Annotated in this window: 56 protein-coding genes (1 of these 56 cut by a window edge); 33 read left to right on the top strand and 23 right to left on the bottom strand. The window is 68.7% G+C overall.

The features are described from left to right. Positions 1-230 precede the first annotated feature (230 nt). The gene (locus ACWEMY_RS14640) at positions 231-683 is read right to left on the bottom strand and encodes a hypothetical protein (RefSeq protein WP_452390420.1); all 453 of its coding nucleotides are present in this window, start codon (positions 681-683) and stop codon (positions 231-233) included. 190 nt (positions 684-873) lie between these two features. Here ACWEMY_RS14640 and ACWEMY_RS14645 point away from each other — a divergent pair, with 190 nt between their 5' ends. Further along, positions 874-1,221 carry a type II toxin-antitoxin system HicB family antitoxin gene (locus ACWEMY_RS14645; RefSeq protein ID WP_452390421.1) on the top strand — a complete coding sequence of 116 codons (348 nt, stop codon included), beginning with the start codon at positions 874-876 and terminating at the stop codon, positions 1,219-1,221. A gap of 145 nt (positions 1,222-1,366) precedes the next feature. On the opposite strand, the gene ACWEMY_RS14650 is transcribed toward ACWEMY_RS14645, so the two are convergent. From ACWEMY_RS14650 to ACWEMY_RS14670, 5 genes are all read right to left on the bottom strand, one after another. Then, positions 1,367-2,125 (bottom strand): ESX secretion-associated protein EspG, encoded by a 759-nt coding sequence (locus tag ACWEMY_RS14650; RefSeq protein WP_452390422.1) that lies wholly within the window; start codon positions 2,123-2,125, stop codon positions 1,367-1,369. Further along, positions 2,122-3,489: a PPE domain-containing protein gene (locus tag ACWEMY_RS14655; protein ID WP_452390423.1), complete on the bottom strand. Its 1,368-nt coding sequence runs from the start codon at positions 3,487-3,489 to the stop codon at positions 2,122-2,124. The genes ACWEMY_RS14650 and ACWEMY_RS14655 overlap by 4 nt, the downstream gene beginning before the upstream one ends. Positions 3,490-3,503: 14 nt before the next feature. Then, complete coding sequence (locus tag ACWEMY_RS14660) at positions 3,504-3,893, bottom strand: hypothetical protein (RefSeq protein ID WP_452390424.1); 390 nt, start codon at positions 3,891-3,893, stop codon at positions 3,504-3,506. A 32-nt stretch (positions 3,894-3,925) separates the two neighbouring features. Beyond that, on the bottom strand, positions 3,926-4,450 hold the full coding sequence (locus ACWEMY_RS14665) for a DUF3558 domain-containing protein (protein ID WP_452390425.1): 525 nt from the start codon (positions 4,448-4,450) through the stop codon (positions 3,926-3,928). Between the two features lie 82 nt (positions 4,451-4,532). Then, on the bottom strand, positions 4,533-4,958 hold the full coding sequence (locus ACWEMY_RS14670) for an HIT family protein (protein ID WP_452390426.1): 426 nt from the start codon (positions 4,956-4,958) through the stop codon (positions 4,533-4,535). Positions 4,959-5,000: 42 nt separating this feature from the next. Between ACWEMY_RS14670 and ACWEMY_RS14675 the strand changes: the two genes are divergently transcribed. After that, positions 5,001-5,405, top strand: a complete 405-nt coding sequence (locus ACWEMY_RS14675; RefSeq protein WP_452390427.1) for a hypothetical protein — start codon at positions 5,001-5,003, stop codon at positions 5,403-5,405. A gap of 19 nt (positions 5,406-5,424) precedes the next feature. On the opposite strand, the gene ACWEMY_RS14680 is transcribed toward ACWEMY_RS14675, so the two are convergent. Continuing rightward, positions 5,425-5,802: a PH domain-containing protein gene (locus ACWEMY_RS14680; RefSeq protein WP_278264774.1), complete on the bottom strand. Its 378-nt coding sequence runs from the start codon at positions 5,800-5,802 to the stop codon at positions 5,425-5,427. A gap of 60 nt (positions 5,803-5,862) precedes the next feature. On the opposite strand from ACWEMY_RS14680, the gene purD reads away from it, so the two are divergent. Then, the gene (purD, locus tag ACWEMY_RS14685; protein ID WP_375933519.1) at positions 5,863-7,137 is read left to right on the top strand and encodes a phosphoribosylamine--glycine ligase; all 1,275 of its coding nucleotides are present in this window, start codon (positions 5,863-5,865) and stop codon (positions 7,135-7,137) included. 15 nt (positions 7,138-7,152) lie between these two features. Here the strand turns inward: purD and ACWEMY_RS14690 are convergent, their stop codons facing one another. Further along, complete coding sequence (locus tag ACWEMY_RS14690) at positions 7,153-8,127, bottom strand: M23 family metallopeptidase (protein WP_452390428.1); 975 nt, start codon at positions 8,125-8,127, stop codon at positions 7,153-7,155. A gap of 375 nt (positions 8,128-8,502) precedes the next feature. Here ACWEMY_RS14690 and ACWEMY_RS14695 point away from each other — a divergent pair, with 375 nt between their 5' ends. The 6 genes from ACWEMY_RS14695 to ACWEMY_RS14720 all read left to right on the top strand — a co-directional run bounded on the left by ACWEMY_RS14695 (position 8,503) and on the right by ACWEMY_RS14720 (position 15,740). Next, the gene (locus tag ACWEMY_RS14695) at positions 8,503-9,663 is read left to right on the top strand and encodes a pyridoxal phosphate-dependent aminotransferase (protein ID WP_375933525.1); all 1,161 of its coding nucleotides are present in this window, start codon (positions 8,503-8,505) and stop codon (positions 9,661-9,663) included. Between the two features lie 157 nt (positions 9,664-9,820). Continuing rightward, entirely contained in the window at positions 9,821-10,474 is a 654-nt protein-coding gene (locus ACWEMY_RS14700) for a TetR/AcrR family transcriptional regulator (protein WP_452390429.1), read from the top strand. A gap of 6 nt (positions 10,475-10,480) precedes the next feature. Further along, positions 10,481-11,902, top strand: coding sequence for an adenylosuccinate lyase (gene purB / locus ACWEMY_RS14705; protein WP_452390430.1), 1,422 nt, complete (start codon positions 10,481-10,483; stop codon positions 11,900-11,902). Positions 11,903-11,997: 95 nt separating this feature from the next. After that, complete coding sequence (locus tag ACWEMY_RS14710; protein ID WP_452390431.1) at positions 11,998-12,420, top strand: HIT family protein; 423 nt, start codon at positions 11,998-12,000, stop codon at positions 12,418-12,420. A 137-nt stretch (positions 12,421-12,557) separates the two neighbouring features. Beyond that, a complete protein-coding gene (locus tag ACWEMY_RS14715; protein WP_452390432.1) occupies positions 12,558-13,517 on the top strand; it encodes an alpha/beta hydrolase in 960 nt (319 codons plus the stop codon). Between the two features lie 72 nt (positions 13,518-13,589). Beyond that, a complete protein-coding gene (locus ACWEMY_RS14720; protein ID WP_452390433.1) occupies positions 13,590-15,740 on the top strand; it encodes a S9 family peptidase in 2,151 nt (716 codons plus the stop codon). Positions 15,741-15,761: 21 nt separating this feature from the next. On the opposite strand, the gene ACWEMY_RS14725 is transcribed toward ACWEMY_RS14720, so the two are convergent. Continuing rightward, complete coding sequence (locus tag ACWEMY_RS14725) at positions 15,762-16,199, bottom strand: MarR family winged helix-turn-helix transcriptional regulator (RefSeq protein WP_452390434.1); 438 nt, start codon at positions 16,197-16,199, stop codon at positions 15,762-15,764. Positions 16,200-16,342: 143 nt separating this feature from the next. On the opposite strand from ACWEMY_RS14725, the gene ACWEMY_RS14730 reads away from it, so the two are divergent. Next, on the top strand, positions 16,343-16,990 hold the full coding sequence (locus ACWEMY_RS14730) for a nitroreductase family protein (RefSeq protein WP_452390435.1): 648 nt from the start codon (positions 16,343-16,345) through the stop codon (positions 16,988-16,990). 64 nt (positions 16,991-17,054) lie between these two features. Next, on the top strand, positions 17,055-17,756 hold the full coding sequence (locus ACWEMY_RS14735; protein WP_452390436.1) for a DUF2334 domain-containing protein: 702 nt from the start codon (positions 17,055-17,057) through the stop codon (positions 17,754-17,756). 47 nt (positions 17,757-17,803) lie between these two features. On the opposite strand, the gene ACWEMY_RS14740 is transcribed toward ACWEMY_RS14735, so the two are convergent. Continuing rightward, positions 17,804-19,180 carry a glutamate decarboxylase gene (locus ACWEMY_RS14740; RefSeq protein ID WP_452390437.1) on the bottom strand — a complete coding sequence of 459 codons (1,377 nt, stop codon included), beginning with the start codon at positions 19,178-19,180 and terminating at the stop codon, positions 17,804-17,806. Between the two features lie 169 nt (positions 19,181-19,349). Here ACWEMY_RS14740 and ACWEMY_RS14745 point away from each other — a divergent pair, with 169 nt between their 5' ends. From ACWEMY_RS14745 to ACWEMY_RS14755, 3 genes are read left to right on the top strand one after another with little or no spacing between them, the layout of a single operon-like run. Next, positions 19,350-20,774, top strand: a complete 1,425-nt coding sequence (locus ACWEMY_RS14745; protein ID WP_452390438.1) for an APC family permease — start codon at positions 19,350-19,352, stop codon at positions 20,772-20,774. Further along, positions 20,771-21,208: a hypothetical protein gene (locus ACWEMY_RS14750; RefSeq protein WP_452390439.1), complete on the top strand. Its 438-nt coding sequence runs from the start codon at positions 20,771-20,773 to the stop codon at positions 21,206-21,208. Before ACWEMY_RS14745 ends, ACWEMY_RS14750 begins: the two co-directional genes overlap by 4 nt. A 10-nt stretch (positions 21,209-21,218) precedes the next feature. Next, on the top strand, positions 21,219-22,562 hold the full coding sequence (locus ACWEMY_RS14755; RefSeq protein ID WP_452390440.1) for a M20/M25/M40 family metallo-hydrolase: 1,344 nt from the start codon (positions 21,219-21,221) through the stop codon (positions 22,560-22,562). Between the two features lie 3 nt (positions 22,563-22,565). On the opposite strand, the gene ACWEMY_RS14760 is transcribed toward ACWEMY_RS14755, so the two are convergent. Beyond that, positions 22,566-23,210 carry an MBL fold metallo-hydrolase gene (locus tag ACWEMY_RS14760; protein WP_452390441.1) on the bottom strand — a complete coding sequence of 215 codons (645 nt, stop codon included), beginning with the start codon at positions 23,208-23,210 and terminating at the stop codon, positions 22,566-22,568. 99 nt (positions 23,211-23,309) lie between these two features. On the opposite strand from ACWEMY_RS14760, the gene purS reads away from it, so the two are divergent. Further along, entirely contained in the window at positions 23,310-23,546 is a 237-nt protein-coding gene (gene purS / locus ACWEMY_RS14765) for a phosphoribosylformylglycinamidine synthase subunit PurS (protein WP_022565847.1), read from the top strand. Beyond that, entirely contained in the window at positions 23,543-24,220 is a 678-nt protein-coding gene (purQ, locus tag ACWEMY_RS14770; RefSeq protein ID WP_452390442.1) for a phosphoribosylformylglycinamidine synthase subunit PurQ, read from the top strand. The genes purS and purQ overlap by 4 nt, the downstream gene beginning before the upstream one ends. A gap of 1 nt (position 24,221) precedes the next feature. Here the strand turns inward: purQ and ACWEMY_RS14775 are convergent, their stop codons facing one another. Continuing rightward, complete coding sequence (locus ACWEMY_RS14775; protein WP_452390443.1) at positions 24,222-25,298, bottom strand: substrate-binding domain-containing protein; 1,077 nt, start codon at positions 25,296-25,298, stop codon at positions 24,222-24,224. Between the two features lie 53 nt (positions 25,299-25,351). Between ACWEMY_RS14775 and ACWEMY_RS14780 the strand changes: the two genes are divergently transcribed. After that, complete coding sequence (locus ACWEMY_RS14780; protein WP_452390444.1) at positions 25,352-25,789, top strand: MarR family winged helix-turn-helix transcriptional regulator; 438 nt, start codon at positions 25,352-25,354, stop codon at positions 25,787-25,789. A 17-nt stretch (positions 25,790-25,806) separates the two neighbouring features. Further along, a complete protein-coding gene (locus ACWEMY_RS14785) occupies positions 25,807-27,099 on the top strand; it encodes a M18 family aminopeptidase (RefSeq protein ID WP_452390445.1) in 1,293 nt (430 codons plus the stop codon). Here ACWEMY_RS14785 and ACWEMY_RS14790 read toward each other — a convergent pair whose 3' ends face one another. Beyond that, positions 27,100-28,392: a glycosyltransferase 87 family protein gene (locus ACWEMY_RS14790; RefSeq protein WP_452390446.1), complete on the bottom strand. Its 1,293-nt coding sequence runs from the start codon at positions 28,390-28,392 to the stop codon at positions 27,100-27,102. A 142-nt stretch (positions 28,393-28,534) separates the two neighbouring features. On the opposite strand from ACWEMY_RS14790, the gene purL reads away from it, so the two are divergent. Further along, complete coding sequence (gene purL, locus ACWEMY_RS14795) at positions 28,535-30,826, top strand: phosphoribosylformylglycinamidine synthase subunit PurL (RefSeq protein WP_452390447.1); 2,292 nt, start codon at positions 28,535-28,537, stop codon at positions 30,824-30,826. 21 nt (positions 30,827-30,847) lie between these two features. After that, positions 30,848-32,644, top strand: a complete 1,797-nt coding sequence (locus tag ACWEMY_RS14800; protein ID WP_452390448.1) for an alpha/beta hydrolase — start codon at positions 30,848-30,850, stop codon at positions 32,642-32,644. Between the two features lie 48 nt (positions 32,645-32,692). On the opposite strand, the gene ACWEMY_RS14805 is transcribed toward ACWEMY_RS14800, so the two are convergent. After that, complete coding sequence (locus tag ACWEMY_RS14805) at positions 32,693-32,983, bottom strand: YiaA/YiaB family inner membrane protein (RefSeq protein WP_375933585.1); 291 nt, start codon at positions 32,981-32,983, stop codon at positions 32,693-32,695. 162 nt (positions 32,984-33,145) lie between these two features. On the opposite strand from ACWEMY_RS14805, the gene ACWEMY_RS14810 reads away from it, so the two are divergent. Then, a complete protein-coding gene (locus tag ACWEMY_RS14810; RefSeq protein WP_452390449.1) occupies positions 33,146-34,852 on the top strand; it encodes an alpha/beta hydrolase in 1,707 nt (568 codons plus the stop codon). Beyond that, entirely contained in the window at positions 34,849-35,499 is a 651-nt protein-coding gene (locus ACWEMY_RS14815; RefSeq protein ID WP_452390450.1) for a CPBP family intramembrane glutamic endopeptidase, read from the top strand. The genes ACWEMY_RS14810 and ACWEMY_RS14815 overlap by 4 nt, the downstream gene beginning before the upstream one ends. Positions 35,500-35,505: 6 nt before the next feature. On the opposite strand, the gene ACWEMY_RS14820 is transcribed toward ACWEMY_RS14815, so the two are convergent. From ACWEMY_RS14820 to ACWEMY_RS14835, 4 genes are all read right to left on the bottom strand, one after another. Beyond that, positions 35,506-36,372: an alpha/beta fold hydrolase gene (locus ACWEMY_RS14820; protein WP_452390451.1), complete on the bottom strand. Its 867-nt coding sequence runs from the start codon at positions 36,370-36,372 to the stop codon at positions 35,506-35,508. Positions 36,373-36,406: 34 nt separating this feature from the next. Further along, positions 36,407-36,811, bottom strand: coding sequence for a hypothetical protein (locus ACWEMY_RS14825; RefSeq protein WP_452390452.1), 405 nt, complete (start codon positions 36,809-36,811; stop codon positions 36,407-36,409). 99 nt (positions 36,812-36,910) lie between these two features. Beyond that, positions 36,911-37,819, bottom strand: coding sequence for a ribonuclease Z (locus tag ACWEMY_RS14830; protein ID WP_452390453.1), 909 nt, complete (start codon positions 37,817-37,819; stop codon positions 36,911-36,913). A 105-nt stretch (positions 37,820-37,924) separates the two neighbouring features. Next, entirely contained in the window at positions 37,925-38,323 is a 399-nt protein-coding gene (locus ACWEMY_RS14835; protein WP_452390454.1) for a HicB family toxin-antitoxin system, read from the bottom strand. Positions 38,324-38,557: 234 nt separating this feature from the next. Here ACWEMY_RS14835 and ACWEMY_RS14840 point away from each other — a divergent pair, with 234 nt between their 5' ends. Continuing rightward, the gene (locus ACWEMY_RS14840) at positions 38,558-38,956 is read left to right on the top strand and encodes a sterol carrier family protein (protein ID WP_452390455.1); all 399 of its coding nucleotides are present in this window, start codon (positions 38,558-38,560) and stop codon (positions 38,954-38,956) included. Between the two features lies 1 nt (position 38,957). On the opposite strand, the gene ACWEMY_RS14845 is transcribed toward ACWEMY_RS14840, so the two are convergent. After that, complete coding sequence (locus tag ACWEMY_RS14845) at positions 38,958-40,280, bottom strand: YhgE/Pip domain-containing protein (RefSeq protein WP_452390456.1); 1,323 nt, start codon at positions 40,278-40,280, stop codon at positions 38,958-38,960. Between the two features lie 255 nt (positions 40,281-40,535). Between ACWEMY_RS14845 and purF the strand changes: the two genes are divergently transcribed. From purF to purM, 6 genes are all read left to right on the top strand, one after another. Next, positions 40,536-42,116: an amidophosphoribosyltransferase gene (gene purF / locus ACWEMY_RS14850; protein WP_452390457.1), complete on the top strand. Its 1,581-nt coding sequence runs from the start codon at positions 40,536-40,538 to the stop codon at positions 42,114-42,116. A 193-nt stretch (positions 42,117-42,309) separates the two neighbouring features. Further along, entirely contained in the window at positions 42,310-43,887 is a 1,578-nt protein-coding gene (locus ACWEMY_RS14855; RefSeq protein WP_452390458.1) for an ABC transporter substrate-binding protein, read from the top strand. A gap of 75 nt (positions 43,888-43,962) precedes the next feature. Next, the gene (locus tag ACWEMY_RS14860; protein WP_452390479.1) at positions 43,963-44,973 is read left to right on the top strand and encodes an ABC transporter permease; all 1,011 of its coding nucleotides are present in this window, start codon (positions 43,963-43,965) and stop codon (positions 44,971-44,973) included. Continuing rightward, positions 44,973-45,914 carry an ABC transporter permease gene (locus ACWEMY_RS14865; protein ID WP_452390459.1) on the top strand — a complete coding sequence of 314 codons (942 nt, stop codon included), beginning with the start codon at positions 44,973-44,975 and terminating at the stop codon, positions 45,912-45,914. Before ACWEMY_RS14860 ends, ACWEMY_RS14865 begins: the two co-directional genes overlap by 1 nt. Next, positions 45,907-47,571: a dipeptide ABC transporter ATP-binding protein gene (locus ACWEMY_RS14870; protein ID WP_452390460.1), complete on the top strand. Its 1,665-nt coding sequence runs from the start codon at positions 45,907-45,909 to the stop codon at positions 47,569-47,571. Before ACWEMY_RS14865 ends, ACWEMY_RS14870 begins: the two co-directional genes overlap by 8 nt. 88 nt (positions 47,572-47,659) lie before the next feature. Beyond that, positions 47,660-48,739 (top strand): phosphoribosylformylglycinamidine cyclo-ligase, encoded by a 1,080-nt coding sequence (gene purM, locus ACWEMY_RS14875; protein WP_452390461.1) that lies wholly within the window; start codon positions 47,660-47,662, stop codon positions 48,737-48,739. A 285-nt stretch (positions 48,740-49,024) separates the two neighbouring features. Here the strand turns inward: purM and ACWEMY_RS14880 are convergent, their stop codons facing one another. The 4 genes from ACWEMY_RS14880 to ygfZ form a co-directional block, all read right to left on the bottom strand. Then, entirely contained in the window at positions 49,025-49,246 is a 222-nt protein-coding gene (locus tag ACWEMY_RS14880) for a DUF3073 domain-containing protein (protein ID WP_278264730.1), read from the bottom strand. Positions 49,247-49,421: 175 nt separating this feature from the next. Then, positions 49,422-50,372: an asparaginase gene (locus tag ACWEMY_RS14885; RefSeq protein WP_452390462.1), complete on the bottom strand. Its 951-nt coding sequence runs from the start codon at positions 50,370-50,372 to the stop codon at positions 49,422-49,424. Then, positions 50,369-51,103: an MOSC domain-containing protein gene (locus ACWEMY_RS14890; protein ID WP_452390463.1), complete on the bottom strand. Its 735-nt coding sequence runs from the start codon at positions 51,101-51,103 to the stop codon at positions 50,369-50,371. Before ACWEMY_RS14890 ends, ACWEMY_RS14885 begins: the two co-directional genes overlap by 4 nt. Continuing rightward, the gene (gene ygfZ / locus ACWEMY_RS14895) at positions 51,100-52,245 is read right to left on the bottom strand and encodes a CAF17-like 4Fe-4S cluster assembly/insertion protein YgfZ (RefSeq protein WP_452390464.1); all 1,146 of its coding nucleotides are present in this window, start codon (positions 52,243-52,245) and stop codon (positions 51,100-51,102) included. The genes ACWEMY_RS14890 and ygfZ overlap by 4 nt, the downstream gene beginning before the upstream one ends. A gap of 92 nt (positions 52,246-52,337) precedes the next feature. On the opposite strand from ygfZ, the gene ACWEMY_RS14900 reads away from it, so the two are divergent. From ACWEMY_RS14900 to cydD, 4 genes are all read left to right on the top strand, one after another. Further along, a complete protein-coding gene (locus tag ACWEMY_RS14900; RefSeq protein WP_452390465.1) occupies positions 52,338-53,243 on the top strand; it encodes an aminodeoxychorismate lyase in 906 nt (301 codons plus the stop codon). A 128-nt stretch (positions 53,244-53,371) separates the two neighbouring features. Continuing rightward, complete coding sequence (locus ACWEMY_RS14905) at positions 53,372-54,829, top strand: cytochrome ubiquinol oxidase subunit I (protein WP_452390466.1); 1,458 nt, start codon at positions 53,372-53,374, stop codon at positions 54,827-54,829. Between the two features lie 9 nt (positions 54,830-54,838). Continuing rightward, positions 54,839-55,867 (top strand): cytochrome d ubiquinol oxidase subunit II, encoded by a 1,029-nt coding sequence (cydB, locus tag ACWEMY_RS14910; RefSeq protein ID WP_452390467.1) that lies wholly within the window; start codon positions 54,839-54,841, stop codon positions 55,865-55,867. A 92-nt stretch (positions 55,868-55,959) separates the two neighbouring features. Next, positions 55,960-56,785: the start of a thiol reductant ABC exporter subunit CydD gene (gene cydD, locus ACWEMY_RS14915; protein ID WP_452390480.1), read on the top strand. It continues 1,028 nt past the right edge of the window; 826 of the gene's 1,854 nt are visible here — the first part of the coding sequence; it begins with the start codon at positions 55,960-55,962; the stop codon falls past the right edge of the window.

The following is a 56,785-nucleotide window of genomic DNA, read 5'->3' on the forward strand; positions in this document are numbered from 1 at the left end:
GCTGGCGATCGCCCGACGAGTACGAAGCCGGCTATCATCACCGGGTTCCCGCTGGAACCAGATAATCCGCTCTCCGGATTAGCGGGGGAACCTCAAGCACTCCCGGGGGCCGTTCTGTGTTCGCGACGGTACACCTTTGGTAACAGATCGGCAAACTGCTTCGGCACGTTGCGATCTGGACCGATGATTGCTCGAATCCGCAGGGTATGAGCAGGATTCGTGTGTGCCGGTCAGCGCTTTCGTTCGTTGTATGCCTGGAGTCGTCGCGTGATGTGGTGGACGCGGCTCGGTGCGACGACCGCGAGGATCAGCAGGGCGAAGGGGGCGCCGAAAAGGATGGTGGGGATGAGCCAGACGAGGTCCGCGGCCGCGTTGAGGGAGCCGTGGTACAGGTACGGTTCGGTGCCGATATTGATCAGACGCGCACGAGCGGTGACCGTCTCGCCCACGCTGACGTCATAGAGCCGAACCATGCTGTCCCCGACCACTGTTCGCCCCTCGCCAGGATCGCTGCGACCCCAGCTCCAACCCGAGGACCCTTCGGTGACCACCACCTGCACCGGATCGCCATACCCAGCCCAATAGGCCACCACATTGATCGGCTGGCTCAGCGCCATGAGGGTCGCGGCGCCGAGGCAGAGGCCGAAGGCACAGGTGATCAGGATGGCCAGGATGCGATTCATTAGAAGCCTGGTTCTACCATGCCTCGGTCTTCGGCGGTTGCTTGCCGAAGCGATAGCATTTGTAGATTGACGAGCTCGACGCGGTGTCTGTCGAGTTCGTCGGGCTACCGCGGCAGCGTGGAACCAGTCACGCAGGTTGTTGCGGCGATCGACAAGCTGCAGCAGATGGAGCCGGAGGAGGGTGCCTAGCATGTACGACCTCAGCAACCTGCCGGAACCGACTCACTATGCCTATCGTGTGCTCTGGTCCGCCCCGGACGAAGAGTTCGTTGCGCTGTGCGCGGAGTTTCCATCGCTCTCCTGGCTCGCCCCTACCCAGGAGGAGGCACTCGAAGGGCTGCGAGTGCTTGTTGCGGACACCGTGAAAGACATGGCTGTGAATGGCGAGCACATCCCTGTGCCGCTCGCGGAGCAGAGCTACAGCGGGCGGTTCCTGGTGCGTACCAGCTCGGAGTTGCACGCTCGGCTGGTCCGTGAGGCCAAGGAGCTCAAAGTCTCACTGAATCAATTGATCAACCAGCGGTTGTCGGCACGATAGGCCGTCACACCTGCGTCACTGCGGCGGATCAGCCAGGTAGGTGGCGCTCGATCCCGGAGACTTACAGGCAAACCGTGCTCGGACCAGCGCCTAGGTGACCGAGGAGGGCGTGATGCGCTCCTCGGTCGGTGGTGCTGGATGTGGTTCAGTACCAGGCTGATTGGGTGGTGGGGCGGGTGGCTTTGTCTATGAGGGATTGGAGTTCGGTGGCTAGGTGGTCGGGGGTGGTGGGGGTGGCTCGGACTCGTTCTTCCTCGTGGATGAGGTAGCGGCCGTCGTCGGTGTAGTCGATTATCTGGAGGCGGGTGCCGCCTTCTTTCCAGCCGTCGAGGGCTGGGCCGGTGTCTACGCGGAATTCGGCGTAGGTGCGGAAAGGGCGGGTGAGGAAGGTTTTGGCTTGTTCGCCGGGGGAGCGGTGGCGGGCGTAGGGGTCGGGGGTGGCGGTGAGTTCGTCGCGGTGGACGTTGAAGCCGCCGGTGGTGCCCGGGGGGACCTTGGGGAGGATGCCGATCAGGCGGTTCACCACGGCCGAGGACGAGCGCAGGTAGATCAGGATGTTGCCGCCCTTGCCGTATTCCTCGGCGGGGATCTGGGCGGCGACGACACCGGTGTTTGACTCGGTCGCGCCGCACGCGCGGATCATCCGGGTGCGGCCGTCGAAGCGGTGGCCGAACAGTTCCAGGCGCAGGTCGGGATGGGCCAGGGCGTGCAGGGCGTGATAGAGCGACTCGTCGGTGCCGATCTTGGCGATCAGGGAATCGGCGGCACGGCGGCACTGCTGGTCGAACTCGACCTGGGTTTCCACGCCGGAGGTGAACGTGAGCGGCCACGGCATGCGGTCGCGGCCGAGCGTTTCCCAGGCGACCCAGAACTCGAACGGGGTCAGCTCCCAGGAGTCGGTCATGCGTCGCCACCGATCACAGGCGGGACGTGCAGGCGGTCGGGGCCGAGGAGTTCCTCGTGCACGCCGCGCAGGTAGTCGGGAGCCGAGTGCTCGTTCTCGTCGTCCTTGCCGCCGCCGCGCCCGCCGGGTGCGCCCATGCCGCCCATACCCGTCATGCCGTTGCGGCCGCCTGCCGTGCCCGCGGTGCCTGCGGCGCCCGCCGCGTTCGGGGAGCCCGGGGTGCCTGCGGTCGGGGTGCCGGGGGTGCCGCCGGGAGTGCCGCCAGGGCTGCCGCCGCCCGGGCTGCCACCGGGGCTGCCGCCGCCGGGAGTGAGGCCGCTCGGGGTGGTGCCGGCCGGAGTGGTGCCCGGGTCGGTGGTGGTGGGGGTTTCGGGGGTGGTGTCGGGCTGGGTGGTCGACGGGTTCGTGTCGTCGTCGGTGGTGTCGTCGTCGCTCGGGTCGTCGGTCGAGGGGTCCTCGGTGGTGGGGTCCTCGGTCGTCGGGTCCTCGGTGGTGGGGTTGGTGGTGGTCGGCTTGGTGCCGTTTTGATTGTTGTTGTTGTCGTTCTGGTTGCCGGTGGGCTTGTTCTTGCCGTCATCCGGTTTGTCGGAAGAGGGGTCGACCGGCAGGGGGACCTTGGGAACCTGGGTGTCGGATTGTTCGGCGACCGGTTTATAAACGGTCTTCATGACCTCGCGGGCGGCATCCTGGGCCGCGTCCGAACGCCCGGAACTGGTTGCATCGATGAGCAAGCCTGCTGCTGGGGACAGGAAGGACGTGACGATGCCCAGTTTGGAGGTGGACTGATCATCGGACTCGTGCGGGACCGAGTATTTGACCTGCTGGAATCCGGACCGCGCCTCTTCCATCTTGTTGGCGATCAGTTCGGCCGCCTGCTTCACCTTGCCGACGTCGGCGAGATAACTCTTGGTGCTGGCCAGGGCCTGGCTGGCGGCGCTACCGGACCAGCCGCGCTCCATTTCCTTCGCGATATTATCGTGGAAGGCCTGGCCTTTGGTGCCGGTATCTTTGGCGAGGGTCTGCCAACCCTCGATGCTCTTGCCCATCGTCTCGATATTGACAGAATTCACGAATTGCATTATTCGTGAATGTGACATATCTGTGAAGTCTTCCATAGCCGCGGGAACGACTTGCGTGGTGTACTCACCGTTGAATCCGTTGGCCAGGGCCTTGTTGTCGGCATAGATCCGAGTACGTTCGTTGTTGCCATCTTCCTGGGCTTTGCGTTCCGTATCGGTCTGGGAGACATCCCATTCGAACAGTGAGCCGACGCGGTTGCCGATCGCGGCACCGACGCCGGAGCCCATTCCCAGGGCGTTTCCGACACCGGCTCCGAGGCCAGTCATAAAGCTTGTGAACGTCATCGAATCCCCCGAACTCAGTCGATCTTGTTGGTTTGCTGCTTGATGGCGAGTTGTGTTGCCTCGTCGCAGTTCTTGTAGGCGGCGCCGGCTTTGCGATACATGTCGGCCATCTGCGTGAGGATCTCAATATGCTTGGTGGCAGCGTCGAGGTAGGAGCCGGTTCCTTCGCCCCCTTCTGCCAGGTCGAGGAACTTCTTTCCGAGTGCCTTGGCAGAGTTCAGGTCCCCAAAAGAATCGACAAGAACCATTCGCTGCGTACGCCTGGAAAGCTCTCGCAGGTCGGTGATATATTCATCGCACCATTTTGCGCACTTTTCAGCAGCTTCATATTCGATGATCAGTTCTCCCGCAGCTGCCTGGGTGGCTAGTACCTTGAACTGGTCGGCGGCTTCATTTTTTGCCATCGTCGCTGTCTCCCCTTGATCTGTGCTGACGACTACTTGGGAATAATATCCAAGAATGTCACGGCGGCAGCATTGGCCAGCGGACATGGATCGGTTCCCGATTTGTCGTCGATAAACAAGGCTGCGTTCACTGTGACGGTTCCGTGGCTGGTGGTGGCGAACGCGATTTCGCACTGATCAGCCGGGGTTCTGCTCCCAAGTAGGAACTGGAGCGCTGGTCGATCGCCGACCGTGATATCTCGGAAATCGTGTAGGTAGTCGTTGGCGCGAAAATCTTGAAGTGTATTCGTGGTCGACGTGAAATTAATGAAGTAGTTGCCTGCTGTCCAACTGCAACCCTTCCACTCATCCCGTTCCACTGAGAACGGATTATCGTCCTTCGACGCAGGATCGGCACCCGCTGCCAGGAGCACATCATCCGGCACCGCGCACGGATCGAACAACTGCTCCTTGGTCAACGGAGCCCCGCTCGCTTCCGGCTGCCCGTCGACCTCCTTCGAGCACCCCACGAGCGCGAGCACCGCGCAGCTCGCGGCCGCCAAGCCGACCAGTCGCATCATTGTCTCCTTGTTCCGCACAACACCCACTCGATCTCTATAGACGCATCGGCCGACGATTCGGTTCCCTCGGGTTGGAGGGTCAGTCGGGGACGTTGGCTGCGTGGCCCAGGTCTCGGAGGGCGGACTTGATCTTGGTTTGGGCTTCGTCGAGGGATTCGGGGGTGGGGGAGGGGTCGGCGCCGGAGATGTCGAAGTCGCCCATGGTGTAGGCGGGGAAGACGTGGGTGTGCAGGTGGGGGACCTCGAGGCCGGCGATGAGCAGGCCGGCGCGGGGGGCGTCGAAGGCGGTGCGGACGGCCTGGCCGACCTTCTGGGCGACGCCGGTCATGCGGGCCATGACCTCGGGGTCGATGTCCTGCCACTGGTCGAGTTCGGCGCGGGGCACGATGAGGGTGTGGCCCTGGGTGACGGGGGCGATGGTGAGGAAGCCGACGAACTCGTCGTCGGACCAGACGAACCGCCCGGGCAGCTGGCCTGCGATGATCGCGCTGAAAACGGATGCCATACGGGCGAGCCTAGCTCTTGCCCAGGCGGGGAGGAACCGGCTGTGGTGCAGGTGGGTACGGGGCTGGACCGGTGGATTCGCGGGTGGCTGGGGCTGGGGTTCGTGGTGGTTCCGGCGCTCGTGGTGGTGGTGTGGGTGGTGCAGTTGACGACTGTCACGCTGCCGGTCGTCACCCAGCTGGCCTGGGTGGTTCCGTTGACGGCGGTGCTGATGGCCGCGCCCGCGCTCGCGGCGGCGGTGTGGGTGCGGCGCGTGCGGCCGGGCTGGTGGCCGGCGATGGCGGCGGTGAGTGTGCTCGCGCAGGTGCTGCTCGGGCTGCTGGTTCCGCGCGCGGCGGAATTCCCGGACGGCATCGGGCCGTGGTTTCCGGCGGTGCCGATGGGTGCGGTGCTCTGGCTGCTGGCTGTCCTGCTGGCCGTGGCGGCGATGCGGGCGGCGCGGCGCTGACCCGGCGGGTGACCGGGCGTCAGATGGCGACGAAGTGGGACAGGATGCCCTGCACCTCGTAGATGTCGACCTGACGGTTGAAGCGCTGCTTGAGCGGTTCCTGGCTGCTGCCGACCCAGATGTAGAGCTCGGCGTCGAGGTCGAAGGTGCCCGCGGTCTCCACGGCGAAGCGGGTGATCGAGCGGTACGGGATGCTGTGATAGCTCACCTTGCGGCCGGTGACACCCTGCTTGTCGACCATGATCAGGCGGCGGTTGGTGAACAGCATCGCGTCGCGGACCAGCAGGAACGCCGAGTACACCTGCTCGCCCTGGCCGAACAGTTTCGCGTATTCCTGTTGTGCGGCAGCGGGGTCCACGCGACCCGCGTTGCCCATCATTCCGTCGAGCAGTCCCATGATGGTGTCCCCTTCGCCCCGATGACTCTTGGCTCCATTGTGCTCGATTAATCTGTCTGCGTGCGCGTACTCGTCATCGGTTCCGGAGCCCGTGAACATGCCCTCGTCCTGGCGCTGCGCCGGGATCCCTCGGTGACGGCGGTGATCGCGGCCCCCGGCAACCCAGGGATCGGTCAGCACGCCGAGCTGCGCGCGGTCGATCCGTGCTCGGCCGAGGCCGTGGTGGCGCTGGCCGCGGAGGTGTCCGCCGACCTGGTGGTGATCGGGCCGGAGGTGCCGCTGGTGCTCGGGATCGCCGACGCGGTGCGCGCGGCCGGGTTCCCGGTGTTCGGTCCCTCGGCCGACGCGGCGCGGATCGAAGGGTCCAAGGCGTTCGCCAAGGACGTGATGGCCGCCGCGGGCGTGCGGACCGCGCACAGCGAGATCGTGGACAGCCCCGCCGAGCTCGACGCCGCCCTGGACCGCTTCGGCCCGACCTGGGTGGTCAAGGACGACGGCCTGGCCGCGGGCAAGGGCGTGGTGGTGACCGCCGATCGCGCGGCCGCGCGCGAGCACGGCGCCGAGCTGCTCGAACAGGGACATCCGGTGCTGCTGGAGTCGTTCCTGGACGGGCCCGAGGTGTCGCTGTTCTGCCTGGTCGACGGCGAGACCGTGGTGCCGCTGCTGCCCGCGCAGGACCACAAGCGCGTCGGCGACGGCGACTCCGGGCCCAACACCGGCGGCATGGGCGCCTACACGCCGCTGCCGTGGCTGCCCGCCGAGACGCTCACCGAGATCGTCGAGGACGTGGTGAAACCCGTTGCGGCCGAACTGGTTCGCCGGGGCAGCGCGTTCTCCGGTCTGCTGTACGCGGGGCTGGCGATCGGGACCAACGGCCCGGCGGTGGTCGAATTCAACTGCCGCTTCGGCGATCCCGAGACCCAGGCCGTGCTGGCCCTGCTCGACAGCCCCTTCGCCGAGCTGCTGCACGCCACCGCCACCGGCCGCCTGGCCGAGGTCGAGCCGCCGCGCTGGAAGGACGGCGCGGCGATCACCGTGGTGCTGGCCGCCGAGAACTACCCGGCCCGGCCGCGCACCGGCGATGTGATCAGCGGCGCCGAGGACAGCGCGCTCGAGGGCGAGACCCTGGTGATGCACGCGGGCACCGCGCTGCGCGAGGACAAGGCGCTGGTGTCGGCGGGCGGGCGCGTGCTCAACGTGGTCGGCGTCGGTGCCGACCTGGCCGAGGCCCGGGAGCGTGCCTATGCGCGGCTGGCGCAGATCAAGCTGCCCGGCAGCCACTTCCGTACCGATATCGGCGCGACCGAGGTCGTGGTGCCGGAGCGCGCGAAGTAGTTTTCCGCGCGACCCCTAGGTCAGGCTGAGCCCGTGCACGGCCAGCCAGGCCTGGGGGTCGACGTGCTGACCGTTCTGCACGATCTCGAAGTGCAGGTGCGGGCCGGTGGAGTCGCCGCGGTTGCCGATGCGGGCGATCTGCATGCCCGCGGGGACGCGTTCGCCGGGGGAGACGAAGAAGTCGTACATGTGGCCGTAGATGCTGATGGTGCCGTCGTCGTGTTTGATGCGGACCCACAGGCCGAAGCCCTGCGCGGGGCCCGCCTCGATGACGGTGCCGTCGGCGACCGCGTAGATCGGGCTGCCGATGGGGGCGGCGATATCGATGCCGCGGTGCATGGTGCCCCAGCGGGAACCGAAACCCGAGGTGAACGCGCCCTTGGCGGGCAGGCTGAAACCGCCGGTCGACGGGGTCGAGCCGGGGACCAGCACGCCCGGCACCACCGGTGCGCGGTCACCCATCCACGGCTGCCATTCGCCCGACGCCGCGGCCGCCGCCTCGGCTTTGGCGCGCTCGAGGGTGGCCAGCGTGGCCGCGGCGACCACGCCCGCCTCGCGCCGCTTCTCGCCCTTGGCGATGGCGGCGAGCATGCGGGCCGCCGACTGCGGGTTCGGCGGGACCTGCGGGGGATAGGCGATGGCGACGCGCTGGGCCTCACCGGGCTGTGGTGGGTGCTGGGCGAGGCCGCCGCCGAGGTGTCCGTCGGCGGCGGCGAACAGCGCCACGGCGGCGATTCCGGCGATCAGCACGCGGCGCTCGATCACGAGGTGCCGCAGTCGCTCCGGGCTCGGCCTGCGTGACCACAGCGCTGCGGCCGTGGCCCGTGGCCGCTGCCAGAACACCTTGCGGACTTCGCCGCTGCGCAGCTCACCGGCGACTTCGCCGACGATGGGGTACCTCGCGGCCCAGGTGGAGAATCGTTCCGTGACAGCGGGTTTCGGGGCTTGCTCGGTCCGCCAGTTCGCGGGGAGGAGGCGGCCGTTGACCATGGCCTGGCGTGGACGGCCGCTCCTGCCCGCGACGGAGGTTGCGGACGGCGGTGCCGAGGGGCCGCTGTGCACGGATGTGGATGGGTCGGCCGACGGCGCAGGCGGTTCGGCCTCGGTCCGGGTCGAGGAGGCGTCGGTCGGGGGCTGCTCGGCCGGCGCCTCGTCGGTCGCGGTCCGGCGCCGCGTGCGTGACAGCGGCTTCACCGGGCACCGCCCCGCGTCCGCGCGCTCACCGTCGATGTCCGCATGCTGCCCCCGCGCCCCGTTCCCGACGCTGCCGGACCGGCCGTGTCGGTGGCTGCGTGTTCGCTGTCGAAGCCATTGTGCCGACCATATCTGTGAACGTGCGCAATCGGGTGCTCTACCGTCTGTCGAGTGTCCAGAGAATCGCGCCGGTCGACCATTCCCCCTTTCTACGTGATGGATGTGTGGAAAGCGGCAGCCGAACGCGCCAGGTCGCACGGAGATGTGCTGGTCCTGGCCGCGGGACAGCCCTCCACCCAGGCGCCCGCGCCGGTGCTGCGGGCCACCAGGGCCGCCATCGACCACGAGTTGCTGGGCTACACCGAGACCTTCGGCATCCTGCCGTTGCGCGAGGCCATCGCGGGGCACCACAGCGAGACCTACGGCTACGACGTGCACCCGGACGAAGTGGTGGTGACCACCGGGTCCTCCGGCGCGTTCACGCTGATCTTCCTGGCGGCCTTCGACGCGGGCGACACCGTGGTGGTCGCCCGGCCCGGCTACCCCGCCTACCGCAACACGCTGACGGCGCTGGGCTGTCGGGTCGTCGAGCTCGACTGCGGTCCGCAGACCCGTTTCCAGCCGACCGTCGACATGCTCGAAGCACTGCCGGAACCGCCCGCGGGTCTGGTGGTCGCGAGCCCGGCCAACCCCACCGGAACGATGATCGACCCGGCCGAACTCGCCGCGCTGGCGCGCTGGTGCGAACAGCACGGCACGCTGCTGATCTCCGACGAGATCTACCACGGCATCACCTACGGCGCGAGCACGCCGACCGCCTCGGCCTGGGAGTTCTCCCGCGACGCGGTGGTGATCGGGTCGGTGTCGAAGTACTTCTCGATGACCGGCTGGCGGTTGGGCTGGATGCTGGCCCCGGCCGATCTGCGTCCGGCGCTGCAACGCCTGGCCTCGAATATGACCGTGTGCCCGCCCGCCATCTCCCAGTACGCGGCGGTGCACGCGTTCGGGCCCGAGGCCAAGGACGAGCTCGACGGGCACGTGCGCCGCTACGCCGCCAACCGCGCGCTGCTGCTCGAGGGCCTGCCCGCGCTCGGCATCACCGATCTCGCCCCCGCCGACGGCGCCTTCTACGCCTACGCCGACATCACACACCTGACCGACGATTCGCGCGCCTGGTGCGCCGAGGTGCTCGCCGAGACGGGCGTCGCGCTGGCACCCGGCCTCGATTTCGACACCGTGCACGGCGACCGAACAGTCCGGTTCTCCTTCGCCGGCGCCACCGACGACATCGCCGCAGCGCTGGACCGGTTGGGACGCTTCCTGAAGTACTGACCAGTTCATCTGTCAACAGTGATGTGCGACAACAACTTTCCCTAGTACGAACACTTCGGTGCCAGGATGCGGTAAAAATCAGTTATCCCGATTTCCCAGCGTTTCCCCGATGACGATTGCGCACGGTTGAACTGATGATGACTGGCACGATGGCACGGTGACCACCGCAACGACCCCCAAAGGCGAACGACGTCGCCAGGCACTGGTGGCGGCGGCGGCTGAACTCTTGCTCGAAGGTGGCTTCGATGCGGTGCGACATCGGTCGGTGGCGTCGCGGGCCGATCTTCCGCTCGCCTCGACCACCTACTACTTCGAGTCCCTGGAAGATCTGATCGCCCGCGCCGTCGAGTTCAGCGGCGCGATCGAACTCGACGCCATGCGCCGCCGCGTCGGCGAGGTGAGCCACCGCAGGCGCGGTGCCGAGGCGACCGTCGACCTGGTACTCGACCTGCTCGTCGGCCCCGACGACAGCGACCTCGACGCGCGCGGTCAGCTCATCGCCCGCTACGAGCGGTCCGTTGCCTCCGCCCGCCACCCCGAATTACGTGAAGTCCAGCTCCGACTACGCACCCAGCTCGAAGACCTGCTCGCCGACGTGCTGCGCCGCTCCGATCGAGTGGTGCGCCCCGAGCAGTTGCGCCGCCTGGTCGCCGTGGTCGACAGCGCGGTGGTCGGCGCCCTGATCGAAGGACACTCCGAGCCCCGCCGCCCCGCCAGGGCCGGCCTGCTGGAGATGATCGACATCGTCGCCCCGCCCGTGGTCCCGAACCTGATGCCCCAGCAACCCGAGCGGGTGCGCCAACTAGACTGAGTGTTCGTGACCCTCGTCCCGAATGTCCTCGCCACCCGATACGCCAGCCCGGAGCTCGTCGCGCTCTGGTCGCCCGAGAACAAGATCGTGCTCGAGCGCCGGCTGTGGCTGGAGGTGCTGCGGGCCCAGAGTGAGCTGGGGATCGAGGTTCCGGCGGGGGTGATCGAGGACTACGAGCGGGTCATCGACCACGTGGATCTGGCCTCGATCGCCGAGCGCGAGCGGGTGACCCGCCACGACGTGAAGGCGCGCATCGAGGAGTTCAACGCGCTGGCCGGGCACGAGCACGTGCACAAGGGCATGACCAGCCGCGACCTCACCGAGAACGTCGAGCAACTGCAGGTGCGCCTGTCGCTCGAGCACGTCTACAAGCACGGCATCGCCATCGCGGCACGGCTGGCCGAACGGGCCGCCGAGTACCAGACGCTGGTGATGGCCGGCCGCTCGCACAATGTCGCCGCGCAGGCCACCACCCTGGGCAAACGCTTCGCCTCCGCTGCCGACGAGGTGCTCGTCGCGCTCACCCGGCTGCGCGAGCTGATCGACCGCTACCCGCTGCGCGGCATCAAGGGCCCGATGGGCACCGCCCAGGACATGCTCGACCTGCTCGACGGTGACGCGGGCAAGCTCGCCGCGCTCGAGCGGCAGGTGGCCACCCACCTCGGCTTCGCCTCGGTGTTCACCAGCGTCGGCCAGGTGTATCCGCGGTCGCTGGACTTCGATGTGCTCTCCGCGCTGGTGCAGCTGGGTGCCGGGCCGTCGTCGTTCGCGCACACCATCCGGCTGATGGCCGGGCACGAGCTGGTCACCGAGGGTTTCCAGCCGGGTCAGGTGGGCTCCTCGGCCATGCCGCACAAGATGAACACCCGCTCCTGCGAGCGCGTCAACGGCCTGCAGGTGGTGCTGCGCGGGTACGCCTCGATGGCGGCCGAGCTGTCGGGCGCGCAGTGGAACGAGGGTGACGTGTTCTGCTCGGTGGTGCGCCGCGTCGCGCTGCCGGACGCGTTCTTCGCCATCGACGGCATGATGGAGACCTTCCTGACCGTGCTCGCCGAGTTCGGCGCCTACCCGGCGGTGGTCTCCCGCGAGCTCGACCGGTACCTGCCGTTCCTGGCCACCACCCGCATCCTGATGGCGGCGGTGCGCGCGGGTGTCGGGCGCGAGACCGCGCACGAGGTCATCAAGGAGCACGCCGTGGCGGTGGCGCTGGCCATGCGCGAGCAGGGCCGCGAGCCCGATCTGCTGGACCGTCTGGCCGCCGACGACCGGATGCCGCTGGACCGCGCCGGGCTCGACGCGGCGCTGGCCGACAAGTCGGCGTTCATCGGCGCGGCCACGGACCAGGTGTCCGAGGTGGTGGCGCAGGTGCAGAAGCTGGTCGAGGCCAACCCGGAGGCCGCACGCTACACGCCGTCGCCGATTCTTTGATCCGGCGTTTTCGTGCACTTCGCTTCGCCGCGGTCAGTTTTCTGACTGCGGACGGCCGAAGTGCACGAAAATTCCGGGCCCGCTACCGTACGCGCGTGAATCCATACACGATCTTCAGTGACATCGTCGCCGGGCGCGCGCCCTCGTCCAAGGTGTACGAGGACGAGGATGTGCTGGCGTTCATGGATATTCGCCCCTTGACACCCGGCCATGTGCTGGTCGTACCCAAGGTCGTCGCCCCGAGTCTGGCCGATCTCGATCCTGCCCTGGGTGGCAAGCTGTTCCAGGTCGGCCAGCGGATCGCCGCCGCCCTGCGCGACAGCGAGGTCGCCGCCGATGGCGTGAATTTCTTTCTCGCCGACGGCGTCACGGCCGGGCAGGAGATCTTCCATGTGCACCTGCACGTGATCCCGCGCAGGCCCGGTGACGGGTTCGGGCTGCGGGCGCGCCCGAGTTCGCCCGCCCGCGCCGATCTCGACTATCTCGCGGGCTCGATTCGCGGCGCTCTCACCCGCTGACCTGCATTTTCGGGCGAACCGGTCATTGCAAACCGTGAAGTTTGCTGAAGAAACGCCCGAAACGCCGAATGCTGTGACTTCCCCCACTCATGGGTTACCTTGGACTGTCATTGGCATGCGGTAATGGAGGGTGGGACGTGCGTCGTACGGGTGTTGCTGCTTCAGTGCTGGCTTTCGCCATCGCGTTGATCGGACCGGCGGTGGTGCACCCCGCGCCCGCCGGTGCGGCGCAGATCGTCGGGGTGAACGAGCTCAGCGCCACCCGCACGGCCATCACGGTCACCTCGCCGGCGATGGGACGCAATGTCGACCTCCAGGTCCTGCACCCGGCCGGCGGCGGCTCGCGTGGCACGTACTACCTGCTCGACGGACTCGACCCGGGCATCGGCCAGAGCACCTGGACCAACGCCACCGACGCCGAGGCCTTCTTCCGCGGCAAGAACGTCAACGTGGTGCTGCCGATGGGCGGGCAGGCCAGCTACTACACCGACTGGATCACCGACGACCCGCGGTTCGGCCGGTACAAGTGGGAAACCTTCCTCACCCAGGAACTGCCGGGGCTGATCGACGGCCAGTTCAACGGCAACGGCGTCAACGGCATCGGCGGCCTGTCGATGGGCGGCAACGCGGCCTACATCCTGGCCGCCCGGCATCCCGGGCTCTACCGGGCCGTCGCCGGGTACAGTGCGTGCCCCGACAGCGCGATGGCGGCCGCGGCGATCATGTTCTCGATCGCCAATCGCGGCGGGAATCCGGTGAACATGTGGGGCGCGCCCGGCAGTCCGGAATGGGCGGCGCACGACCCGGCCCTGATGGTCGACGGGCTGCGTGGCAAGGCGCTGTATCTGTCCACCGGGACCGGCATCCCCGGGCCGCACGAGGCCGAGATCAAGCCGCAGCTGGCGGAGAACATCTTCCTCGGTGGTCCGATCGAACTGGGCGTCAACACCTGCATGGTCGCCTTCGATCAGCGTCTGCGCGCCGCGGGCATCGGCGCCAGGATCGACTACCACCCGGTCGGGACGCACTCCTGGTCGTACTGGCAGGACGCGCTGCACGCCTCCTGGCCGGTCATCGGCCCGGCGCTGGGCGCCTGAGATTCTTCCGCGGGTCCGGTGACCGGGTGAGTTGCCGGGCCGCGCGGGAGTGCGGCGGCTACGGTGGAGCGCATGGCTGGCGAGAATGTTGAGTCGGTGTCGGCGCCGATCGCGAAGAAGGTGCCCACCGAACGGGTGCATCACGGCGATACGTTCGTCGACGAGTACGAGTGGCTCCGGGACAAGGAATCCCCCGAGGTCATCGCGCATCTGGAGGCCGAGAACGCCTACACCGAGGCGCGCACCGGCCAGTTGCAGCCGCTGCGGGACAAGATCTTCGACGAGATCAAGGCGCGCACCCAGGAGACCGATCTCTCGGTGCCGACCCGGCTGGGCGAGTACTGGTACTACTCGCGCAGCTTCGAGGGCAAACAGTACGGCGTGCACTGCCGCTGTCCGATCGACGCGAACGCCGAGGGCATCGACGCGTGGACCCCGCCGCAGCTCGAGGTGGACACCGTCATCGAGGGTGAGGAAGTGCTGCTCGACAGCAATGTCCTGGCCGAGGGCCTGGACTTCTTCGCGCTCGGCGCGTTCTCGCTCAGCCACGACGGCAAGCTGCTGGCCTACTCCGTCGACAGCACCGGCGACGAGCGCTACACCCTGCGGATCAAGGACCTGACCACCGGCGAGCTGCTGCCCGACGAGGTCGCCGGTGCGGCGCCGGGGGCGACCTGGTCGCTGGACGGCACGCACATCTTCTATCAGACCGTCGACGAGTCGTGGCGCCCCGACACCGTGTGGCGCCACCGCATCGGCACCGGCTCCGACGCCGACGTGACCGTCTTCCACGAGCCCGACGAACGCTACTGGGTCAGTGTGGGCGCCACCCGCTCCGAGAAGTACCTGATGATCTGGCTCGGTTCCAAGATCACCACCGAGGGCTGGGTGCTGGAGTCCGACAATCCCGAGGGCGAGTTCCGGGTGCTGCTCGAGCGTCGCGAGGGTGTGGAGTACTCGGCCGAGCACGCGGTGATCGGCGGCGAGGACCGCTTCCTGATCCTGCACAACGACGTGGTCGACGGCGTGAAGGCGGAGAACTTCGTCCTCGCGGAGGCGCCCGCCACCGACCCGTCCGCCATGACGCTGCTGATCGGGCATCGCGAAGACGTCCGGCTCGAGGACATCGACGCCTTCGCCGATCACCTGGTGCTCGGCTACCGACGCGACGCGCTGCCGCGCATCTCGGTCTGGCCGCTGACCGCCGACGGTTACGGCGAGCTCACCGAACTCGACTTCGGTCTCGAATTGTTCGCCGCCGGTGCGGGTTCGAGCCCGGAGTGGGAGCAGCCGACGCTGCGGGTGGGCGTCACCTCGTTCATCACCCCGATGCAGGTGTTCGACTATGTGCCCGCCACGGGTGAGCTGCTGCTGCGCAAGGAGCAGCCGGTGCTGGGCGGTTACGACGCGAACGACTACGAGCAGCACCGGGATTGGGCGGTCGCGCACGACGGCACCCGCATCCCGATCTCGATCATCAAGCGCCGCGGGCTGCCCGAGGGCCCGAAGCCGATGCTGCTCTACGGTTACGGCTCCTACGAGGCCAGCATCGACCCGTCGTTCTCGGTGTCGCGGTTGTCGCTGCTGGATCGCGGCATGGTGTTCGCGGTGGCGCACGTGCGCGGCGGCGGTGAGATGGGCAGGCTCTGGTACGAGCACGGCAAGACGCTGCTGAAGAAGAACACCTTCACCGACTTCGTCTCCTGCGCAGAGCATCTCATCGACACCGGTGCCACCGCCGCCGACCGGCTCATCGCCGACGGCGGCAGCGCGGGCGGCCTGCTGATGGGCGCGGTCGCCAACCTGGCACCGGAGTTGTTCACCGGCATCCTCGCGAACGTGCCCTTCGTCGACCCGCTCACCTCCATCCTCGACCCGTCGCTGCCGCTGACGGTGATCGAATGGGACGAGTGGGGAAACCCGTTGGCGGACAAGGACGTCTACGAGTACATGAAGTCGTACTCGCCCTACGAGAACGTCGAGGCCAAGGACTACCCGGCCATCCTCGCCATCACCAGCCTCAATGACACCCGCGTGCTCTACGTGGAACCGGCCAAGTGGGTCGCCAAGCTGCGCGCCACCAAGACCGGCGACAGCGAACTGCTGCTCAAGACCGAGATGACCGCGGGCCACGGCGGTGTGAGCGGGCGCTACGAGAAGTGGAAGGAAGTCGGCTTCGAGTACGCCTGGGTACTGGACAAGGTCGGCCTGGCGGACGCATAGGGGTGAGCGACAACTCGTGGGTCAAGTGATCCGGGCGAGGAGCTTGCCGAGCAGGGTGGTGAGTTGCGCGCGTTCGTCCGCCGTGAGCGCGGCGAACGCGTCATCGAGGAAGGTGGGGGTGGCGGCCTCGGCCAGGCGTAGGCGATCGCGGCCGGCCTCGGTGAGGGTGACGGCGTAGGAGCGGCGGTCCTGTGGGTTGCGTTCGCGCCGGACGTAGCCCGACTGTTCGAGGTCGTCGCAGACGTTGACCATCACGCTGCGGTCGATGCGCAGTTCCACCGCGAGCTGTTGCTGGGAGCAGGGGCCGACCTCGGACAGCATCTTCAGGACGAGGTGCTGGCCGACGCCGAGGCCCTGGGCGGTCGCGTGCGCTTCGCCCGCGCGGGCGACGGCGGATGAGGCGCGGCACAGGGCGATATCGGGGCGTTCGGCGGCGAGGCGGGGGAAGTAGGTCGACATGGGGCCTCCTGGATCGGGTGCGTCCATTGAATCATCTGTGCGCAGATCGTTTGACGGCAGACGGTAGTGCCTCTACGGTCGGATTCATCTGAGTGCAGATGATCTGCCAGTAGATGATCAGCTTCGTCCATCCAGGAGAGCGCATGACCCTCGATCTGACCCCGGACCAGCTGTTGTCCACCACGCGGGCGGTGCGCAAGCGGCTCGATTTCGACCGGCCGGTGCCGCGTGAACTGATCGAGGAGTGCGTCGACCTGGCCACGCAGGCGCCGACCGGGCGCAATCGGCAGCGCTGGCACTTCCTCGTCGTCACCGAGGCGCGGCGCAGGCGCGAGCTCGCCGACATCTTCCGGCGGGCATTGACGCTGGGTGAGGCGGCGCCGCTGACGGCCAGGGACCACGAACGGATGCGGGTCGATCCGCGTTCCACCGCAAAGGTTTTCGACGGTCTGCGCTACCTGGCCGACAATATCCACCGGGTGCCCGCCTTCGTGATCCCGGCGGTCGAGGGGCGTACCGATCGCGCCTCGGTGGAGATCCAGGCGGGGATCTGGGGCTCGATCCTGCCCGCCGTGTGGAGCTTCATGCTGGCAGCGCGCGCTCGCGGGCTCGGCACGGTGTGGACCATCGCGCAGGCGCCGCTGGAGCGGGAACTCGCGGCGATCCTCGGCGTGCCGTACGACAAGGTGATGCTGGCGGCCTTCCTGCCGCTGGCCTTCACGCACGGCACGGATTTCCGGCCCGCGGTCCGGGTGCCGCGCGAGGAAGTGCTGCACTGGCAGGGGTGGTGAGTTGTTCGTCGCGGTGTCATCGGGGCAGCACGCGGGTGTCATCTCGGGCTGACATCGTCAGGTCATGAACGCTGAGCTGATCGTTTCGGTGTCGGGGATCAGGGACACCACCCGGGATGCCGCGATCGAGTTCGCGGCGGAGATGGACCGGCGGGCGGTGCGGCTGTCGCTGCTGGTGGCGCCCCGGTTGAAGGGGAAGTACCGGCTCGTCGACGATCCCGCCACGCAGTCCTGGCTGCGCGGCAGGCGCCACGACGGTGACGCGATCGTGCTGCACGGCTACGACCAGGCGGCCACGAAAACGCGGCGCGCGGAGTTCGCGAGTCTGCCCCGGCACGAGGCCACCCTGCGGCTCACGGCGGCGGATCGGGTGATGGAACAGGCGCAGTTGCGCACCCGGCTGTTCGCGGCCCCGCGCTGGGACGCCTCGGCGGGCGCGCTGGATGCCCTGCCGGACGTGGGTTTCCGGCTCGCGCTGAGCCTGTTCAGCATTCTCGATCTGGAACGCGACACCGTCCAGCGGGCGCGGGTGTACGGGATCGGCGAGGGTTTCCGGGCCGAACCGTGGTGGTGCCGGGCGCTGGTGATGGGCGCGGCGCGCACCGCCCGGCGCGGCGGGGTGCTGCGGCTGGCGATCTCGGCCGCGCAGTTGCAGCGGCCGGGTCCGCGCCAGGCGATGCTCGACGCGGTCGACCTGGCGCTGTATCACGGTGCGCGCAGCGAGGTCTACCGCTGGGACCCGTTCCCGGCGGTCCGGGCCGCCTGATACCGCCACCGCCGCGCGCGTGGGCGATCGAGCGCGGCGGTGGCCTTTCAGGGCACTTCGGGGGCGGCGTCGTGGGTGAAACCGCCCGCCTGCTCCTTGGTGAGCGGGGTGCGCCACGGGTTGTCGGCCAGCTGACGCAGCCCGCGGCCGATATCGGCCAGCAGCAGTTCGGCCATGTCGACGGTGAAGCCGTGCCGGAAGACCGCCCGCATGATGGTCTCGTCCTGCCGGTCGGCGGGCAGTGGGTAGGCGGCGATGAGCCAGCCGCGGGCGCGCAGCCGGTCGGACAGGTCGTAGAGGTTGTAGTCGGCGCCGTCGGTGAGCTTCCAGGCCACCGCGGTGATGCCGCGGTCGGGTTCGGCGGCGTGGATCAGCTCGAACGGCCCGAGCTCGGCCAGGCCACGCGCGAAATGCCGGGCGACGAGATAGATCGCGGACTGCACACGGGTGTATCCGGTGCGGCCGAGCCGGATGAAGTCGTAGTACTGCGTGATCACCTGGCCGCCGGGGCGGGAGAAATTGAGATTGAAGGTGGGCATGTTGCCGCCGAGATAATCCACATCGAAAACCAGCTCACGCGGCAGATCCGCGGCCTCGCGCCACATCGCCCACCCGACGCCGAGCGGTGCGAGTCCGGTCTTGTGGCCGGAGGCGTTGATGGATTTCACGCGCGGAATCCGGAAGTCCCACACCAGGTCCGGTGCGGTGAACGGGCCGAGGAAACCGCCGCTGGCCGCGTCGACGTGGATCGGGATATCGGGGCCGCCGCCGGCGTGCAGGCGATCGAGGGCCGCGCTGATGGCGGCGACGTCCTCGAACAGGCCGGTGAAGGTCTGGCCGAAAGTCGGGACGACCGCGATGGTGTTGTCGTCGCAGTATTTCGCGAGGTCGTCGGGGTGCAGGGTGTAGTTGTCGGCGCGCAGCGGAACCTGACGTAGTTCCACATCGAAATAGCGGGCGAATTTCTCCCAGCAGACCTGGACCGGCCCGGAGACCAGATTGGGTGTGCCGGTGCCGCCCGCCGCCCGCCAGCGGAATTTCGCGGCGAGCCCACCGAGAATCGCGGCCTCGCTCGAACCTGTCGTGGAGGTGCCGAGTGTGGTGGCCGGATCGGGGGCGTGCCACAGGTCGGCGAGCATCCGCACGCAGCGTTTCTCCAGTTCCGCGGTCTGCGGGTATTCGTCCTTGTCGACGATGTTCTTGTCCACCGATTCGGCCATCAGCCGGTGGGCCTGATCGTCGATCCAGGTGGTGCAGAAGGTCGCCAGGTTCATCCGGGCGACGCCGTCGAGGATCAATTCGTCGTGCACGATCTCGTAGGCGACGTCGGGAGTGAGTTCCAGGGTGGGGAAATCGCCCTGCGGGGCGGGACGGGTGAAACCGGGAAGACTGAAAAGGTCATGGCGGTCCGGAGTCTCGGCCACTGTCTGCCTCCAGGGAGAGGGTGCACTGCCGGGTGTTTGCTCTGGGTCGATCTGGTGACGATCTCATCGCATAAGTGCTCGTTTCGAGCTTACCGACGGGATGCTCAGCGGTTACTATGCATGGGCGAGTTTCCCTTGGTTGTGCGGTACACAGCAGGAGGCAGCGCTGATGACGGGCACCGCGACGAAAGCCGCGACGACGACGAAATATCTGTCCTGGGTCACCCTGGCGCTGATGACCACGAGTTCGGTGGCCAGCCTCCGCTCGGCACCCACCATGGCCGTCTACGGTCTGGCGTGCGTATTCCTCTACGTCATTCCCGCGATCCTGTTCCTCATGCCGACCTCGCTGGTCGCTGCGGAATTGGCCTCGGGCTGGGAGGGCGGGGTCTACAAATGGGTCGGGGAGGGGCTGAACAAACCGCTCGGCTTTCTCGCCGTCTGGTGCCAGTTCGCCATGACGATCTTCTACTACCCGAGCCTGCTCGCCTATGTGGCAAGCACTTTCGCCTACATCATCCATCCCTCGCTGGCGTCCAACGGGTTGTATGTGGCGATCGTGATCATCACCGTCTTCTGGGCCGGGGTGTACGTGTCCTCGCAGGGCACCAAGACGGTGGCCGGATTGTCGAGCATGGGCCTGGTGATCGGCACGCTCATTCCCGGCACGGTGCTGGTGGTGCTCGGTCTGGTATTCCTGGCGCAGGGAAATCCGTCCGCGGCGCCGATGGATTCGGGTCATCTGCTGCCCGCGTGGACCGGTCTGGCCAGCCTGGTGCTGATCGTGAACAATTTCCTGTCCTACGCGGGCATGGAGATGAACGCGGTGCACGTCTCCTCGCTGCGCAATCCGGCCAAGGAATTCCCCAAGGCGATGTTCCTGGCGATGGGGCTGGTGCTGGTGATCTTCATCCTGCCCGCGCTGGCGATCAGCTGGGTGGTGCCCTCGGCCAGCCTGAGTCTCACCGCGGGCGTGATGCAGGCCTTCGACGGCTTCTTCAGCCACTTCGGGATCGGTTTCCTCACCCCGATCGTCGGCATCGCGCTGGTGGCCGCGGCGCTGGGCGGCATGCTCACCTGGCTGGCGGGACCGTCCAAGGGGCTGCTGCTGATCGGGCGCAGCGAGGGCTATCTGCCGCCGGTCCTGACCAAGCTGAACAAACACGGTGTGCAGCAGAACATGCTGGTCGCGCAGGGTGTGTTCACCACCTTCATCGCGCTGCTCTACGCCTTCATCCCGAATGTCTCGAGCGCCTACTGGATTCTGTCGGTGATCACCACGCAGGTGTATCTGATCATGTATGTGCTGATGTTCGCCGCGGCCGCCAAACTGCGCCGCGACGATCCCGGTCATCCGCGCGGCTACCGGGCACCGATGTTGTTCGCGCTGTGCGGACTCGGCGCGGTGTCCTCGATCGCGGCGTTCGCCATCGGGTTCGTGCCGCCCTCCCAGTTCGGCGCGGGCAGCCCGTGGATCTACGTGCTGATCGTCGGCGGCGGCATGGGCATCGTCGGCCTGCTCATCCCGTACCTGTTCTACCGAAACCGCAGTGAGAGCTGGAAACGCGCCGTCCCGGAAGGGGAGAAGGCATGACCACCGGAGACGCTCCCGACCACAAGCGCCGCTGGATCTACATCACCGCCGCGGTCCTGCTCGTGGTGTTCGCGCTGATCGGGCTGCTCACCTTCCGCGGCATCCGCGAGAGCACCGAGGCCAACACCAAAGCCGAACAGCTGCACAACAATCTGGTCGCCGCCGGGCTGCCCGCTCCGGAGACGCGGGTGATCGCCGACGCGCTCGGCGAGGACGGCGGTTCGGTCTGCCAGGACCCGAGTTCACCGCTGATCAAGGCGAAATACCAGGCCTCGATCACCAACGGCGCGGCCGGTCCGGGGCAGCGACCGGTGATCGGACCCAACGACACCGTCAAGGCCGTGGCGCTCACCATCGCCGTCTACTGCCCGGATCGCCTGCCGGACTACCTTTCTCATCTGGACACCCTGAAACTGGACGACACCACCAAGTGAGGCGTGATCGATGACCACCGACACAGAGCTGCGCAGCAGGATTTCCGGGCTGATGGCCCAGGCGAAAGACGATCTGGCCCAGCTGGTTTCGTTCGAGTCGGTGGCCGATCCGCGCCAGTTCCCGCCGGAGGGCTGCGAGCAGACCGCGCAGTGGGTCGCCGACGCCTTCGCCGCGGCCGGGCTCACCGAGATCGGCCTGCACGAGACCCCGGACGGCAGCAAGGCCGTGATCGGGCACAAGCCCGGCCCCGCGGGCACCCCGACGGTGCTGCTGTACTGCCACTACGACGTGCAGCCGCCGCTCGGTGACGACGCCTGGCACACCCCGGTCTGGACGCTGACCGAGAAGAACGGCCGCTGGTACGGGCGCGGCGTGGCCGACTGCAAGGGCAATATCGTCACCCACCTGACCGCCCTGCGCGCCATCGGCCCGGACTTCCCGATCGGTATCAAGGTGGTGGCCGAGGGCTCCGAGGAGCAGGGCACCGGCGGGCTGGAGAAGTTCGTCGTCGCCAACCCCGACCTGCTGGCCGCCGATGCCATCCTCGTCGCCGACTGCGGCAACTTCGCCGTCGGCGTGCCCACCTTCACCCAGACCCTGCGCGGCATGGTGAATGTGGTGCTCACCGTGAAAACCCTGGCGGGACCGATGCATTCGGGCATGTTCGGCGGCCCCGCCCCCGACGCGCTGGCCGCGATGATCCAGCTGCTGTCGACCCTGCGCGACGAACACGGCGACACCACCATCGACGGGCTCACCAACGACCAGAAGTGGACCGGCGCGCAGTACCCCGACGCCGACTTCCGTTCCGACGCCGACGTTCTCGACGGTGTCGACCTGGTCGGCAGCGGCACCGTCTCCGACATGCTCTGGTCGCGTCCCGCGCTGACGGTGCTCGGCATGGACGTGCCGGCGGTGGTCGGCTCCTCGGCGGCGATCCAGCCCAGCACCCGGGCCCGGCTCAACCTGCGCATCCCGCCCGGCACCGACCCGAAGCAGGCTTACGACCTGCTGAGCAAGCACCTGCGCGCGCACGTGCCGTGGAACGCCCAGCTCGACATCGAACTCGAATCGCTCGGCGAACCCTTCGCCGCCGCCGAGCACGGACCCGCCCGTGCCGCCATGGGCGCGGCGATGGAGACCGCCTACGGCCGCGCGGTCACCACCGAGGGGCAGGGCGGCTCGATCCCGCTGTGCAATGTCTTCGCCGACACCTACCCGAAGGCCGAGATCATGCTGATCGGCGTGGAAGAGCCCAAGTGCCTGATCCACGCGCCCAACGAGAGCGTCGACCCGAGCGAGATCGAGCACATGGCCCTGGCCGAGGCGCTGTTCCTCAGCACCTACCGCTGAGACTCAGAACTGGGCCTGGTCCTCGGGGGCGATGGCGCGGAACTCGGTGCCCGCAGGCGCCATCTCGCTGAGCCTGCCGAAGTAGACGCCGTGGGCACCCGGGTCGATGATCCCGTGGTGGATGGGGATGGCGGTGCGCGGGTTCACGGCGCGCAGGTAGTCGACGGTGTCCCAGATCCGCATCCACGGGGCGACCGCGGGGATGGCCAGGACACCGACCGGCACCGGCGGGACCCACAGCGAATCGCCGGGGTGCACCAGCTGGGCCGGGTCGGCGGCGGTGCCGAGCTGGAAGACGGTGTTGTCGATCACCGGGATGTCCGGGTGGATCACCGCGTGACGTCCGCCACCGCCGGTGATCTGCAGGTCACCGAACTCGAGCACCTGCCCGGCCGAGACCGGCTCCCAGCCCTCGCTGCGCTGCTGGGCGGTTTGCGGGTCCGACAGCAGGCGGGCGGTGGGGTTGGCCTCGATCAGGGCTTCGATGCGGGTGGGGTCGATGTGGTCGGGATGCTGGTGGGTCACCGCGATGGCGTCCAGTCCGGTGATGCCCTCGAAGCCGTGCGCGAAGGTGCCGGGATCGAACAGCACCTTCACACCGTGCAGTTCCACGAGGATGCAGGAATGACCGAAGTGGGCGATGCGCATATGCCGATGCTAAGCGCCGGTGACCCCGGAACGCGGGCACGACGGCCGGGTCAACTACGATTTCTGGAGTAAACCCCCACACCACATGAGGAGCAACGCGTGGCACGAGTCGTGGTCGAGGTCATGCCGAAGGCCGAGATCCTGGACCCCCAGGGACAGGCCGTGGTCGGCGCGCTCCCGCGTCTGGGATTCGCCGGAATCTCGGATGTGCGGCAGGGCAAGCGATTCGAGCTCGAGGTGGACGAGAGTGTCTCCGACGCCGAGCTCGAGCAGATCGCCGAGGCGCTGCTGGCCAACACGGTGATCGAGGACTGGAAGGTCGTTCGGGTCTCGTGAGCGCGCGTATCGGCGTCATTACTTTTCCGGGCACGCTCGACGACGTCGACGCGGCCCGCGCGGTGCGCCTGGCCGGTGGCGAGGCGGTGAGCCTGTGGCACGCCGACGCCGACATCAAGGGTGTCGACGCGGTGATCGTGCCGGGCGGCTTCTCCTACGGCGACTACCTGCGCTGCGGCGCCATCGCCCGGTTCGCGCCGGTGATGGGCGAGGTCGTGCGCGCGGCCGGTCAGGGCCTGCCGGTGCTCGGCATCTGCAACGGCTTCCAGGTGCTGTGCGAGGCCGGGCTGCTGCCGGGCGCGCTCACCCGCAACGAGGGCCTGCACTTCATCTGCCGCGACGAGTGGCTGCAGGTCGAGGCGAACAACACCGCCTGGACCTCACGCTACGAGCAGGGCGCGCAGATCCTCATCCCGCTCAAGTCGGGTGAGGGCCGCTACCAGGCCTCGCAGACTGTGCTCGACGAGCTCGAGGGCGAGGGTCGCGTGGTGTTCCGCTACGCGGGCGAGAACCCGAACGGTTCGCAGCGCGGGATTGCGGGCATCTCCTCGGCCAACGGCCGCGTCGTCGGCCTGATGCCGCACCCCGAGCACGCCACCGAGGCCCTCACCGGCCCGAGCGACGATGGCCTGGGGATGTTCTACTCGGTGCTGGACAGCCTGATCAACGCTTGATTCAGGCCAATCGGTCGATGATGTCGAAGTCGACGCCGTCGGCTCTGGCCAGGAAGGCCGGGCCGACGGCCTGATTGCCCGTGAAGCCGTGCCGGGTGGTCGGGCCGTCCACGGTGATGCCGTCGGCAAGCCGGGCCGAGAGCGCGTCCACGTCCAGAGTGCCGACGGTGTCGGCGAGGGCGCCCAGCAGGTGTACTGCCTCGTAGGCGGAATTGCTGAAGGTGGTCAGGGCGGGGGCGAAGGAGCCCTGGTGCCTGCGGTAGCGGGCGCGGCGGTCGCGGCCGTCGGCGGTGTGGTCGTCGAGGAAGAAGCCCGAGGCCACGTAGAGATTGTCATTGGCCTTCGGGCCCGCGCTGAGCAGCACGTTCTCGTCCACGGCGGGGCTCAGGCGCGGCATCACGGCGGGCAGGCCGGTGGCGGTGAACTGCCGGTTGAAGCGGGCCGTGTCGGCGCCGACCATCAGCACCAGCACCGCGTCGGCGAACAGCAGCGCCGGTTCGTCGAGGAAGGCGTGGAAATCGGTGGTCCCCAGCGGCACGTAGCGTTCGAGCACGATGTCGGCGGGGGAGGGCAGTGCGCGGCGCAGCGCGTGCGCGGTCTGGCGGGGCCAGATGTAGTCGTTGCCGATCACCGCCCAGCGGCGCACGCCCAGTTCCCTGGCCATCCAGGCGGCGGCGGGCACGGTCTGATGATCGGGATGTTCGCCGACCAGCAGCACGCCGGGACGTTCGTCGGGCAGGCCTTCGTGATCGGTCGCGTAGAGGTAGGGCACGCGCCCGGCCGTGGCGGTCGCGACCGCGCGGCGCACCGCCGAGGTGTGCCAGCCGGTGATCGCGCCGATCATGCCGGTGGCGAGCAGCGCCTCCACTTCGGTGGCGACCTCGTGCGGCGGGCGGCCGCCGTCGAGGGTGGTGAGCCGGATCTCGCGGCCGAGAATGCCGGTGCCGCTGTTGATCTCGTCGACCGCGAGGGAGATCGCGGCGGTACACGACGGGGCGATGATGCCACCCGGACCCTGAGTCGGGACGATCGAGAGAATCTCGATCGTCTGCTCCCGGCTCTCGTGGAACGTGGGCATTCGGTACTCTATCCACTGGTGCGAACGGCGTCGTTCGAAGGATATTTCGGCAGGTGGGAAAGCATTCTGTGTCCATCATAAGTGGGTATTCCACAGTGCATGCCGCGCTGCGCCGTGCCGAGCGGAACTGGGTGCGGCGGCTGGAATCCGCGCTGACCGCCGACAATCTCTCGGCCGATCACTGGGCGATCCTGTCGCAGCTGTCCACCGACCAGGGCATCACCATGTCGGAACTGGCCACCCAGGCGCGGCTGGCGCCGTCCTCGGCCACCCGGCACGCCGACAATCTCGCCGAACGCGGGCTGATCTTCCGGGTCGCCGCCACCGACGACCGCAGGCGCATCCTCATCGGCCTGAGCAGCCTCGGCGCCAGCCTGGTCGCCAAGATCCGGGCCGAGGAACAGGCCGCCGAAGAGGAACTGCGCACCCGACTCGGCGCCCGCCGCTACGGCGAGCTCGTCACCGCGCTCGGGGTCGTCGCCGAGGCTTAGCCCCTAGGATCGGGCCCATGCCTGTATCTCTGACAGCGGCCACTGCCAGCGGACTGTGTGCCTTCATCGATGCCTCGCCGTCACCGTTCCACGTGTGCGCGACGGTGGCCGCCGAACTCGAGGGCAACGGGTTCACGCCGCTGCCGGAGGAGCGGCCGTGGGAGTCGGCCGGGGGCAAACACTATGTGGTGCGCGGGGGTTCGCTGATCGCGTGGGCCGATTTCGATGCCGCGCCGACCGATCCGTTCCGGGTGGTCGGCGCGCACACCGACAGCCCGAACCTGCGGGTCAAGCAGCATCCGGACCTGTCGTCGGCGGGCTGGCAGCTGGTCGGGCTCGAGCCCTACGGCGGGGCCTGGCTCAACTCCTGGCTCGATCGCGAACTCGGCATCTCGGGGCGGCTGAGTGTGCGAGAGGGCGACCGGATGCGCGATCTGCTGGTGCGTATCGACGAGCCCATCCTGCGGGTGCCGCAGCTGGCCATCCACCTGTCCGAGGACCGGCGCGGGGTGACGCTGGACCCGCAGCGCCACGTCAACGCCATCTGGGGCATCGGCGCACCCGGGGTGCCGTTCCTGGACTTCGTCGCCGAACGGGCCGGGGTGGCCGGGGCCGATGTGCTCGGCTGGGAACTGATGACCCACGATCTGGCGCCGAGCACGATCGTCGGCCGCGAGCACGACCTGGTCAGCGCGCCCCGGCTGGACAACCAGGGCACCTGCTACGCCGGACTGCAGGCGTTCCTGGCCGCCGTCGACGAACCGGGCGCCGCGTCACCGGTGCTGGTGATGTTCGACCACGAGGAGGTGGGCAGCCAATCCGATCGGGGTGCCCAGTCGGATCTGCTGCCCGCGGTGCTGGAGCGGATCGTCCTCTCGCGCGGCGGTGGTCGCGCGGATTACCTCGCCGCCCTCGCCGGTTCGATCGTGGCCTCCGGGGACATGGCGCACGCCACGCACCCCAACTACCCCGAGCGGCACGAGCCCGCGCACCGCATCGAGATCGGCGGTGGGCCGGTGCTCAAGGTCAACCAGAACCTGCGCTACGCCACCGACGCGGCGGGCGCGGGCGCGTTCGCGCTGGCCTGCGCGCAGGCGGGGGTGCCGTTGCAGCGCTACGTGCATCGCGCCGATCTGCCGTGCGGGTCGACCATCGGCCCGATGACGGCGGCGCGCACCGGCATCTCGACCGTCGACATCGGCGCCCCGCAGCTGGCCATGCACTCCTGCCGCGAACTCATGGCGGCCGCGGATGTCCCCGCCTACGCGGCTGCGCTGGCGGCCTTCCTGACCCCGGTCGAGCTGGATTGATCAGGCGCTCGCGAGCGCGGGCTTGTTCGGCCGGTAGGTGCACACCGCGTACACGATCACCGCGAACGTGGCCCACACGTAGCTGCTGCCGATGATCTGCTGCCACCAGCTCCAGGCCAGTTCCTTGTCCTCGGAATGCGGCAGCACCCACTGCGGGCCGACGATGAACATCAGCGTGAACAGGGCCACCACGGCGGTGAATCCGCGCGAGCGCCGCCGGGTGGCCTGATCCACCGCGATCACCAGCGCGGGCGCCGCCCACACCCAGTGGTGCGACCACGAGACCGGCGAGACCAGCAGCACCGCGGCGGCGTTCACCAGCAGCGCCGCCACATCGGACCCCGCGTCGATGAGCCGCACCATCCAGATCGCGGCCAGCCCCACGGTCAGCACCGACAGCGCGATCCACAGTCCAGTGGCCATCGTCTCGTCCAGGCCGAGCCGGAACAGCGTGCCCTTGATCGACTGGTTGCCCGCGAAGTACGGGGTGCCGATGCGGCCGGTGTCGGTGACGGTGTGGAACCAGTACTGCACCGAGTCGTTGGGGAACAGCAGGAAGCCGATGCCCACCGCGCCCGCCGCCGAGACCACCAGGGTGGCCGCGGCCTTCCAATCGCGGCGCAGCAGGAAGTAGAGCAGGTAGCCGGCGGGGATGAGCTTGATCGAGACGGTGATGCCGATGAGCATGCCGCGCGGCCAGAACGGCTTGCGGACCAGCGCGTCGACGGCGACCACGGCCATCAGCACCAGGTTGATCTGGCCGAAGTTGAAGGTCTGGCGCACCGGTTCGAGGAACTGCGCCAGCCCGAGACCGGCGATCAGCACAGTCAGCACCGAGATCCGGTCGAGTTCGGGACGCACCCGCACCAGCGCCAGCCACAGCGCGATGCCCAGGCTCACCAGCGAGGTCACCAGCACCACGATCTCGGCCACCACCAGCGGCATCAGCGCCAGCGGAACGAAGAACATCGCCGCCAGCGGCGGATAGGTGAAGGGCAGGCCGAGGCCGTAGACCGGGGGCATCGGGCCGTAGAGATCGCCGCCGTCGAGCCACACGCGCGCGCCGTTGCGGTAGACCTGCAAGTCGATGAAGCCGTGCCACCAGTGCGCCAGCAGCGCGACGGCCGCGGAGAACACGAACAGCCCGACGGCGGCGGCCAGCCAGCGGCGCTGACGGTCCGGATCCAGCGGCTCGGGCGGACGGTCCTGACCGGAAGAAGTGGCGCTCGATTCCGCCCCGCGCGCGGGAACAGGCGGCTCGACCTGCTCGGTAACCCCCGGACTTTCGTTCACGGCGTCAGAGTAACGGGTCAGCGCCCGGTCGAGGCGCGGGTGTGATCAGCTCGAATCCGCCGGGGCCTCCGGCAGCGGCAGGTACGGCGCCGATTAGACTCCGTAGTCAAGTTCCCCCCGGCCGAAAGGACCCTGGTCTCCCGTGACACTGCAGGTCGACACCGTCGCCACCGCCGCAGCCACCCCGGATGCTCCGCAGCCGTACAAGGAACTCGGTCTCAAAGACGACGAGTACGCCCGCATCAAGGAGATTCTGGGCCGTCGGCCCACCGACGCCGAACTGGCGATGTACTCGGTGATGTGGAGCGAGCACTGCTCGTACAAGTCGTCCAAGGTTCATCTGCGCTACTTCGGCCAGACGACCACCGACGAGATGAAGGCCTCCATGCTGGCCGGCATCGGCGAGAACGCCGGTGTGGTCGACATCGGTGACGGCTGGGCGGTCACCTTCAAGGTCGAGAGCCACAACCACCCGTCCTACGTTGAGCCGTACCAGGGCGCGGCCACCGGCGTCGGCGGCATCGTGCGCGACATCATGGCGATGGGCGCGCGCCCGATCGCGGTGATGGACCAGCTGCGCTTCGGCGCGGCCGACGCGGCCGACACCCGCCGCGTGGTCGACGGCGTCGTGCGTGGCGTCGGCGGCTACGGCAACTCCCTGGGCCTGCCGAATGTCGGCGGCGAGACCGTCTTCGACGCCTCCTACCAGGGCAACCCGCTGGTCAACGCGCTGTGCGCGGGTGCGATGCGCGTGGAGGACCTGCACCTGGCCTTCGCCTCCGGTGCGGGCAACAAGATCATCCTGTTCGGCGCGCGTACCGGCCTCGACGGCATCGGTGGCGTGTCCGTGCTCGCCTCGGACACCTTCTCCGGCGAGGAGACCGGCACCGGCCGCAAGAAGCTGCCCGCCGTGCAGGTCGGTGACCCGTTCACCGAGAAGGTGCTCATCGAGTGCTGTCTGGACCTGTACAAGGCCGGTCTGGTCGTCGGCATCCAGGACCTCGGCGGTGCCGGGCTGTCGTGCGCCACCTCCGAACTGGCCGCGGCCGGTGACGGCGGTATGCACATCGACCTGACCAAGGTCCCGCTGCGCGCCAAGCACATGACCCCCGCCGAGATCCTGTCGAGCGAGTCGCAGGAGCGCATGTGCGCGGTGGTCACCCCCGAGAACGTGGACGCCTTCATGGCCGTCTGCAAGCGCCACGACGTGCTGGCCACCGTCATCGGTGAGGTCACCGACGGCGATCACCTGGTCATCTCCTGGCACGGCGAGACCGTGGTGGACGTGCCGCCGCGCACCGTCGCCCACGAGGGCCCGGTCTACGAGCGCCCGGTGCAGCGTCCCGACACCCAGGACGCGCTGATCGCCGACACCACCGCGAACCTCACCCGGCCCAAGACGGCCGACGAGCTGCGCGAGACCCTGCTCACCATGATCGCCAGCCCGCAGCTGTGCAGCCGCAAGTGGATCACCGAGCAGTACGACCGCTACGTGCGCGGCAACACCGTGCTCGCCGAGCACGCCGACGCCGGCGTGGTCCGCATCGACGAGGAGTCCGGTCGCGGCATCGCCCTGGCCACCGACGCCTCGGGCCGCTACACCAAGCTCGACCCCTACACCGGCGCGCAGCTGGCGCTGGCCGAGGCGTTCCGCAATGTGGCCACCACCGGCGCCACCCCGAAGGCCGTCACCAACTGCCTCAACTTCGGTTCGCCGGAGGACCCGGGCGTGATGTGGCAGTTCCAGCAGGCCGTGCGCGGTCTCGCGGACGGCTGTGCGGCCCTTGGCATTCCGGTCACCGGCGGCAACGTGAGCTTCTACAACCAGACCGGCAAGGACGCCATCCTGCCCACCCCGGTGGTCGGCGTGCTGGGCGTGATCGACGACGTGCACCGCCGCATCCCCACCGGCCTTGGCCTCGAGCCCGGCGAGTCGCTGATCCTGCTGGGCGAGACCCACGACGAGCTCGACGGCTCGATCTGGTCGCAGGTCGTGCACGACCACCTCGGTGGCGTGCCGCCCAAGGTCGACTTCGCCCGCGAGCAGCTGCTTTCCGAGGTCCTCACCTCCGGTTCGCGCGACGGCATGATCTCCGCGGCGCACGACCTGTCCGAGGGCGGTCTGGCGCAGACCGTCGTCGAGGCCGCGCTGGCCGGGGAAACCGGTTGCCGCATCGTGCTTCCCGAGGGGTCGGACCCGTTCGTGCAGCTGTTCTCCGAGTCGGCCGGGCGCGTGCTCGTCGCGGTGCCGCGCTCGGAGGAGACCCGCTTCACCAAGATGTGCGACGCGCGGCAGCTGCCGTGGGTGCGCATCGGCGTGGTCGACCAGGGCTCGGATTCGGTCGAGGTGCAGGGCCAGTTCTCGGTGACACTCGCCGAATTGCGCGAGGCGTTCGAGGGCACGCTGCCTAAGCTGTTCGGAGCGCACACGTAAGCCGACGATGAGGAGTCGAGCTTGACCATCGATGATGCGAGCTCGGCTCCCGCCGCGGCGGCCGCCGCACCCGCCCCCGTGGAACCGGTCTCCGGCAAGCTCCGGGTGATCCACCTGGTGGAGCGGTTCTTCCACCCGAACTACACCGGTCTGCTCGTGGCCACCATGTTCTACGGCTGGTCCATGACGCCCTCGCTGCTGCCGCGCGGCTGGTTCTTCCAGGGCCTGGTCAGCGGCATCAACGCCACCATCGGTTACGGCCTCGGCTGCGCGCTGGCCTGGGCCTGGCGGCGCTGGGTCCTGCCGCGGATCACCTGGCCGGACCGGGCGAAGGCGTTCTGGGCGAAGCGGCCGAGCTGGACCGCGCTCGCGGTGAAGTCCGCGATCGTGCTGGTGTGCCTGGTGTTCGCGATCCTGATCACCCTGCAATCGGCGCGCTGGCAGCGCGAGATCACCGATCTCATGGGCATGGAACCGGTGTCGGACTCGCTGGCCGCCTACCTGCGCACCACCCTGCTCGGTGCCGTGGTGGTCGGGCTGCTGATCTGGATCTCCCGTGGGGTCGTGCGCCTGGTCCGCGCGGTGAGCCGCGGGCTGAACCAGTGGGTGCGCATCCCCACCTCCTTCGCCCGCCCGCTCGGCATCCTCATCGTCGGTGTCGCGGCGGTGCTGCTGTTCAACGGTGTGCTGGCGAAAGCCTTTTTCACCGTGGCCAATTCGGCGTTCGGTGCCCGCAACAGCCACACCTCCGCGCACGCCGTCCAGCCGACCCTGCCCGAACGCTCCGGCAGCCCGGCCTCGCTCGCGGCCTGGGACACCCTGGGTTCGGAGGGGCGCTGGTTCGTCGCCAACGCGCCGACGCCGCTGGCGATCGAGGAGGTCACCGGAAAGCCTGCCCGCGAACCGATCCGGGTGTACACGGGCCTGGAGTCGGCCGACGGTTTCGAGGCGCAGACCGATCTGGCGGTGGCCGAACTCGACCGGACCAAGGCCTTCGAGCGTGAGGTCCTGGTGGTCATCAGCACCACCGGCACCGGCTGGGTCGACACGACCAGCGCCGAGGCCATCGAGCTGATGTTCCACGGCGACACCGCGCTGGTGGCCACCCAGTACTCGTATCTGCCCAGCGCGCTGTCGTTCCTGTCCGACCGCGACAAGTCGATGACGATGGGCCGCCTGCTCTTCGACAAGGTCTACGAGCGCTGGTCGGCGCTGCCCGAGGACAACCGGCCCAAACTGCTCGTCTACGGCGAGAGCCTCGGCTCGCAGGGCTCCGAGGGCGCCTTCTCCGGCCTGGCCGACATCCGCAACCGCACCGACGGCGTGCTCTGGGTGGGCCCGCCCAACTCCAACCGGCTCTGGTCGGAGTTCGTGCGGCGCCGCGATCCCGGCACCGAGGAGATCACCCCGACCTTCGCCGACGGATTGTCGGTGCGCTTCGCCGCCAGTGCCGACCAGCTCGGGAAACCGTCACCGAACTGGACCGATCCGCGCATCGTCTATCTCCAGCACGCCTCCGATCCGGTGGTGTGGTGGTCACCGGATCTGCTGTTCGGTCAGCCCGACTGGCTGCGGGAGAAACGCGGGCCGGATGTGTCGCCGTCGATGTCGTGGTATCCGATCGTCACGTTCTGGCAGGTCGCGGCGGATCTGCCCCGCGCGCAGACGGTTTCGGACGGGCACGGCCACAACTACGGCAATCTGGTGCCCGACGCGTGGGCCGTGGTGGCCCAACCCCCGGACTACACACCGGAATCGGCGGAGCGGATCAAGGCGTATCTGATCGAGTCGATGGCCACCGAGCGGCAGTTGAAGTGAGGAACCAGGGCAGCGCCGAACCCCTCGATCGGGGCTGCCCCGGTTCGCTCACGACACCGACTTGAACGGATTGTGTTCGGCGATCAGCTGTTCGATGCGCGCCTCGTCCAGTCGAGTCATCACCGACTGGGTCTCCTGCTGGTCGCGCACCACCTTGGCGAGGGTGAAGCAGCTGGTCACCAGGAACAGGCCCGACATCGCCAGGAAGGCGCGCTGCCAGCCGTCCAGCGGCAGGTAGGCGATTCCGGCGCCGGTCCCGAACAGGCTGACGGCGAACGCGATCGCGGCCTGGGCCATGTAGGCCGAGGTGTTCTTCGGCTTGGCATTGGGTGTGCTCATGGGAACAAGTGTGCTGACCAGGTCGTTCGCGCGGGCGCGTGAAACTACTCGAGTGCGATGGGTAGTTGCCGCCGAAAGTGACCGACCCGCCACTCACAACAGCCTGCTGCGCCCAACCCGGCCAGCCATACTGGGGGAGTGTCTGCGGCAGGCTCGACCCTCGTGACGTTGCGTGCGCGCGGCGCCGCGTTGCTGCGTCGCGCCGAGGACGTCATCGACCTCAACTACCCGGGCCTGGTGCTGGCGACCCTGTTCTTCGCCCTGTCGGTGACCCCCTCGCTGGTGCCGCGCGACTGGCTGTTCCAGGGCCTGATCAGCGGGATCAACGCCGCGATCGGCTACGGGCTCGGCTGTGTCCTGGAGTGGATCTTCCGGCGGTGGGTGCGGGCGCGCATCCCGATCCCCAGCCCCTCGGACCGGCTGCGCTACGGCATCAAGGCGACGGTGCTGGTCGCGTGCGTGCTGGTCGCGGGGCTGATGCTCATCCAGTCGGCCCGCTGGCAGCGCGAGATCACCTCGCTGATGGGGATGGCCGGGACCACCACCCCCGCCTACCTGCGCACCGGGCTGCTCAGTGTGGCGGTCGGCGTCGCGGTGGTGGCCGCCTATCGCACGCTGCGCACGCTGGTGCTGGTGCTGGCGCGTCAGCTCAACCGCTGGGTGAAGGTGCCGCGCGAGCTCGCGCCCGCCGCCGGGGCGCTGGTGCTGGTGGTGTTCGCGACGACACTGTTCAACGGTGTGGCCTCGCGGGCGTTCTTCGCCGTCGCCAACTCCGCGTTCAGTGTGCGCAACGACCGCGACAGCGCGTACGCGGTGCGGCCGGTGAGCCCCGAACGTTCCGGCAGCCCGGCCTCGCTGGCGGCCTGGCAGACCCTCGGCTACGAGGGCCGGTGGTTCGTGTCCAACGGGCCGAGCGCCGACGACATCGCCGAGGTGACGGGAAAGCCTGCGCGCGAACCGATCCGGGCCTATGTGGGGCTGGAGTCCACGCACGGGGACCAGACCGCCGCGCAACTCGCCGTCGCGGAACTCGACCGGACCAAGGCTTTCGAGCGTGAGGCCATGGTCGTGGTCACCACCACGGGGACCGGGTGGGTCAACGGGATGGCCGCCGGCGCGATCGAATACCTCTACGGCGGCGACACCGCCCTCGTGGCCACCCAGTACTCCTATCTGCCCAGCGTGCTCTCGTTCCTGTCCGACCGGGAGAAGGCCGCCGCGGCGAGCCGCGAACTGTTCGACGCGGTGTACCAGCGGTGGCTGGCCCAGCCGGAGGGACACCGGCCGAAACTGTTCGTCTACGGGGAGAGCCTGGGCTCGCAGGGTTCGGAGGAGGCCTTCGACGGGCTCGGTGACCTGCGCGAGAAGGTCGACGGCGCGCTGTGGGTGGGGCCGCCCAACTCCAACCGGCTGTGGAAACAGTTCGTCGACCGCCGCGATCCGGGATCGCCGCAGGTGGAGCCGGTGTACGCCGACGGGCTGGTGGTCCGCTTCGCCGACGACGCGACCGACCTCGGTCCACCCGAGACCTGGCGCGCACCGCGCATCGCCTACCTCCAGCACCCCTCCGACCCCATCGTGTGGTGGTCGGCCGACCTCATCTTCACCCAGCCGGACTGGCTGAGCGAACCACGCGGGACCGATGTGTCGACGCAGATGCGGTGGGCGCCGTTCGTGACGTTCTGGCAGGTCACGGCCGATCTCACCAATGCCCAAGGCGTCGTCGACGGGCACGGGCACCGGTACGGGACGCTGGTGCTGGACGGGTGGCTCGCGGTGGCGGCACCGCCGGACGTGAGCGCGGTGGAGATCGACCGCATCCGGGCGGCGCTGGAAGCGGCGGAGGTCTACGAGCGGGAGGTGAAGTGACGGGCGGTGTCCGGGGCGCGTGGCGCGCGCCGAGAACTGTTCTCGCTCTGGTCGTTCCGCCGCTGTGGAGCAATCGGGTGCTCCCCGCGCTGGAACTGCCGTTGCGCGGGCGGACGGCGGCCAATGTCGCCTTCGCGGGGCTGTACTCCGGGGTGTTCGGTGGGCGGCCGAATTGGCTGTCGGCCAGTGGGTTTCGCTGGGGACTGGGCGGAGCTGCCGCGGTGATCGCCGGATACGGTGTGGCGCTGTCGATTCCGGCAGTACGGCGGTTGCCGCTCGAAGTGGCCGAGCGGGTGCCGGAGACGTCCACGCTGGAATGGATCGCGCTGCACATTCCCTTCGGCACGGTGCTGGCGGAGGAGGCGGTCTTCCGTGGGACGCTCGACCCGCTCCTCGATGACGAGCTCGGCCCGGCGGCCCCAGTGGTCGGCGCCCTCGATTTCGGTGTGTGGCATGTCCATCCGGCGCGCGCGGCCGGTGACCCGGTGGCGGTGACGGTCGCGGCGACCACGCTCGCCGGGCTCGTCTTCGGGTGGTTGCGGCGCCGGTCCGGCAGTGCCACCGCGCCCGCGCTGCTGCACCTGGCGATCAATGCCGGGGGAGCGCTGGCGCCGGTGGCGGCGCGGTGGATCGAGAACCGGCGGTAGGCCGGGTCAGGCGGTGGCGACGAAGGTGGCGACGGCGTCGGTGAAGGCGTCGTTGTCGTCGCCCGCGGCGGTGTGGGCGGCGGTGCCGATCTCGGCCATGCGGGCGTGCGGGGCCAGGGCCAGGAAGGCCGCGGCGCCCTCGTCGCTGACCACATCGGACTTGCCGCCGCGCACCAGCAGCACCGGGATGGTCAGTGCCTCGGCGGCGGCCTCCATCTCGGCGACGCGGTCCTGCGGATTCGCGTCGACATCGCTGATCAGGTCCGGGTCCCAGTGCCAGTACCAGCGGCCGTCGCGCTGCCGCAGATTGCGCAGCAGGCCGTCGGCGTTGTCCGGGCGCGGGCGGTGCGGCATGTACGCGGCGACGGCGTCGGCGACCTGTTCGAGGGTGTCGAAGCCGTCGCGGTGCCTGCCGAGGAAGTCCATCACGCGCTCCACGCCCGCGTTCTGTGTGCGGGGCACGATGTCGACCAGCACCAGGGCGCGGATGGCGGAACCGGCCGGGTCGGCGGTGGCGAGCAGGCCGGTGATCCCGCCCATGCTGGCACCGACCACCACCGCGCCTGCTTCCGGTGTCGCGCCGAGCTGGGCGAGCACGGAGTGCAGGTCGGCGACCATGGCGGTGCGGGAGTAGTCGCGCTCGGATGACCAGTCGCTGTCGCCGTGCCCGCGCGCGTCGACGGCGACCACCCGCATCCCGGCGGCCGCCAGCGCGCGACCCGTCCGCTTCCAGGAATGCCGGGTCTGGCCGCCGCCGTGCAGCATCACGACCAGCTGGCCGGTGTCGGGACCGAAGCTGTCGGCGGCGAGGGTGAGCCCGTCGCTGCTGCCGCGCAGCCGCAACGTCGTCGGTTCCGGATCGAGGACACTCATGGGACGAATGTACGACTTCTGTGCGTCTCCATGCCTAGCCGGGCATGATTTCCCAGGTCAGGAGCTCGACCTCCGGTGAGGGCGTGCCGTCCCAGGGGTGCTGCCGGAATGCCGGGTCGCGCACCGCGACGGTGGCGGGATCGTGCGGGCACACGCAGGCGATCGACAGCGTAGCGGTGCGTTCGCCCAGCTCGTGGGCGGCGAGGTCGTGGGCCAGGGCGGTGGCGACCACGCGCAGCTCGTCGATGCCAGGGGTACCCGGCAGGCAGAGGTCAAGGGACAGGTCGACCAGCCCGTCCTGCTGCGGGGAGAACGCCAGCTGGCCGCCCGCCACGCGGACATCCGGGGGCAGCGGGGTGGCGGCGACGAAGCGAGCGAGGTCGGGGCCCGCGATGGTCTGGGGCCCGGTCGGCTGGTCGCCCGCGCAGGCGGCGACCAATGGTGACGGTTCGGGTGGGTGGTGTCGTCGGGGGCCTGGCAGGCGGTGGCCAGGGCACACAGCGCGATCAGGGCGGGCACGCCTCGCATGGTGACGACCCTAGTGCGTGGGCGGGGCGATGCGGCCGGATCGGCGGGCGGGCAGGGGGATTCGGGCCAGGTCGTGGGCGAGGACGGCGCCGGGGAAGCCTGCCTGTTCCAGGAACAAGGGGTCGTCGGATTCGGTGTAGCGCTCGGAGAAATGGGTCAGGACAAGGGTTTTCACTCCGGCCGCGCGGGCGACCTCGCCTGCCTGGCGGGCGGTGAGATGTCCGCGTTCGGCGGCCTGTTCGGTCTCGGTGTCGAGGAAGGTGGACTCGATGACAAGCAGGTCGACGCCGTCGGCGAGCGCGAAGACGTTGTCGCACAAGCCGGTATCCATCACGAAGGCGACCTTCTGGCCGGGCTTGGGGGTAGTGCATTCGGCGAGCAGCTCGCCCGACAGCTCACGAACCGCCGCGCCGGTGATGCCGTGCTCACGCAGTTTCGCCGGTAGATAGGCGCGGCCGTCCGGCTCGGCCAGACGGTAGCCGTATGTGGGGATGCTGTGCGCCAGCGGGAGCGCGGTGATGTTGAAACCGTTGCCCTGCAACGTTTCCCAGGCGCCGCTGACCGGGTGCTCCACCAGGGAGGGCTCGTCGTGGTAGCTGGTCGCGTACCGCAGGCGCTGCCAGTATTCGGCGCCCTCGGCCGGGAACACGGCGTGCACGTCGTGCGGAACCCGGTCGCGGCCCAGCCGCTGCACGACACCGGGGACGCCGAGGGAATGGTCGCCGTGGAAATGGGTGACGCACACCCAGCGCAGTTCGGTCGCCGACGCGCCCGCCAGCGACATCTGCCGCTGGATGCCCTCCCCGGGATCGAACAGGACGCCCTGCCCGTCCCAGCGCAGCAGGTATCCATTGTGGTTGCGGCGGCGCGTCGGCACGGCCCCCGCCGTACCGAGGACGAGCAGCTCACGGGTCGACATCGCCCCATCCTCGCGGGTCGACCGCGCCCGCGCCAGGCGGTCTACCTGGTGAACAACCGCAGGGATTCGTCGATGACAGCGGTGCGAGTGCGCCGTTGGCCGACCTCAGGAATTGGCGAGCTGGGAGGCTCGCTGGAAGGTGACTCCCAGGACTGCGCCGATGTCGCGGACGGGAACTCCGTCGGCGGCGAGGCGGCGCGCGGTCGCGGTGGCGATCCGCATGGCACGGGCTTCCTGGCGGGCCGCCTCGGCGCGTGCCCGGGAGACCTCCTCGGCGGCGGCCGTCACATCGGTCTCGCCCACGTGGGCGGAGATGGTGAGCTCGACCGTCGACGGGGCGACGTCGGCCACCGTGCAGATGTAGTCGGTCGCCTCTTTGGCGATGTCGGCATAGCGTCGTGCCTGGGTGAGCCCTTCGATATTGCCGTTGACGCCGTCCAGCTGGGGAATCCGGATCATCCACCAGCGGTCGTCTCGGGACACGTCGATCTGGTAGACGGTCATGATTCCTCCGTGCATTGCGCCTGGCACTGGGCGATCGCCTTGTTCACGACACGAACCATGCCCGGTGACTGCGAGTTGTGTCCGGAAGCCACGGTCACCGTGACGACTCGATGCCCGCAGATCCACATCGTATGGCCTTAGTCTAGTTAATTTTACGGAATCAAGTCTAATCGATTGGACGATGTACGGATGGTTGGCTGCCGAAGTGTCGGTCGCGGTCGGTACCGTGCCGGTATGGCGAGGAAGACGGTGGATCCGGGGGAGGTGCGAGCGGCGGTGCTCGGGGTGCGGGAGTGGTTGCACGACGAGACAGCGCCGGCGCCGGTCCGTGCGGACATCGCGGCGGCGGTCAAGGGGACGGCTCGGGCGTTGGCGGGGAGTGCGCCGGGGCATTCGGTGGAGGTGCGGGTGCCGCCGTTCGTGGCCGTGCAGTGCATCGAGGGCCCCCGCCACACGCGCGGAACACCGCCGAACGTCGTCGAAACCGACCCCCGCACCTGGCTGCTCCTGGCCACCGGCCTCCTGGATTTCGACACCGCCGTCGACTCCGGAGCACTGTCGGTTTCCGGCTTGCGGGCGCGGGAGATCGCGGGTTGGTTACCGATCGTCGCGGTGCGTCCGAGCACCGGGTAGGTCAGGCCGCGGTTTTCTTCTTGTCGACCAGGTTTTCGCGGTGGAGGCCCTTGTAGTCGTAGTACTTGGTGATGACTACGCCGCCGATGAGGGCGATGAGTAGGCCGAGGAGGGACATCCAGATGCCTCGGCCGAGGCCGGCGGTGTAGTCGGATTCGAAGTAGAGGATCGAGCGCATGCCCAGGTAGACCTGGTGCATCGGTTCGAATTCGGCCAGCCAGGCGATGTAGGTGGGGGTGGCCTGGATGGGGACGGTGCCGCTGGAGGAGGGCAGGCCGAGGATGACGAAGACGGCCAGGTTGATGAGCAGGCCCGCGGTGCCGAAGGCGGCGAGGGAGGCCATGCAGGTGAGGCCGACCGCGATGAGGGCCAGGACCGAGAACAGGAACAGCTGGGTCGGCTGCTGACCGGCGACGCCGAGGATCTTCGCGACGAGCAGATAGAGCAGCGAGACCACGATCGCCACGAAGCCCATCACGCCCCATTTGATGAGCAGCGTGTGGAATCGCGAGATCGGGGTGGGTGGATAGTGCACGTACCAGGGGCCGTACTCGGTGGGCTGGAAGCCCAGTTGCGCGTCGACCATGGTGTGGATGACCATCGCGCCGACCACCCCGGCCATCAGGATCAGCAGCGCGTAGAAGAAAGCGGTCAGGCCAAGGCCCGCGCCCTTGCCCAGCGGTCGCCAGTCCCGCTCGATGATGTGGATCGGCTGGGACAGCGTGATCTGGGCGGCACCGGAGATCTGCGGCGCCTGCGCGCCCTCCGGCGTCGCGGCGAGGGTGTCGCGGACCTGGGCGGTGAGCTGGCGGCCGACCTGGTTGTTCACCTCGCTCATCGCCCGCTCACCGATGCGGGTGACGATGCCCGCGGAGTACGGGCCCATGCCGGGATTGGTCTGCACGGTGATGATCGGGCGCTCGATCTCGCCGCCGACCACACTGCCCACCCCGAGAATGCCCAGCCGTTTGCTGAAATCACTGGGGATGACGATGGCACCGTAGATCTGCGCGCTGCGCATCAGCCGCTCGGACTCGCTGATCCCGACGACCTTCAGGTCGATCTGGTCGGCGGGCATCCCGGCCACCAGCGCCTCGGCCACCTGCTTGCCGAAGTTCACCTGCTGGGGGCGGCCGTCGACGTCGATGGTGTCGCCGACGTCCTGGTTGACCAGCGCGATCGGGAAATCGTGCAGATTTCCCTCCGGGTCGGAGATGTAGGCCAGATACATCACCCCGAGCAGGGACAACACGATCGAGAGCACGACAGTGGGCGCGAACACGATCCGGAGCCAGCGGCGCGGTGGGATGCGGAGTGTGTCCAACGTCGCTCTCCGGCTCCGCGCCGGATCGGAATCCTTCGCGACCGATTCGGTGTTGTCCACGGGAGACGCTGGGGAATCAGCTGGTTCGTGCGCACTGTCATCGGTGGTCACGATCGGCACGGTAACAGCTGTGTCCCCGGAATTCGCGTGATCACCACTGTCGATTGCGCCGGGTTTGCACTGTGGTGCGCGTCGAGGACCGATTCACCCGTAGAATGAGACCTGCCCCCAGCCCGCCCGAACAGGGAGCACACGGTGACCCACGCCGATCGCGCGATCGACAGCACATCCACACTTCCGGACGAGCCCGAGAACGAGCCCCGCGAGGAGTGTGGCGTCTTCGGCGTCTGGGCTCCGGACGAGGACGTCGCCAAGCTCACCTATTACGGCCTCTACGCGCTGCAGCATCGCGGCCAGGAGGCGGCCGGTATCGCCGTCTCCGACGGCTCGCAGATCCTGGTCTTCAAGGATCTCGGCCTGGTCTCCCAGGTGTTCGACGAGCAGACCCTCGGCGCCATGCCGGGGCACATCGCCGTCGGGCACTGTCGTTACTCCACCACCGGTGGGGTCACCTGGGAGAACGCGCAGCCGATCTTCCGCACCACCGCCGTCGGTTCCGGCCTGGCGCTGGGCCACAACGGCAATCTGGTCAACACCGCCGAACTGGCCGGTCGCGCCCGTGAGCTGGGGCTGATCGGCGCGGGCGTGATCAACGGCCGCCCGCAGATGACCGGGGCCACCTCCGACTCCGACATCGTCACCGCGCTGCTGGCGCACGCCGCCGCCGACTCGAGCATCGAGCAGGCCGCGATGGAGCTGCTGCCGCAACTGCGCGGCGCGTTCTGCCTGACCTTCATGGACGAGCACACCCTCTACGCCGCGCGCGACCCGCACGGTGTGCGCCCGCTGGTGCTCGGCCGGCTCGACCGGGGCTGGGTGGTGGCCTCCGAGACCGCCGCGCTCGACATCGTCGGCGCCGCGTTCGTGCGCGAGATCGAGCCGGGTGAGCTGCTGGCCATCGACGCCGACGGCGTGCGGTCCATGCGCTTCGCCAACCCCGAGCCCAAGGGCTGCGTGTTCGAGTACGTGTACCTGGCGCGTCCGGATACGACCATCTCCGGCCGCTCGGTGCACTCCACCCGCGTGGAGATCGGCCGCAAGCTGGCCAAGGAACATCCGATCGAGGCCGATCTGGTGATCCCGGTGCCCGAGTCGGGCACGCCCGCCGCCGTCGGTTACGCGCAGGGCTCCGGCATCTCCTACGGCCAGGGCCTGATGAAGAACGCCTATGTGGGCCGCACCTTCATCCAGCCCAGCCAGACGATCCGTCAGCTGGGTATCCGGCTCAAGCTCAACCCGCTGCGCGAGGTGATCCGCGGTAAGCGCCTGATCGTGGTCGACGACTCGATCGTGCGCGGCAACACCCAGCGCGCGCTGATCCGCATGCTGCGTGAGGCGGGCGCGCTGGAGATCCACGTGCGCATCGCCTCGCCGCCGGTGAAGTGGCCGTGCTTCTACGGCATCGACTTCGCCTCGCGCGCGGAGCTGATCGCCAACGGCACCGGCTCCGAGGACAGCTATGCCGACATGGTGGAGAACGTGCGCCGCTCGATCGGCGCCGACAGCCTCGGCTACATCAGCACCGAGGGCATGATCGCCGCCACCGAGCAGCCTGCCTCGCGCCTGTGCACGGCCTGCTTCACCGGTGACTACCCGATCGCGCTGCCGCAGGAGGCCGCGATCGGCAAGAACGTGCTCGAGGGGATGCTCTCGGGTAAGTCCGAAGCCAAGCTGCTGGGCGAGAACGTCAACGTCGACGCGTTGAGCCGTCCGTAGGTTTCCCAGTCGAAGGGCCGGTCAGGATAAACCTGACCGGCCCTTCGCATGTGTCGAATGAATGACATTGCGGCGCAACATTATTACGTAAGAATTGTTCATGGCATCCCGGCCGCCGATCGACGCATTCGAAACTGGGCGGTAATGCGGCGCCGGTACGGTCCCCTCAATCGCAGTTCGAGAACGGGGCCCGATGGTGAAGAAATATGTTGCCGCCGTAGGAATCGCCGCCGTGGTCGCGGCCACGCTCGCCGGATGCGGCTCGGGTCGCACCGATGGTGCCGGTGGGCTGGTGCTGGGCACCACCGACAAGATCTTCTCGCTGGACCCGGCCGCCGCCTACGACAACGGCTCGCTGCTGGTGGAGACCCAGATCTATTCGTATCTGCTGAATTTCGCGCCGGGTGACACCACGCCGAAGCCCGACGCGGCGGAGAAATGCGAGTTCACCGCTCCGACGATCTATACGTGCAAGATCAAATCCGGGCTCACCTTCGCCAACGGAAATCCGTTGACCGCCAACAGCGTCAAGTTCTCCTTCGACCGCATGGTGGCGATCAACGATCCGCACGGTCCTGCCTCGCTGCTGGGCAATCTCGCGAAAACCGATGTGGTCGACGATCTCACCGTCGCGTTCACGCTGAAGGTCGCCGACGACCAGACCTTCCCGACCATCCTGCCGACCCAGGCCGGACCGATCGTGGACGAGAAGGTGTTCCCGGCCGACCGTGTCGCCACCGACGACGAAGTCGTTGCCGCCAAGGGTTATTCGGGTCCGTACACGATCAGCAGCTACGACAAGAACAAGCTGGTGGAGTACCAGGCGAACCCGGGCTATCAGGGCGTACTCGGCACCCCGCGCACCGAGACCGTGTCGATGAAGTACTACGCGACCTCCGACAATCTCAAGCTGGACCTGCAGAACGGTGCCATCGATGTCGGCTACCGCTCGTTCACGCCCACCGATATCGACTCGCTGCGCGCGGATTCGTCGGTGAAGGTCACCGACGGGCCCGGCGGCGAACTGCGCTACATCGTCTTCAACATGAACACCATGCCGGGCGCGACACCCGAGCAGAAGCTGGCCGTGCGCAAGGCGGTGGCGTCCTCGGTGGATCGCGATGCGCTGGCCACCTCGGTGTACAAGGGCACCTATCAGCCCGCGTACGGCTATGTCCCGCAGGGGATGACGGGTGCGGCCGAGCCGTTGAAGCAGCTCTACGGCGCGAAGCCCGACAAGGCGAAGGCGGCGAAGTTCCTGGCCGACGCGGGCGTGTCCACCCCGGTGACGCTGAACCTGCAGTACAACCCCGACCACTACGGCTCGAGCTCCTCCGAGGAGTACGCGGCGGTGAAGTCGCAGCTCGAAGCCTCGGGGCTGTTCACGGTGAACCTGCAGTCGACCGAGTGGGTGACCTATCAGAAGGAGCGCGCCGCCGACGGCTACCCGCTCTACCAGTTCGGCTGGTTCCCCGACTTCCCGGACGCCGACAACTACCTCACGCCGTTCTTCGGGCCGAACAACTTCCTGCAGTCGCACTTCGAGAACGCCGGTGTCACCGCGCAATTGACCGCCGAGGCCACCGAACCCGATCGGGCCGAGCGCATCGCGCTGATCGAGAAGCTGCAGACCGATCTGGCGCAGAACCACCTGCCGACGCTGCCGTTGCTCTCGGGCAAGCAGGTCGCGGTGTCGCGGCCGTCGGTCTCGGGGGTGGAGCAGACTCTCGACGGTTCGTTCAAGTTCCGGTTCACCGTCCTGAGCAAGTAGGCCGCGGTGAGCGCCGAAACGGAGCCGGTGCGGCGCCGGAAAGGGCTGCGCGGCAGTGATTCCCGGCAGCTCGCGCTGGCGCGGTATCTGCTGGTCCGGCTGTTGCTGATCCTGCCGACGGCCTGGCTGCTGGTCACCGTGGTGTTCTTCCTCATGCGCGTGATCGGTGACCCGATCAGTGCGGCCATGGGTGGGCGGCTGACCCAGGACCAGATCGAGCAGCGCAAGGAGGCCGCCGGGCTCAACCGCCCGATCCTCACCCAGTACTGGGAGTACCTGACCGGTTTCCTGCACGGCGATTTCGGGCGCACCCAAGACAATCAAGAGATCGCCGAGGTGGTGGTGACCTACGGTGCCGCCACCTTCGAGCTGGTGTTCTGGGGGCTGCTCATCGCCTTCGCGGTGGGCGTTCCGCTGGGCAGATACGCGGCGACACATCGGGATTCGGCCGCCGACGCCGCGCTGCGGTTCTCGGCGGTGCTGGCCTACGCGGCGCCGGTGTTCTTCGTCGGGATGCTGCTCAAGCTGATCTTCTCGGTGTGGCTGGGCTGGTTCCCGGTGGGCGGGCGGGCCAGTACCGGGGTGGAACTGGCGTTGCGGCACGTCTCGCCGCGGACCAACATCCTGATCGTCGACGCGATCCGCTACGGGGAGCCGTCCTACATCCTGGACGTGCTCGAGCACGCGGTGCTGCCCGCCGTCGCGCTCGGGCTGCTCACCGGCGGCATCTTCCTGCGGCTGGTGCGGGTGAACCTGATCCAGACGCTGCGCAGCGATTTCGTGGAGGCGGCGCGGGCGCGGGGGTTGTCCGCGCGGGTGGTCACCGGGCGGCACGCGGTGCGCAACGCGCTGATCCCCATCGTCACGGTGATGGGCATGTGTATCGCGATGATGCTCGGCGGCGCGGTCCTCACCGAGACCACCTTCGAATGGAAGGGGCTGGGCTACCAGCTCGCCGAGTACCTGCGGGCGCGCGACTTCATCGCGGTGCAGGGGATCGTGGCGTTCATCGCGGTGCTGGTCGCGGTGATGAGTTTCGTGGTGGACGCCGTCGTCGCGCTGATCGACCCGAGGGTGCGGTTCTGATGGGCGGGCGCCGGATTCCGGGCGCGCGGATGCTGTCGATGACCGCCGGGCTGCAACGGGTCTCGCTGATCACCGGGCTGGTGCTGGTGGCGGGGTTCGTCCTCGTCGCGGTGTGCGCGCCGCTGCTCGCGCCCTACGGGCTGGCCCAGAACAATGCCGACGGGGTGGCTTTCGTGTCGCAGCAGCCGCCCTCGGCGCAGCACTGGTTCGGCACCTCGGTGCGCAGCGAGGACGTGTTCTCGCGGGTGCTGTTCGGCGCGCGCACCGCGCTGCTGGTGATCGTCGTCGCGGTGACGCTGTCGCTGCTGGTCGGGGTGCCGCTCGGGTTGCTGTCGGGGTATGTGGGGCGCTGGGTGGACCGGGTGCTGGTGGTGGTGATGGACGCGATCTACGCGTTTCCCACGCTGCTGCTGGCCATCGTGGTCTCGATCGTGGTGGCGGGCGGGACGTCGAGCAGTCTGGGCGGGATGCTGTCGGCGGCCATCGCCATCACGGTGGTGTATGTGCCGCAGTACTTCCGGGTGGTGCGCAATGCGACGGTGGCGGTGAAGACCGAGCCGTATGTGGACGCGGCGCGGGTCACCGGGGCCTCCACGACGCGGATCATGTTCCGGCACATCCTGGGCAATGTCACCGGATCGCTGCCGGTGATCGTCACCATCAATGCCGCCGACGCGATTCTCACCCTGGCCGCGCTGGGGTTCCTCGGCTTCGGCATCGAGCCCACCCAGGCCGCCGAGTGGGGCTACGACCTGAACAAGGCGCTCAACGACGTGTCCAACGGGATCTGGTGGACCTCGATCTTCCCGGGCACCGCCATCGTGCTGGTGGTCCTCGGGATGACGCTGGTGGGCGAGAGCGTCGACGAGACACTGAATCCGCTGCTGCGCACCCGGCGGGCCGTCACCACCGCGACGGAGAAGGAACAGGCCGATGACTGAGCCGCGCACACCCGCCCTGTCGGTGGACGGGCTGTCGGTGACCTTCGCCACCGACAGCGGGCCGGTCGAGGCGGTGCGGGAGGTGTCCTACGAGGTGTTCCCTGGCGAGGTGCTCGCCATCGTGGGGGAGTCCGGCTCGGGCAAGTCGGTGAGCGCGCGCACCGCGATCGGCCTGCTGCCGCACACCGCGCGGGTGCGCGGGCTGGTGCGCGTCGGCGACCGGGCGGTGACGGCGATGACCGAACGTCAGCTGACGGCGCTGCGTGGCGGCGCGGTCTCGATGATCTTCCAGGAGCCCGCCCGCGCGCTGGACCCGCTGTTCACCGTGGGATTCCAGCTCGCCGAGGCGCTGCGCGCGCACAGCGGGATGGGCCGCAAGGCCGCGCGCGCCAAGGCGATCGAGCTGCTGGGCACCGTGGGCCTGCCCGATCCGCGACACCGGGTGGACTACTACCCGCACCAGCTCTCCGGCGGGCAGAAGCAGCGGGTGATGATCGCCGTGGCCATCGCGTGCGAGCCGAAGGTGATCATCGCCGACGAGCCGACCACGGCGCTGGATGTCACCGTGCAGGCCGAGATCCTGGATCTGCTGCGCGACCTGCGCGACCGGCTGGGCAGCGCGATCGTGTTGATCACCCACAACATGGGTGTGGTCGCCGACCTCGCCGACCGGGTGGTGGTGATGCGCGCGGGCGAGGTGGTCGAGGAGGCGCCGGTGGACGAACTGTTCGCCGCGCCGCGCGCCGAGTACACCCGCTCGCTGCTGGCGGCGGTGCCGCATCTGGGCGCGGCGGGTGGGCGGCCCGCACCCGATCCGGCGGCCGAGCCGGTGCTCGAGGTGCGCGATCTGGTGGTCGAGTTCCCCGGGCCGTTCGGGCGGCCCGCGTTCCGGGCGGTGGACGAGGTGGGGTTGGTGATCCGGCCGGGGGAGACGCTGGGGCTGGTGGGGGAGTCGGGGTCGGGCAAGTCGACCATCGGGCGCTGCGTCGCGGCCTTGCAGCGGCCGAGCGCCGGGCAGGTGCTGGTGCGCGGGCAGGACATCGCCGCGCTCTCCCAGCGCAGGCTGCGCCCGATCCGGCGCCGCTTCGGGTTCGTGTTCCAGGACCCGGCGGGCTCGCTCAATCCGCGCCTGACCATCGGCGAGTGCGTGGCCGAGCCGCTGGCCGTGCACAAGGTGGGCACCAGGGCGGGCATCCGCGATCGGGTGCGGCAACTGCTCGACGACGTGCGCCTGCCCGCGGGCACCGAACGCCGGTATCCGCACGAACTGTCCGGCGGGCAGCGTCAGCGGGCCAGCCTGGCCAGGGCGCTGGTCCTCGACCCCGACCTGCTGGTGGCCGACGAACCGACCAGCGCGCTGGACGTCTCGGTGCAGGCGGCGGTGCTGGAACTGTTCGCCGAGCTGCAACGCGAGTGCGGCTGGGCCTGCCTGTTCGTCAGCCACGACCTGGCCGTGGTCGACCAGCTGGCCGACCGGATACTGGTGCTGCGCGAGGGCCGCTGTGTCGAACAGGGCGATCGCGAACAGATCCTGCGTCACCCCGTGGACCCCTACACCCGCCGCCTGGTCACGGCCGTCCCGGTTCCCGACCCGGTCCGGCAGCGTGCGCGCCGGGGCGAGAGCGACACCACATTGGCCGGGGAGCTGGAACAATGAGCTAGGAGCCGCACGACAGCTGGACGGGCGGATCACTTAGAGTTACTAGGCATCTATCCGCCGATTCGGTTTGGAGCTTTCCCCCACAATGACTGAACAGACCCCCAGCGGCGCCGGCGCTTCCTACGCCGCGGCCGGCGTGGACATCGAAGCCGGTGACCGCGCCGTCGAATTGTTCGGACCATTGGCGAAGAAGGCCAGCCGACCCGAGGTGCAGGGTGGGCTCGGCGGCTTCGCCGGCCTGTTCGCCCTCAAGGGCGGATACCGCGAGCCGCTGCTGGCCGCCTCCACCGACGGCGTCGGCACCAAGATCGCCGTCGCCCAGGCGCTGGACAAGCACGACACCGTCGGCCTCGACCTGGTCGCCATGGTCGTCGACGACCTGGTGGTCTGTGGCGCCGAGCCGCTGTTCCTGCAGGACTACATCGCCATCGGCAAGGTCGTCCCGGAGAAGGTCGCCGAGCTGGTCTCCGGCATCGCCGAGGGCTGCATCAAGGCCGGTTGCGCGCTGCTCGGTGGCGAGACCGCCGAGCACCCTGGCCTGATGGACCCGGACGACTACGACCTGTCCGCCACCGGCGTCGGCGTCGTGGAAGCCGACTCGGTACTCGGCCCCGACCGGGTGCGCCCCGGCGACGTCGTCATCGCGATGGGCTCCTCGGGCCTGCACTCCAACGGCTACAGCCTGGCCCGCAAGGTCCTGCTCGACATCGACCGCATGTCGCTGACCGGCTACGTCGAGGAGTTCGGCCGCACCCTGGGCGAGGAACTGCTCGAGCCCACCCGCATCTACGCCAAGGACTGCCTGGCGCTGATCGCCGAGACCGACGTGCGCACCTTCTCCCACGTCACCGGTGGTGGCCTGGCCGCCAACCTGGCGCGCGTGCTGCCCGCCGGCCTGGTCGCCGAGCTGGACCGTGGCACCTGGAACCCGGCGCCGGTGTTCAAGATGATCGCCCAGCGCGGGCGCGTCGAGCGGGTCGAGATGGAGAAGACGTTCAACATGGGCGTCGGCATGGTCGCCATCGTCGCCCCCGAGGACGCCGACCGCGCGCTGGCGGTGCTCACCGCCCGCCACATCGACTGCTGGACCCTGGGCCAGGTCAAGAAGGCCGCCGACGCCGACGCGCCTCGCGCGATCCTGCTGGGCGACCACCCGCGGTTCTGATCCCTGTCACGCGCTGAGCCGGGTCGCGATCTTTCGCGACCCGGCTCACGGCGTTTGCGGGGTTTGTGCTGTGCCCGGATCGGCTACCCCACCGATGAAGGGGTAGGTACCCGTCCGCTCGGGGTGGTCGGGGCCTCGAGGCGGCGAACACGACGAGCGTCCTGTGTGTGCACAGGACGCTCGTCGTCTATTCGGATGTTCGCCGTACTGCTGCGAGCCCGACGCGCTGAGTGACAACGGCTGAAGGGGGAGGCCGCGCGGGCCTCCCCCTTCACCGACGGTCGGTCAGCGGCGCCAGCTGTCGTAGTCGTCGTCCTCGTTGTTCCAACGGGACGCCGACTCGTCTGCGTCGTGCTCATCGGAGATCACTCCGCCGCTCCTCGGTGGTGAGAGCGGAGTGCTATCCGACAGCTCGCGCTGAAGGCTCGCGAAGTCGGTCGGCGCGGAGCTGTACTTGAGCTCACGTGCGACTTTGGTCTGCTTTGCCTTAGCCCGGCCACGGCCCATGGCTGACCCCCTCGCGTCACTGCGGGGCGGCCTGGGGTTTGTTGGCGGCCCCGTTCGAATTAATACTCTTCCTGACAGACACTTTAGCGTGTGTTAGACGGTCGCGCTCCCAGGAGTGGGTGAAGAACTCCCGAACCGCTACCGTTTGCCCCTTCTTCGCCGTGACCGCCCGGTCTCAGAGCACCCCCGGAATCGCGCGGATCACACCGACTCTGGCATCGCCACCGGTGACGGCGGTGGCGGCGAGCTCGGTATGGACGTCGATCCAGTCGACGCCGAGCCTGCGCAGAATCGCCAGCGTCAGCGGCATCCTGGCCCGGTCGTGACCGTCGTCGATCTTGTAGGCGAAGGCGCGTCCGTCGGGCAGCGCGCCCGCGTGCACACCGTCGGCACCGATCTTGCAGAAGAGTCCGGGGGTGCTCGACATGGCCAGCAGGTCGGGGCCGTTGGTGCCCGAAATCACTCGCGGATTCGCCCGTACGGCATCGGCGATCCGGCGCGGCGCGGTGCCGGGCTCGGCCGTGGTGAAACCGGCGAACGCGCGGGCCAGATTGATCAGCGAGACGGGCACGATCGGCAGGCCGCAGCCGTCGATGCCCAGGTCGGTCTCGGGTTCGCCGGTGACGTCGGCGATGGTGGCGAGAACTGCCTGCTGCAGGGGGTGCTCGACCTCGAGATATCCGGTGCGCGGCCAGTCGTTGATCAGGCAGGTGGCCAGCATCGCCGCGTGTTTGCCCGAGCAGTTCATGTACAGCGGGCTCGGGCCGGAGCCGGTACGGGCCAGGGCGCGGGCCTGCTCCTCGAAGGGGAGGTCGGGTGGGCAGGCCAGGTCGGCCTCGGTCCGGCCGAAGCGGTCGAGCAGGCGGCGGACCAGCGCGACGTGGTCGGGCTCGCCGAAGTGCGAGGCGGTGGTGATGGCGAGTTCGGCGTCGTCGACGGGGTCGAAGCCGTTGCGCAGCAGGGTCAGCGCCTGCATCGGCTTGTTGGTCGAGCGCGGGAAGATCGGGCCGTGGACCTCGCCGAGCTCGAGGGTGGGGGTGCCGTCGGGATCGAGGACGACGACCGAACCGCGGTGTACGCACTCGCGGAAACCGGAGCGCACCACTTCGACCAGTTCGACACTCACGCCGTCTCCCCTCCGCCTGCCTGCGCGAGCGCGCGCCTGCTCCTGGTGTGCCGGTCGATCTGCATGTGGACGTCGGCGGAGATGGTCGGCTCCTCGACGCGCAGGCGTTCGAGCAGCGCGTGGTCGGCGCCGGTGAACAGGTCGCGCACGGTGATGCCGTGCTCGGGCACACGCACCACGCGCACCTCGTCGCCCGCGCCGATGCTGCCCTCGGTGAGCACCCGGAAGTAGCAGCCGGTGTCGGATTGGAGGGTGAAGCGCTTGACCCACTGGCGTTCGCCGGACCACTGCTGGAACGCGGCGCACGGGACGCGGGGCGCGCTCACCTCCAGCAGCGTGTCGCCGATCGCCCAGTGCGCGCCGAGCACCGCGTCGCTCACCGGCAGCCCGCTCAGGCGCAGATTCTCGCCGAACCAGCCCGCGGGCAGGGTGCGGCCGAGTTCGTGGCCCCAGCGGTCGGCGTCGGCATCGGAGTAGGCGTACACGGCCTGGTCGACGCCGCCGTGGTGCTCGACATCGCAGACGTGATCACCGTCGAGCCCGAGCGCCCGCACCGGGACGCGACCCTCGACCGGCCGCTTGTCGATCGCGGAACGTCCGACCCGGGTGCGCACCTCGATGTCGGCATGCACCACGCAGACCGCCTCGACCCGGCCGGTGTCACCGACCCGCTGAGACGGACGGCCGGTCGCCGGAGTCGCCGACTCGGCGCGCCGGAGGTCCTCGCTCATCGCCCGCGCAGCCGGTCGACGGCGGCGCGGCCCGCCTGGACGCCGTCGTCGGCGGGGACGGAGTCGGGATCGATGGCGGCGGCCATGGTTCCGGCGACCAGTTCGGTGCCGGCGGGGACCGAGCGTTTGACCAGTGCGAGGGCGATCGGGCCGAGTTCGTAGTGGTCGATGACGGTGCCCAGGCGGCCGACCGTGCGACCGCCCGCGGTGATGTCGTCGCCGGTGGCGGGACGTTCGTCGGCGGAGCCGTCGAGGTGCAGCAGCAGCAGGTTGCGCGGCGGCTTGCCCAGGTTGTGCACCCGGGCGACGGTCTCCTGGCCGCGGTAGCAGCCCTTGTTCAAGTGCACCGCGCCGTGTTCGTCGACGCCGCCGATCCAGCGGGCCTCGTGCGGGATGGTGCGCTCGTCGGTGTCCAGGCCGATGCGCGGGCGCAGGGCGGCCACCCGCAGCGCCTCGTAGGCCCACATGCCCGCGGGCCGGGCGCCTGCGGCGGTGAGTTTCGTCCACCAGTCACCGAGGGTCGCGCGCGGCACGATCAGGTCGAAGGAGTGCTCGCCCGGCCACGGCATCCGGCGCAGGAACCCGCCGCCGGGCAGCGCCACGGCCCCGTAGACCTCGGGCAGGGCGTCGATGCCCAGCGCGGGCAGCAGGGTGTCCACCTGCGGGCCCAGCAGGCTCAGTACGGCGTGATCGGGCGCGGCGACCGGCTTGGCGTCGGCCCAGAACACCATCTTCTGGAGGAACGACAGCAGCTCGGCGCCACGCTCGGCCTCGGTGTCGAGCCAGGCGGTGCCGTCGAGGTCGGTGAGCACGAAGTGGTGCTGGACGCGGCCGTTGAGGTCGAGGTCCAGGTTCTCGGCGCTGTGCCCGTCGGGGAGGGCGGCGATGTGCTGGCTGGTGATGGTGTGCAGCCAGCTCAGGCGCTCGGCGCCGGTGATGGTGGCCACGCTGCGATGGGACCGGTCGACGACCGCGACCCGCTGCACCGCGGCCTTCTGCTCGCCGAAGGGATCGCCGTAATGCCAGGCGACCGCCGCGTCGGGAGAGCCCGGTGCGCCCGCGACGGCACCCGGAGTATGGAGAACAGGACTGGGGGCGACGACCTGCGACACAACACCCACTGTAGGCGCGTGCGCCGACATGTGCCGCAGGCGGGCATCGCGACAGGCTGATCCGAAGGCCCGTTTCCCGGCAGCCGTAGGCATAACGGACCGATAACGCCTACGCTCGTCACATGGGAGAACGGGTACTTGTGACACTCGACGGCGCGTTCGCTGATGCGAACGCGCCGTTGCTTTATGCCGACGACATCGGAGCACTGCGGGGCGACGGGGTTTTCGAAACGATTCTGGTCCGCAACGGCACCGCCATGGCGCTGGAATTCCACCTCGCCAGGCTGCGCCGCTCCGCGCAGGCGCTGGAACTGCCGGATCCGGGGCTGACGAAATGGCGCTCGGCGGTGAAGCTCGCGGTCAAGGAGTGGGGCGCCGACGAAGAGGGCATGCTGCGGCTGATCTACTCGCGCGGTCGTGACGCGGAATTCGACGCGCCGCGCTCGGAACTGGTGCCCGAGGACCCGAAGCCCACCGCGTATGTGCTCGTCTCCCCGGTCCCCGAACGTGTCGCGACCGCCCGCGCCGAGGGTGTGAAGGTGATGTCGCTGGCGCGGGGCATCTCGGTCGATCTGGCCCAGGCCGCGCCCTGGCAGCTGCTCGGCGCGAAGACGCTGTCGTACGCGACGAACATGGCCGCGCTGCGGTTCGCCCGCCGGATGGGCGCCGAGGACGTGATCTTCCACAGCACCGAGCACCGCGTGCTCGAGGGCCCGCGCTCCACGGTGGTGATCGCGCGCGACAAGCAGCTGATCACCCCGCCCGCGAAAAACGGTGTGCTGCCGGGGGTTACGCAGCGCTCGCTGTTCGCGGTTGCGGAGAAGGCCGGCTGGGAGTGCAAGTACCAGTCGCTGTTCACCGCCGACCTGTTCGACTGCGACAGCATCTGGCTACTGTCGAGCATCACGCTGGCCGCGCGGGTGAATCAGCTGGACGGGGTGCGTATGTCGGCGCCGGACAACGCGCAGGAGATCATCGACCTGGTGGATCAGGGCATCGAACGACCGGGTGCCATCGGCGACTGGTGAGCCGTGCGTGGGGCACGGGTGGGCGTGCCCCTGCGGGGTTTCGGCGTCGTGTCCGTCGTCACCCTTGATCAGCGCCGTTCCCCGCGTAACATCTACTACAAGTCGTCGTAGTGGAAGTTGGAGGTCGGATGGACACGCTCGATGTCTCCCGGTGGCAATTCGGGATCACGACCGTCTACCACTTCATCTTCGTACCACTGACCATCGGCCTGGCGCCACTGATCGCGATGATGCAGACCGCGTGGGTGGTCACCGGTAACGAACGCTGGTACCGGCTGACGAAATTCTTCGGCAAACTCTTCCTGATCAACTTCGCCCTCGGCGTGGCCACCGGCATCGTGCAGGAATTCCAGTTCGGTATGAACTGGAGCGAATATTCGCGCTTCATCGGCGACGTCTTCGGCGCCCCACTGGCTTTGGAAGCGCTCATCGCCTTCTTCATGGAGTCCACCTTCATCGGGCTGTGGATCTTCGGCTGGACGCGATTGCCGAAACTCGTTCACCTGGCGACGATCTGGATCGTCGCGCTCGGTGTGAACGCCTCGGCGTACTTCATCGTCGCCGCCAATTCCTTCATGCAGCATCCGGTCGGCGCGCGCTACAACCCCGAGACCGGGCGCGCCGAATTGGAGAGCATCGCCGCGCTGCTCACCAACAACACGACGCTGGCGGCGTTCCCGCACGTCGTCGCGGGAGCGTTCCTCACCGCCGGGGTGTTCGTCGCGGGTGTGGCGGGCTGGTGGATGGTGCGCAACGCGCGCAGCGGTGACGCCGCGAAACTCGAAGAGGCGCGCACGATGTGGCGTCCGGCCGCCCGCGCCTCGCTGGTGGTGGTCGTGCTCGCCGGGATCGCGCTGGTGTTCACCGGCGACATCCAGGGCAAGCTCATGTTCGACCAGCAGCCGATGAAGATGGCCTCGGCGGAATCGTTGTGCCACACCGAGACCGACCCCGATTTCTCGGTGCTCACCGTCGGCACGCACAACAACTGCGACAGCGTGATCCACGTGCTGAAGGTGCCGTATGTGCTGCCGTACCTGGCCGAGGGACAGTTCAGCGACGTCACGCTGGCCGGTGTGCAGGACCTCCAGCAGACCTACAACGTGCAATACGGCCCCGGTGACTACCGGCCCAACCTGTTCGTCACCTACTGGTCCTTCCGCGCCATGATCGGCCTCGCCGCCGGCGCCATGCTGCTGGTGTTCGCCGGATTCTGGGTGACGCGCGGTGGCCGCGTGCCCGACCAGAAGTGGTTCTCCTGGCTGAGCCTGCTCGCCATCCCCACCCCGTTCCTGGCCAACAGCGCGGGCTGGGTGTTCACCGAGATGGGGCGTCAACCGTGGGCGGTGGTGCCCAATCCCACCGGTGATCCGAACATCCGGATGACGGTGCAGCAGGCGGTCTCCGAACACTCCGCCACCACCGTGCTGTTCTCGCTGATCGTGTTCACGCTGCTCTACGGTGCCCTGGCGGTGGTGTGGTTCTACCTGATCCGCCGGTACGTCGTCGCCGGGCCGGACACGCCGAAGCCCGCGCCGGACACCCCGGACGAGCCGTCCGTCGAACAACTGTCCTTCGCCTACTAGGAGCCCGCCGTGAATCTGCAGGAATTCTGGTTCGTCCTGATCGGCGTGCTGTTCACCGGCTATTTCGTGCTGGAGGGCTTCGACTTCGGCGTCGGCATGCTCATGCCGATCCTGGGCAAGGGCTCCGACACCCGCAGGCGTGTGGTGCTCAACACCATCGGCCCGGTGTGGGACGGTAACGAGGTGTGGCTGATCACCGCAGGCGGCGCGCTGTTCGCGGCCTTCCCCGAGTGGTACGCGAGCATGTTCTCCGGGTTCTACCTGGCGCTGCTGCTGTTGCTGGTGGCGCTGATCCTGCGCGTCTGCGCGATCGAGTACCGCGGCAAGATCAACGATCCCAAGTGGCGCAAGTGGTGCGATATCGGCATCGGGATCGGGTCGTGGGTGCCCGCGCTGGCCTGGGGCTGGGTGTTCGCGAACATGGTGCGCGGGGTGCCGCTGAACGAGCGCAAGCAGATCGTCGGCTCGGTGTGGGACCTGTTCAGCCCGTACGCGCTGCTCGGCGGCCTGGCCACCGCGACCCTGTTCGCCCTGCACGGCGCGATCTTCCTGACCCTCAAGACCGCCGGTGAGGTGCGCGCCGACACCGAGCGCGTCGCCCGGCTGCTGCTGATACCCACCGCGGTGGTGGTCGGTGCCTTCGGCCTGTGGACCCAGCTCGCCTACGGCACCGGCTGGACCTGGGCGATGCTGGGGCTCGCGGTGGCCGGTCTGCTGCTCGCCGCCGCCGCCAACCTCGCCGGACGCGACGGCTGGGCCTTCGTCGGCACCACGCTGACGGTGATCGGCGCGACGGTGCTCATCGTCGGCTCCATGTTCCCGAACGTGCTGCCCTCCACCATCGACCCGCTCTACCACCTCACCGTCTACAACGCCTCCTCCACGCCTTACACCCTGAAGGTGATGAGCTGGGCCGCCCTCATCGCGACCCCGGTCGTGCTGATCTACCAGGGCTGGACGTACTGGGTGTTCCGTCAGCGGATCCGGGTCGAACAGATCCCGGCCCCGATCGGGCTGCCGTTCACCGGTAAGGACTGACCCCGGTGGGCCCGGCGCGAGGCGATGCGGCCGCCGACTCCTCGACGGGGCGAGCGGTCGACGAGCCGGCGCTGCGATCCGGTCGCCGGGTGGTGGGGCCATCGCGGGCCGAGGCGGTAGGGGCTGGTCGGGCGGGTGGGCGCAAGCCCGTCGATCCGCGGTTGTGGCGGTATGCGCGGTCGGCGCGGCCGCATCTGGTGATCGCGGTCGTGCTGGCGCTGGTGATCACTGCCTCGATCGTGGCGATGGCGTTGCTGCTCGGGCGGGTGCTGGCCGGGGTGATCACCGATCCCGGTAAGCGTGAGTTCGCCTCGTGGACGACCGAACTGGCGCTGCTCGGTATCGCTGTGGCGGTGCGGGCCGCGGCGAGCTGGTGGCAGGCGCGACTGGCGCACCGGGCGGGCAGCACGGTGGTGGCCGAACTGGAGAACGCCGTGCTGCGGGCCGGGGCCGAACTGCCGCCGCGTGAGCTCGACGCGCGGCGCACCGAGATCGCGGTCGTCGTCGGCAACGGTCTGAGTGGGCTGCGCGGCTGGTTCACCGGCTACCTGCCCGCCCTGCTGCTGGCTTGCCTCGTTCCACCGATCGTGCTGGTGGTCATCGCTTTCCACGACCCCACCTCGGCGCTGATCGCGGTGATCACCGTGCCGCTCATCCCGATCTTCATGATCCTCATCGGCCTGCTCACCCAGGGCCGCGCCGAAGCCACCCTCGCCGCCACCACCCGGCTCTCCGATCAGATCCTCGACCTGTTCGCCGGAATGCCGACCCTGCGCGCGCTGGGCCGCGAAGGTCCCACCGGGCCCAGCATGGTGGATCAGGTGCGGGCACTGGGTGATTCGCTGCGGCGGCGGACCATGAAGGCGCTGCGGATCGCGTTCCTGTCCTCGATGGTGCTGGAAAGCCTGGCGACCCTGA

It is taken from the genome of Nocardia sp. NPDC004415 (assembly GCF_053602435.1).

Excerpts from the sequence above, each read along its gene's own strand:
- ACWEMY_RS14640 (WP_452390420.1), bottom strand. The coding sequence starts at position 683 with ATGAATCGCATCCTGGCCATCCTGATCACCTGTGCCTTCGGCCTCTGC.
- ACWEMY_RS14645 (WP_452390421.1), top strand. The coding sequence starts at position 874 with ATGTACGACCTCAGCAACCTGCCGGAACCGACTCACTATGCCTATCGT.
- ACWEMY_RS14650 (WP_452390422.1), bottom strand. The coding sequence starts at position 2,125 with ATGACCGACTCCTGGGAGCTGACCCCGTTCGAGTTCTGGGTCGCCTGG.
- ACWEMY_RS14655 (WP_452390423.1), bottom strand. The coding sequence starts at position 3,489 with ATGACGTTCACAAGCTTTATGACTGGCCTCGGAGCCGGTGTCGGAAAC.
- ACWEMY_RS14660 (WP_452390424.1), bottom strand. The coding sequence starts at position 3,893 with ATGGCAAAAAATGAAGCCGCCGACCAGTTCAAGGTACTAGCCACCCAG.
- ACWEMY_RS14665 (WP_452390425.1), bottom strand. The coding sequence starts at position 4,450 with ATGCGACTGGTCGGCTTGGCGGCCGCGAGCTGCGCGGTGCTCGCGCTC.
- ACWEMY_RS14670 (WP_452390426.1), bottom strand. The coding sequence starts at position 4,958 with ATGGCATCCGTTTTCAGCGCGATCATCGCAGGCCAGCTGCCCGGGCGG.
- ACWEMY_RS14680 (WP_278264774.1), bottom strand. The coding sequence starts at position 5,802 with ATGGGACTGCTCGACGGAATGATGGGCAACGCGGGTCGCGTGGACCCC.
- ACWEMY_RS14690 (WP_452390428.1), bottom strand. The coding sequence starts at position 8,127 with ATGGTCAACGGCCGCCTCCTCCCCGCGAACTGGCGGACCGAGCAAGCC.
- ACWEMY_RS14720 (WP_452390433.1), top strand. The coding sequence starts at position 13,590 with ATGGCTGGCGAGAATGTTGAGTCGGTGTCGGCGCCGATCGCGAAGAAG.
- ACWEMY_RS14725 (WP_452390434.1), bottom strand. The coding sequence starts at position 16,199 with ATGTCGACCTACTTCCCCCGCCTCGCCGCCGAACGCCCCGATATCGCC.
- ACWEMY_RS14730 (WP_452390435.1), top strand. The coding sequence starts at position 16,343 with ATGACCCTCGATCTGACCCCGGACCAGCTGTTGTCCACCACGCGGGCG.
- ACWEMY_RS14735 (WP_452390436.1), top strand. The coding sequence starts at position 17,055 with ATGAACGCTGAGCTGATCGTTTCGGTGTCGGGGATCAGGGACACCACC.
- ACWEMY_RS14745 (WP_452390438.1), top strand. The coding sequence starts at position 19,350 with ATGACGGGCACCGCGACGAAAGCCGCGACGACGACGAAATATCTGTCC.
- ACWEMY_RS14750 (WP_452390439.1), top strand. The coding sequence starts at position 20,771 with ATGACCACCGGAGACGCTCCCGACCACAAGCGCCGCTGGATCTACATC.
- ACWEMY_RS14755 (WP_452390440.1), top strand. The coding sequence starts at position 21,219 with ATGACCACCGACACAGAGCTGCGCAGCAGGATTTCCGGGCTGATGGCC.
- ACWEMY_RS14760 (WP_452390441.1), bottom strand. The coding sequence starts at position 23,210 with ATGCGCATCGCCCACTTCGGTCATTCCTGCATCCTCGTGGAACTGCAC.
- ACWEMY_RS14775 (WP_452390443.1), bottom strand. The coding sequence starts at position 25,298 with ATGCCCACGTTCCACGAGAGCCGGGAGCAGACGATCGAGATTCTCTCG.
- ACWEMY_RS14785 (WP_452390445.1), top strand. The coding sequence starts at position 25,807 with ATGCCTGTATCTCTGACAGCGGCCACTGCCAGCGGACTGTGTGCCTTC.
- ACWEMY_RS14805 (WP_375933585.1), bottom strand. The coding sequence starts at position 32,983 with ATGAGCACACCCAATGCCAAGCCGAAGAACACCTCGGCCTACATGGCC.
- ACWEMY_RS14820 (WP_452390451.1), bottom strand. The coding sequence starts at position 36,372 with ATGAGTGTCCTCGATCCGGAACCGACGACGTTGCGGCTGCGCGGCAGC.
- ACWEMY_RS14830 (WP_452390453.1), bottom strand. The coding sequence starts at position 37,819 with ATGTCGACCCGTGAGCTGCTCGTCCTCGGTACGGCGGGGGCCGTGCCG.
- ACWEMY_RS14835 (WP_452390454.1), bottom strand. The coding sequence starts at position 38,323 with ATGACCGTCTACCAGATCGACGTGTCCCGAGACGACCGCTGGTGGATG.
- ACWEMY_RS14840 (WP_452390455.1), top strand. The coding sequence starts at position 38,558 with ATGGCGAGGAAGACGGTGGATCCGGGGGAGGTGCGAGCGGCGGTGCTC.
- ACWEMY_RS14855 (WP_452390458.1), top strand. The coding sequence starts at position 42,310 with ATGGTGAAGAAATATGTTGCCGCCGTAGGAATCGCCGCCGTGGTCGCG.
- ACWEMY_RS14865 (WP_452390459.1), top strand. The coding sequence starts at position 44,973 with ATGGGCGGGCGCCGGATTCCGGGCGCGCGGATGCTGTCGATGACCGCC.
- ACWEMY_RS14870 (WP_452390460.1), top strand. The coding sequence starts at position 45,907 with ATGACTGAGCCGCGCACACCCGCCCTGTCGGTGGACGGGCTGTCGGTG.
- purM (WP_452390461.1), top strand. The coding sequence starts at position 47,660 with ATGACTGAACAGACCCCCAGCGGCGCCGGCGCTTCCTACGCCGCGGCC.
- ACWEMY_RS14880 (WP_278264730.1), bottom strand. The coding sequence starts at position 49,246 with ATGGGCCGTGGCCGGGCTAAGGCAAAGCAGACCAAAGTCGCACGTGAG.
- ACWEMY_RS14890 (WP_452390463.1), bottom strand. The coding sequence starts at position 51,103 with ATGAGCGAGGACCTCCGGCGCGCCGAGTCGGCGACTCCGGCGACCGGC.
- ygfZ (WP_452390464.1), bottom strand. The coding sequence starts at position 52,245 with ATGTCGGCGCACGCGCCTACAGTGGGTGTTGTGTCGCAGGTCGTCGCC.
- ACWEMY_RS14900 (WP_452390465.1), top strand. The coding sequence starts at position 52,338 with ATGGGAGAACGGGTACTTGTGACACTCGACGGCGCGTTCGCTGATGCG.
- ACWEMY_RS14905 (WP_452390466.1), top strand. The coding sequence starts at position 53,372 with ATGGACACGCTCGATGTCTCCCGGTGGCAATTCGGGATCACGACCGTC.